The sequence below is a fragment of the Embleya sp. NPDC025285 genome (assembly GCF_055558835.1).
This window is the reverse complement of sequence record NZ_JBVHLU010000013.1, coordinates 114,505-159,388: the sequence shown is the minus strand read 5'-3', so window position 1 is coordinate 159,388 and position 44,884 is coordinate 114,505. Positions and strand designations below refer to the sequence as shown.

Here is a 44,884-nt window from a genome sequence, read left to right as displayed (position 1 = left end):
TCGCCCTCGACGAACTGACCGCCGACGTCCTGCGCCAGACCCGCCCGGCGGCCGAACGGGCGGGCGTACGAGTCGACGCGAACCTGGCCGGCGGCGTGGTCTCCGGCGACCCCCTGCTGCTGCGCCAGTTGGTCACCAACCTGGTCGAGAACGCGGTACGTCACAACCACCCGGGCGGCTTCGTCACGGTCGGCGTCTCGGCCGGCTCCCTCCGCGTCCGCAACACCGGCCCGGTCATCCCCGCCGACCGCATCCCCGAACTCTACGAACCCTTCCGCCGCTTCCGCCCCAACCGCACGGGCTCCGCCAAGGGCTCCGGCCTGGGCCTGTCCATAGTCCAAGCCATAGTCCACGCCCACGCAGCCCGCATAACCACCACCGCCAACCACCACGGCGGCCTCACCATAGCCATAACCCTCCCCAAAACACCCCACCCGACAACGGCCGCGCAGACGGTGTCCGGCCCCACTGTGGTCACCGAACACCCGGTGTCGTGGCGAGTGCGAAACCCGCACACCGACTGCGCGAACCGCGCGCGCCCCTCCGAGGCCGAGCCGACTCGGTCTCCATGAAACGCGCCGCAGTTCGCACCACCACCACCACCCGACGCATCCGGAGGTTGCCCATGGCCATGCCCCTGCTCCTGACCCGCCGCTTTGCGACCCCCGCCGGCCGCCCACGCCTGCTGCCGGACCACCACTACGATCCGGACTTGTGCGCCAACGTGGTCGCCGACGGCACCCTGCTCGTCCACGCAGCGGACGCGAACCTGGTTGCGGACTACACCTCCACCCAGGAGCCGTCCGGGCTCAAGGCAGACGACTGACACCCACCCGATCGTCGACTACGTCGGCATCAACCCTCACGACCTGCACCGCCCCGCCCACCAAACCCTGTTCACCACCCTCAACGCCCTGCGCGAGAACGGCCGCGCCATCGACGCGGTGACCGGGACGTTGCCGGCTGCACGGACGGTTGCCGGGCCCATGGCCGGGCCGGCGGTCGGCAACCCCCGTACCGGCAGGGCCCCGAGGGCTTCGACCCAGCGCTGGAGGACTGTGCCCCGGCCCATGAACACGATGCGCGCGCCGCGCGGCGTGAGGTACCGAGGAACTCGCCGGGCACCGGTCACGCCGGCGGGGTCAGTGCCGCCGCTCCGAAAGAGACGTCGAACCGATCGCACCAGATGGAGACGCTCGTGTAGCGGGCAAGGTCGAGGTCGGCGGGCAGGGTGTAGTTCTGGTTGCCCTTGTTGCCCTTGAGTTCGCCGAGGTTCACATGGGTGCCGTCGTCGAACACCCGCCAGCCGTCCTTGCCCGGCTTGACCGGTGCGTCGGTCAGCCACACCCGCAGGGCCGGTCCGTTGCTGGTGTCGAGATCCTCCAGACGCAAAATGCGCGAGCCGTCGGCGAGGCGCACGATCCGCGCACTGCCCGATGTGGCGTGTTCGTGGCTGATGAACTCACCGGTGGCGAGCGTGCCCGGCCCGGCGGGGGCAGCGGAGGTGACCGGAGCCGATGCGGTCGATCCGGCCGAGGACGCCGGCAGCCCGACCTGAACGGGCGGCGCCGCCGCGACCGGCGGCAGCGTCTCGTCGACCGTGTCGTCCACCCACAACTTCCACGGCTGGAACCAGTACAACCCGAACCCGACCGCGACCGCTCCCGCGATTAACAGCCCCGACACCCACGGCTTGGCCAACACCCGCAACACTCGCGTCATGGCTGATCCCCCGACGTTCGAAGTCCGACAGCGACACCGAACAGTCAAGCGGAGGAACCGACTCGCACGGAGCCCTCCACATCTTTCCGAACTCTTACGAACCCACCTCCCATGCGGCACTTCCGGCCGGCGGCTATCCCGGATGCACCGAGACGGACATCGCAAGGGTGAGCCATAGCCGAACCCTGAGTTCAGTTCCCGGCGAACCCTGGACGCCATTCTCGACACGACGTCGCCGGGGAGGACGGTGTGCCGCGTGAGCCTGCGCCGTGATCGGGTCCGCTCCGAACGGCCGCCAGTGACCTTTCCGGTGCTCACGAACAAGAGCGGGACGACACCGCACGACCGCGCGGGCAGAACACGAGGTCCGATTCCCGCCGGCGACGCGGTGCCTTCCTCGGCATGGTGACCTGAGCGCCGGCCTGGTGCCCGGCAGCCGTCATCACCTCGTTGCCGACCGGTGCGTCCCTCCCGGCCGGCCTCGGCTTGGGGAATTCTTGGCCGCACCGACGCGATGAAATATCGAAGCTCGGCCCCTGCTGCCGGGAACGTGCGGACCGACGTGAGTTGGGAGAGTCGTCATCATCGAGAATCTGGGAAGCGGTTGGCCGGCCCCACCGTATTACGTGGCAATTCTGAGCACCGTCCTGTCCGGAGAGGACTCGGAGAATTACACGCGATCCGAAGCGAGGATGCTCGAACTCGCGGAGAAACAACCGGGCTACCTGGGACGGGAGTCGGCCCGCACCGCCGACGGTCGCGACTTGACCCTCGTGTACTACGCGGACGAGGAGTCGCTGAAAGCCTGGCGTGACAATGCTGAGCACCGACACGCCCAGCGGCTGGGACGAGAGCGCTGGTACGCCTCCTACGAGGTGCGTGTCGCTCGGGTGGAGCGCAGTTACCGGTTCGAAGCCCCAGCCCCAGCCCCAGCCCCACCCGCAGCCCCGGCCCCGACCCCCGGCACCGTGGCGCGGCCCGCCCGCTCGTCCGGTGGGGAGGCGGAGGCGGATCGACCGGGCGCCGGGCGGCCGAACGGGACGTCGTAGCCCGGGAGTCGGAGCAGGATCCGGTTCGGCAGGGGGCCGGGGAATGATCGCGTCATGTCGGACTTGGTCGGGTGGGTACCGCGCGCTCGATGGTGGACGAACAGATCGTGGTGCTCGGCGACGAACGCGCCGGGCCGCGTCCGGGTCGGATGTCGGCAACCGTGCCGGGCACGGTGCACGCGACCCGGCCCGCGCCCCGGGTCCATCCGCCTCGCCGGCATCCGCCCCCGGGGCCCTCAATCATCGGGGGTGAGGCTCGGTCATAGGGATAGCGGTAGATCCGGCCACTTCGGGTGGCAACGTACGGATTTACGCCAAACCTCACCCGTGTATCCATACGGCTGCAGAGCTATGGGTGGGGTGCCTAGAGTGAACGTGCTTGACGTCGTATCGGTTGTTTCGTACCGAGACGCACCCATCGAGCCGGGGGGCTTGCGATGAGGGACAACGGTAGGCCGGTGCTGGGGTCGGAACCGTTTCAGGGGCCGCCGGCCCGGGCGATCCGGCGTGACGACGGTTCGTACGATGTGGACCGGCCCGATCCGGTCGCCGACGCCTACACCCTGGCCCGCCCGGCCGAGAACGGCGGTGGCGAGACCATCGAGCAGCACATGGACATCGCGTCGTCGACCCTGCCGAAGGGCGTCGACGCCAAGGACGCGGCGCGATACGCGGTCCTGGTCACAGACACGGACGACTGAGGGCGACAGCTCCGGGCAAGCCATCCGCCCCTGCGGCTCGGACCGCGACGATGCGGACGGCGGACCCCGACTGTCGCGCCGGCAGCGGATCGGGCGCATGCAGACGGGCCCGCGCCACCAGGACCGCAACTCGCCGAGTGAGAGGTGAAGACATGTACGCCTACCACCTGATCTACGACATCCCCACCACCAACCCCAGGCAATACCGGGTCCTGGTTGCCTGGAAGAACGTGTACGGGTCCCGCTTCGGCGGCAACCCCACCCAGCCCACCGTTCTGAACGGGTCGGGGCAACTCGTCATTCCCGGAGGCTCCGTCACCGCAGCCGACGTGATCACCGCGGGTCGGATCGAGTTCTTCGAGGAGACCGGCATCGACCTCAGGCAGGACGTCGTGCGTCAACAGATGAAGACCGTCGGCAACGCCTGGTCGCGCGTGCTGGACCAGCAGAACGGCGCCCACTGCGTCTACCAGGAGGTCCAGGACGTCGAGTTCGTCGAGAGGGCCTGCAACACCAACATCCAGGCGCAGGTCCCGCAGGACCAGGAACTCTATTCCGCGCGGGCCTACGACGCCTCGGGCGTCGGCCGACTCTTCGGCGCCGTTCCCTTGGCCGACCTCACCACCGGGTGGCGGGGCACCCAGTACAACACCCTCGACACCAACAGCCAGGCAGTGGCCAGGAGGAAGTCCCAAGCCCCGGGAGACTGGTACGTGACGGCGGTCCAGGGCCTGCAATTCGCACCCTAGCGCCGGGTTCCGCTTTGGGCGGTAGGTGGTGGTCGAACAGTCGGGGGACCCGGCCGATGGTGTGAGCGTGCGCTGCGGGGTTGAAGAGCGTTTCGTATTCGGCCGGGAGGACGTCTACGCGCTGGACGCCGCCACCGGTGCGGGCCCGGTGCGGATCACGCGCGTGGGTCGGGCGTGGGCGGGTCGGTCGGCGGTTCCGCGGATCCGTCCTCGCGGCCCGGGCGCGCCGGGTGTTCGTGACGCCGCCGCAGGTCGCCCGGGGTGGTGCCGTGCCAGCGGTGGACGGCGCGGCGCAGGGCACGCGCGTCGCTGAAGCGCGCGCGGGCCGCGATCGTTCGCATGGGGATGTCGCTGTCGCGGATGAGGTCCATGGCGAGTTCCACGCGCACCGCTTCCACTTCGTCGCGCCACGTGGTGCCGAGCTCGCCGAGTCGGCGTTGCAGCGTCCGCGGGCTGAGTGCCAACCGCCGGGCGATCGAGGCCAGGGACAGGTCGGGGTCGTGGAAGGTCGCGCGGAGCGTGATGCGGAAGGTGCCGTGCCAGTCGAGGACCGGCTTGGCCGATGCGATGGTCATGTCCGCGTGGCTGCGCAGGACATCCTGTAGGCCCGGCTGGGTTTGCGGCATCGGGGCGTGCGCGTCCTCGGCGAGGTAGGTGATCGAGTTGACCTGGGCGCCGAACTCGATGTTCCGGGTGCCCAGGAGATCGGTCAGCGGCCCGAGCGTGTTCGGCGGTCGGTGTCGGAAGGAGACGCGCACCGGGACGACGGGACGCCGCAGCCCCTCGGTTGCCCGGCGGTTGATCAACGGCAGGACGAACTGCTCGACGGCGGCGACCACATCGGGTTCGGCGGGGCCGGTGGAGTGCGTCACGGTGAACAGGCGGCCGTCGTCGGTCACGTGCAGCTTCTCCGTGCTCGGATCCCCGATGACCGTGACGTAGCCGCAGCCGGTGCGAAGCGATTCCGCGAGTGTCTCGCCGGATGTGAGCAGGTAGTCCCACACGCCGAAGGTACCCATCGGGGCCAGTTGCACGGCGTGCATGCCGGCGTGCACCGCGGGGCGTCCGAGGACGATCTGTTCCCACAGCAGGAGTGCGGTGGGTGTGGACACCCGAGCGAACTCGTCGGCCAGGACGGTGTCGCCGACGTCGGGTAGTCGTATCAGCCTGGCCGGATCCATCCCCGCCTGGCGCGCGGCGTCGACCATGAAGCGCCCCATGCGGGCGGAGACGGTTCCGTTGAGCACAGTGTCCGAGGCTAGATCACGATCGGTCCCGCGTCGATGGTGGCCGTCTCGTTGGCATGTGCCGTCCCTTCGGTGGCATGCCGGGTCCCTCGTCCGGTCGGGGTGGCGACCATACGGTCGAAGAGTCACAGAACGAGCCGCGGCGAACCGCGGTCGGCCCGCAACGGTGCCGCCCGACGGGACGTGCCGCGTACCTTCCCGAGCGAAACGGAACCCTGTTGTGAACGACCCCACCACGCGCATCGCGAAGCTCTTCGCGCGCTGCGAAAGCCTGCGCGGCACGTCGTACGACTCGACGCCGCCGTCGGCCCCGCGCGCCGACACGCACCGCACGGCCGGCGTGCGGTGAGCCGTTGTGCGAGCGGCCTGGTACGAGCGCCACGGTCCGGCCCGCGATGTCCTGATCCTCGGCGAGTTGCCGACACCGTTCCCCGCGCCGGGCGAGGTCCGGGTCCGGGTCGCCGTCTCCGCAGTGCATCGGTGCGACACCCGCAAGCGGCAGGGGACGCCGAAGTCGGTCATGCGGTTTCCCCGGGTCGTCCCCCACGACGACGGCGCGGGAGTCATCGACGCGGTGGGGCGGGGTGTCGACGCGCGCCGGCTGGGGGAGCGCGTCTGGGTCTACCTCGCGCAGTCCTACCGGCCGTTCGGCACCGCCGCCGAGTACACCGTTGTGCCCGACCAGCAGGCTGTTCCGCTGCCGGCGGGGATCCCGTTCGACCAGGCGGCGGGGTTGGGCAGGCCGGGCATCACCGGTCACCGGGCGATCCTCGGTGACGGGACGGTGACCGGGCAGACGGTCGTGGTCACCGGTGCGCTGGGCTCGGTCGGCCGCAGCTCCCTCGCGGTGGGCCGGCGCGCGGGGGCCACGGTGGTCGCGGCGGTGCGCCAGGGGGCCCAGGTCGCCCGGGCGTTGGCTGCGGGGGCGCATCACGCCGTCGACCTGACGTCCGGTCAGGTCGCCCGACGGATCCGCGAGTTGGCGCCGGACGGCGTCCACCGCGTCGCCGATTGCGCGTTCACCGACAACCTCGCGACGTGGTTGGAGACGCTCGCGTACGGCGGGACCATCGCGACCTATGCGAGCGGCCGCAGCCCGGCCCCGGTGCCGTTCCGGTTGCTTGCGGTCAAGAACGTCACCGTGCACTTCCTGGGCAACGACGATTTCCCGGACCACGCCAACCACGCCGCCGCGGTGGAGCTCACCGCCGCACTGTGCGCGGGGGACCTGTGCTTTCCCGACGTCCGGCGCTTCGCCCTCGACGACATCGTCCAGGCCCACGAGGCCGCCGAACACCCCGCGACCCGAGGCCGCGTCGTCGTCACACCGTAGGCGGCCATCCCCGGGAACAGATTTCCCATTCTAATGGGTAGAGACTACTGTGAGCATTAGGTAGGCTCTTTCCGATCGCCTCCACCCATCACCATCCGAGGAGCAAGGACGAGATGAGCACCATCAAGGCACTGCAGACCGGCCACGTCGGCCTCAACGTCACCGACCTCGACCGTTCCGTGTCGTTCTACAAAGCCGTGTTCGGGTTCGACGTCGCGGCCGAGGGCAAGGAGGCCGACCGCCGGTTCGCCTTCCTGGGCCGCGACGGGAAGCTGCTGGTCACCCTGTGGCAGCAGAGCGAGGGGGCGTTCCCGGCCGACCGGGCCGGCCTGCACCACCTGTCGTTCCAGGTCGAGACCATCGACGAGGTGAAGGCCGTCGAGCAGATCCTGCGCGGCCTCGACGCGCAGTTCGCGTACGACGGCGTGGTACCGCACGGCGAGAACGGCACGTCGGGCGGCATCTTCTTCACCGACCCGGACGGCATTCGTCTGGAGATCTACGCCCCGACCGGCGCCGACCCGTCCGACGCGCCCACCGAGGGCGCGCCGACCTGCGGCTTCTTCTAAACCCGCGCGGCGGTCGCGCCGCAACAGCCAACCGCAACACCGATTCGGGAGGAACGCCGTGGCAACCCATTACGAACCCGGAGAGATCGCCGTCCAAGAGCGCGCCGGTCTGACCCGTCAGGCATCACACGCGCTGGCCGGAATCGGCGACACGATCCCACCGGTCGCCGCGGCGTTCCTCGCCGACCAACCCGTGATCATCGTCGGCGGCACGGACCGCGAGGGACGCATCTGGGCGACGCAACTGACCGGCGCCCCGGGATTCCTGCGGGTTCCCCACCCGGGCACCCTGATCGTGGACGCGCTGCCGATCCCCGAGGACCCGCTGGCCGAACTGCTCTCCGGCCCGGCTCGGGTCGGCATGATCGCCATCGAGCCCGCGACCCGCCGTCGCATGCGGGTCAACGGGCACTCCACCCCGGCGGACGGCGGGCTGAGGGTCGACTTGGACCAGGTCATCGCCAACTGTCCCAAATACATCCAAAGGCGCGACGCCCGAATCGTCGACACCCCCGGCGGCGCGACACGCGCGCGTGCGGTCCGCCGGGGCACCGCGCTCACCACCGGGCAGCAGGACATCGTCCGCGCCACCGACACCTTCTTCGTCGCCACGTCCGATGGGTCCGGCAACGCGGACGCCTCGCACCGCGGCGGGAATCCGGGTTTCGTCCAAGTACTGTCGCCGACCCTGCTGCGCTGGCCCGACTACCTCGGCAACGCCATGTTCCTCACACTCGGCAACCTCGAATCCCACCCGGCCGCCGGCCTGTTCGTCCCCGGCTGGGACAACGGTTCGTCGCTGCACCTGTCCGGTACGGCACGCACCGTCTGGGACACGGACGAGATCGCCGCCGTCCCGGGCGCCCAGCGCCTCGTCGAGTTCACCGTGCACGACGTGGTCGAGATCGCCGATGCCGTGCGGCTGCGCTGGAGCGCCCCGGAGTACTCGCGTTTCAATCCCCCTGTCGCCTGACCCTGTAAGGGAGTTCGCCCATGCGTATCACCGTGGACATGACGGTGTGCGAGAGCCATGGCCAATGCGTCTTCGCCGCACCGGACGTGTTCGCCTTCGACGACGACGACTACCTCGTCTACGACGCGGAACCCCCCGCCGCCCTGGCCGAGCACGTCCGCACCGCCGCCTCGATGTGCCCGGTCCGCGCCATCACCATCACCGAGGACAGCGCATGAGGCGCATCGTGATCGTGGGCGCGTCACTGGCGGGCCTGCGCGCCGCACAGGCGCTGCGCGCCGAAGGGTTTCGCGGCACTCTGACCCTTGTCGGCGCCGAGCCCCATCTCCCCTACGACCGGCCGCCGTTGTCCAAGCGGCAACTGACCGATGCGGCGCGGCCCGAGGACGGCGACCTGCCGATCCCGCCCGACCTCGACGCGACCTGGCTGCTCGGCACCCCGGCCGAGGCCCTCGATCCGGTGGCCCGCACGGTCCGACTGGCCGACGGTCGCGAACTCGACTACGACGGACTGGTCATCGCCACCGGTGCCGCCGCTCGGACCCATCCGGCCGGCCACGTCCCCGACGGGGTCCACACCCTGCGCGGACGCGACGACGCGACGGCACTGCGGACCGAACTGCGTGCGGGCCGGCGGATCACCGTGGTCGGCGGCGGCTTCCTGGGCAGCGAGATCGCCGCGGCCGCCCGCGGTCGCGGGCTCGACGTCACCCTGGTGGTGTCGACCGCCCAGCCGTTGGCCCGCCTGGTGGGGGAGCAGGTCGGCGCCTACGTTGCCGAGTTGCACCGAGGCGCCGGAATCGCCCTGGTGACCCATCGGACCGCGCTGGGCTTCACCGGGAATCCCGCCCTGACCCAGGTCGTCCTCTCGGACGGCGACACCATCGACGGCGACCTCGCCGTCCTCGCCCTGGGCGCCGAGCCCAACACCGGGTGGCTCGCCGGATCGGGCCTGCTGGTGGCCGGGGGCGTGGCATGCGACCCGTGCCTGCGGGTGCTGCACGAAAACGGTGCGTCGCTGCCGAACGTGGTCGCGGCGGGCGACGTCGCGATGTGGCCGCACCCACTCGCCGACGGCGCGTCGATCGCGCTCGGCCACTGGAGCAACGCCGCCGAACAAGCCGCGGCGGCCGCGCGCACCCTGCTCCGCCGCGACGACGCCCGGCCGTTCACCGCGGTGCCGTCCTTCTGGTCCGACCTGCACGGGTCCACGCTGCGCGCCGTCGGCCTGCCGGCCCTCGCCGACGAGCACCGAGTCGCTCGGTACGACCTCCTCGGCCGCAAGCTGGAGGTCACGTACCACCGCGCGGGGCACCTCGTCGGCGCGGTGACGGTCGGCCGTCCCGGCCGACTCGCCGCGTACCGCCGCATCCTGACCGAAGAACTGCTCCAGGCAGCCTGAGCACGAGCCCTTCCCGGCCGACCGGCGCTCTCGGCACAGGCATACCGCCATGCTCCATGCCGATGCGCGGGGGTGCCCATCCGCCGGGCGGTCACGGTCACGGTCCTATGCCCGTGCCGTGGTTCCCGTTGCTCGCGGCGATGTCACCGACCGGCCGCGTGTTCACGGACCGGGGACGGCGCGTACCCCGTGTGGGTGGGCCGTTGCTCGGCCGAGGAGGTGGTCGGCGTCGTAGTGCTCGGGGAGCGGATGCCCACCCTGCTGCCATAGAAGGCCGACGTCCGAGCGGCCGGAGGGGGCGATGTACATCCGGCGAGGTGTCCCGTCGCCGCGGCGGCCCTCCGGTTGCGAGTGTGGGCATGGTCGGTCGGTCGGCCCGGAAGAACCGCTCCACCAACGACATGTGGTTGCCACCGGCGTGGGCGGCGACCGCCTCGATGTCGGCGGGTTCGGTGTCGAAGCCGCCCGACCGCTCGACCACCGAGCGGGCCAGGCTCCATGAGGCGAGGGAGGGTTCGTCCGACGGACGTCCGCTTCGTGCCGCGGTTCGGCGGATGGCGCAGCGGGTGGCGAGTGCGCGGAGTCCGGGTGGGGTGCGTGCGCCGAAGGGGAGGCCGGGTCCGAGCCCGGCATCGCGTCGGGTCCGTGTGTCGGGTGCGTTGTCGGGGCGGCCGGTTAGTGTGCGCGGCCGGCAGCGGTGTGCGGACTGCGGCACCTGGGCCTGATGAACAGCCCGACCCAGAACGACATCGCCGCCGCCGTCGCCGGCGCGCCCGTACTCGCTCGACTGACCTCCCTCGACCTGTCGATGGGAACTCTCGACGACACCGGCGTCCAGGCCCTGCTCGACGGACAACCCCTCACCCACCTGCGGTCACTGTCCCTACGCCACCACTACATCGGCGACACCATGCAACAACGGCTGAGCGAGCACCTGGAACCCGCGGGCGTCGCGGTCGACCTGTCCGATCCCCGGGAACGCACGGTTTGGACCGACCCCGTGGAACACCACGAGCGGAGCGTCCTGAACGGCGAGGACGGTCGGTACATCGAAGTCTCGGAGTAGACCCGCCCGGATCCCACCCGACCACCGCGAGGTCGCGCGTCTTGTACCCCGTCCACCGACGCCCCGACGCCCCGACGCGTTCGCACGCGTGGTTCGGCGGCGCCAGGTGAAGGGGCCTGTTCCCTGAACCGAGGTTCTGTGGCCGACGCTTGAGCGCGGCCGGCATCGTGCGGCTTCGGGACCCGCGGCGCAACTCCCCTGGCACATCGGCGAGACCGGACCTGGCTCACCGACATCTCGTCCGCCGCGACCGTCGGGCGAATCACCCGACGACGCGGTCACTCAACGCGACCGCTTGCGCACCGCGCGGCCGTCCGGCCCGACTCCGCCGGGCCGCATCGCGTCGACGACGGACCACTCCGTGTCCCTCTTGCGCCGCGGGCGCGGGCCGCGCGTCCCTTCCCTGCCTCCGAATCCACGATCGGTGGCGCACGTCACACGACGGCGCTGTCACAGGCACCGGAACGGCGGTGTCTCAAGGGGCAGCAAGGCGCGGGCGAAAGATCCACATCGCGCGCGACACACGAGGGAGGACGACGTCATGTCCCGAGAGCGCGGGAGACGGGAGAGGTAGACCTCGCATGAGTGCCGAAAAATCGACGATCAACGTCGGCAAGAACGGCGAAGCCGCCCACGGTTCCATTCCGGACAACAGGGCCGTGCGCGCCGCCGATGCCCTCGACGCGAGACTGGGTCTGTACCGCGGCGGCGGCAAGTACATCCGAAAAGTCTTCCCGGACCACTGGTCCTTCATGCTGGGGGAGGTCGCGCTCTACAGCTTCGTCACGTTGCTGTTGTCCGGCGTGTTCCTGACGTTCTTCTTCCAGCCGAGCGCGCAGGAGGTCGTCTACGACGGCTCCTACATGCCGTTGCAGGGCGTGCACATGTCGCAGGCGTACGCCTCGACCCTGGACATCAGCTTCGACGTCCGCGGCGGCCTGATGGTCCGTCAGATCCATCACTGGGCCGCGCTGGTCTTCATCGCGGCGTTGTTCGTGCACATGTTCCGGCACTTCTTCACCGGTTCGTTCCGCAAACCGCGCGACGTCAACTGGCTGTTCGGCTTCCTCCTGCTGGTGCTGGCGATGCTCAACGGCTTCGCCGGCTACTCGCTGCCGGACGATCTGCTCTCCGGTACGGGACTGCGCGTCGCGGACGGCGTCGTTCTGGCGATCCCCGTGGTCGGCACCTATCTCCAGTTCTTCCTCTTCGGCGGTGAGTTCCCCGGCGACGACGCCATCCCACGGCTGTTCACGCTGCACGTGCTGCTGGTGCCCGCCCTCATGGTGGCGCTGGTGACCATCCACCTCATCCTCGTCTTCTACCACAAGCACACCCAGTTCCCCGGTCCCGGACGTACCGAAGGCAACGTCGTGGGGCAGCCGTTCATGCCGGTCTACGTCGCCAAGGCAGGCGGCTTCTTCTTCATCGTCTTCGGCGTCATGGCGCTGCTCGGCGGCCTGGTCCAGATCAACCCCATCTGGTCGTACGGGCCGTACAACCCGGGGCAGATCACCGCGGGATCCCAACCCGACTGGTACATCGGGTTCCTCGAGGGCGCCCTGCGCATCATGCCGAACTGGGAATGGACCGCGTGGGGCCACACGGTCAGTTTCAACATCCTGATTCCCGCCGTCATCGTCCCCGGCGTGCTCTTCGTCCTCCTGGGTGCGTACCCCTGGATCGAAGCGTGGATCACCGGCGACAAACGTGAACACCATCTGTTGGACCGGCCGCGGAACATGCCGGTCCGTACCGGGCTCGGCGCCGCCTGGATCGCCGCCTATGGCGTGCTGTGGGTGTGCGGCAGCAACGACATCATCGCCACACACTTCCATCTGTCTATCAACACGATCACCTGGACGGGACGGATCGCCTTCTTCGTCGCACCGGTGCTCACGTACAACGTCACCGTTCGCTGGTGCAAGGGCCTGCAACGCCGCGACCGCGACAAGGTCCTGCACGGACGCGAGACCGGTGTCATCAAGAAGCTCCCGCACGGCGAGTTCATCGAGATTCACGAGCCGCTGGACGCCGCAGCGCGACACGTCCTCACCGCCCACGAACAGTACGAGCCCATCGAACTCGATCCGCCCGCGGACGAGAACGGCGTGATCCGCCGGGCGAAACCGACCCAGCGGCTGCGCGCGCGCCTGTCCCACTGGTACTTCGCGGATCAGATCCGCAAGCCATCAGCCGCGCAGGGCCTGGCCGGAGTCGGTGCGCCGCACGGCCACGGAGAGATTTCCGCCGAGCACGGGTCCGGGTCCGGGTCCGACCAGTGACCCCGGAACCGGGAGAAACCCGCATGCGCCCGACGCCACAGCTCGCCCGTACACGCGACGATGTGCCCGCCCACCGTCCGAATTCCGACCTGCTGCTGATCCGGGCCGTGCACGACGCGCTGCGCCGAGACCTGCACCGTCTCGTCATCCGGTCGCTCATGTGTCCTCCGGTGGTCTCGCCGGGCTGGAACAGGTTCCTGCGCCACCTGACCACCACTCTCGACGCCGATGCCGCCGTGCTCTGGCCCGTTCTTCGCAAGCGGCAGCTTCCCGGCCCCCACCACGAGCTCGTCGCCGCCGAAATGGAGCGCCGGCGTCGCCGTATCACCCTGCTCGCGGCGACCGTCGACGACTGCCTGACCGGTCGTGGGCCGGCGAGCCGCACGGCCGAATACATGGCCGACCTGGACACGGCACTGACGGGTTACCTCGACTACGAGCAGGCAGTCGTCCTGCCGCTCGCCGCGAACGTCATCACCGCAGGCGAGTGGGCGGACCTGGACGCCGCCCAACGCCACCCCCTCGGAGTCACCAGCGGAGTGGCGCTGTGCGCCTGGCTCATCGACGACATGCCGCCCGACCGACAGCAGGCAATCCGCAAGCTGTTCCCTCCCGCGGTGCGGCTGGCTCACCGGTGGGTCGGAGACCGTCACAGGCGCCGCACTCGCCTGGCAGGACTTCGTTACGCGTCGTCCGACGTGCCCGACGGGAGCATGTTGTAGGCGCGGACATGCGGCGGATTCGGGCCTGCGGGCGGGGCGGAGTTCGCGGCGGGTGTGTGTTCTCGTCGGTGCGGCGTGGAACGGGCCCTCACCTCGTACTGCGGCATCTCCTCGATCCCGCCGGGCCACGGACACCGCTGGATTCCACCGAAACCAGTCGGTCGATACCGTCGGCCCGTTGCGCCCGCGGCTGTTGACGCGGGGTCAGCCGGCCGGGGGACGGGCCGGTGTGGTCCGCGGGTGAGCGACCCGGGCGCGATGACGGGCCCGTTGCATCCGGCGCTCCTCCGCCGCGGCGAGCACCGTGGCCCCGGCCTCCGCCCCGGCGTCGAACGGTGCCGGGGAGAAGCGGCCGTCGCAGGCCCGCACGTGCCGTTCCCAGTCGTCCTGCCAGAACTCCACCGTCCAGCCCGGCCACAGCTTCGGTACCTCGTATGCCTGCGGGCAGGAAGAGAGGGACCACCACCCCATGCGGCGGCGAGCCGGATCCAGGTGGATGCCGGAGTTCACGCGCAGGTGACACACTCCGTGCTCGGGGGCGTCCGCCAGGCGGTCGAACAGGGAGGTGCCCTCGCGGACGGGGTGGTCGAAGACGTCGGAGGCGATGTGGCAGTGGTCGGTGCCGACCGTGACCACCACATCGTCCGGGTCCGGCCAGGCCGGGTCCTCGTCCTCGGGGGTGAGGAACGGGGCCACGGAGAGGGCGGATTCGCGGCAGCGGACGTACTCCGGATCCAGCCCGACGTACCCGCGCAGTTCGGCCGCGCCGTCGTACAGCCAGTCGACCTCCCAGCCCTGCCACGCCGCCCGGATCAGTGCGAAGGTGGCCGCGCGGTGCCGGAGTTCGGTGCTCGGTCCCTCCCAGGCGAAGAACAGCAGCACCCTCCGGCCGAGGTCGAGCAGTACCCCGCCTTGGGCCATGGTGTCGTCCAACCACCAGTCGTCCCGGCGGAGTTCGGGAAGCAGGGCGAGTACGGCCTCCGGCCCGTCCAGCAGGTCGAGGTCGATCCCGACCGCCCAGCCGGTCCGGTACAGCTCGTGCGTGCCGTTCTCACGGACCACGATGACGTTGGCTCTGTCTCCCATACGGACAGGATGGACAGAACCACTGGCTGCCGACCACCCGAAATTTCGGCGGCTCGGCGACGCCCCGGCCGGCGGCCGCCCGCCACACATGTTCCGGCACGGCGGCGCCTGGTGGCTGGGAACCATCGAGCACTTCGACCCCGGATGCGGCAACCTCGCCGCCCTCGCGGACTGCGTGGTGGTCTCCGCGGACTACCGACTGGCGCCCGAATACCCGTACCCCGTCCCGCTGGAGGACGCCATCCCGGCATGGTTGTGGCTGCGCGAGCACGCGACGGCGCTGGGCGTCGATCCGACCAGGATGTCGATCGGCGGCGGCAGGCGGTCCGCTTGTGCCGCGCCCCGTCGCACCGCGTGGGCAGGTGGGCGATCAGCTCGGTGGCGACACCCGGCGTCGGTGGTCGGGCGGCAGCATCGACGCGTTGAGCGCGGGGTCCCCTCCCGTGATGGTGAGTTTCTCGATTCTCGCGGGGCGGGACGTCGATGAGACCGGCCACCAAAGCCGTTGCGGTCGACGGTGACGCGGTACACGCACCCGATCCGGCCGTCCCGCGTGGCCATGCCTGTCGGACACGGTGTCGACCTCCGGTGCCGCGCGATGTGTCCGACGTGGTGCGGGACCGTGCGGGGGACGGTTCACGTCACAGGGGTGGGGCGCGGAGGAGCATGAGGGCGGTGTCGTCGGAGGCGTGGCCTCTGGCGTGGTCGGCGACCGCGCGGGAGAGGTGGTTCACCGTCGCGGTGGCGTCCAGGCCACGGGTGGCGCCGAGGGTTGCGGCGAGGCGTTGTTCGCCGAACATGGGGTGTCCGCGTCCGGCGCGGGCTTCGGTGATGCCGTCGGTGTACAGGAGCAGCGCGTCGCCGTGGGCGAGTCGGAAGCGGGTCTCGGTCAGGCGGACGTCGTTGATGAAGGCGCCGACGAGGGTGCCGGGGCAGTGGACTTCCTCGACGCCTCCGTCGGCGCGGCGGATGAGCGGGGGCGGGTGGCCCGCGCTGGAGAGGCGACCGCTGATGCCGTCGGGACCCGGGCGCAGGAGGGCGAGGGCGGCGCTGAGGAAGCGGTCGTCGGTGCGTTGCTCGACCAGGGCTTGGTGCAGGCGGTGCAGGACCTTGGCGGGGGCGGGGTGTTGGGTGGCCTCGGTGCGGATCGTGTAGTGGGCCAGTGCGGTGATCTTGGCGGCTTCGATGCCTTTGCCGCAGACGTCGCCCATGACTGCGCACCAGTCGTTGCCGCGGGTGTGGAAGAGGTCGTAGAAGTCGCCGACGACATCGGTGCCGGTGACGTCGGCGGCCAGGTATATCGCGGCGACGTCCAGGCCCGTGACGGTGGGCAGGCGTGGTGGCAGGAGGTTGTCCTGGAGGGTTCGGGCGAGTGCGGCGGAGGCGCGGCCGGCGTCGCGTTCCCGGGTCAGGGCCTGGCGCAGGGCGATCTCGGAGGAGGCCGCGCGGGCCACGGTCTGCAGTGCCTGGAGTTGGGCGGTGGTGAAGGGGCGCGGATGAGTGTCGACGACGTAGAAGCCGCCGAGGACGTGTCCTTCGGTGGAGAAGAGGGGGTAGCCCGCCCAGGCTCCGATCCGCGCCGCGGACAGGACCTCGAAGCCGTCGACGCGGGGCGCGTAGCGGGCGTCCTCGGCGATCAGGGGTGCGCGGGTGGTGATCAACAGGTGGCAGGGGCTGTCCGCGAGCCGGTTCTCGCGGGCGGCGGCGTCGGGGTCGATGCCGATCGCGCTCTTCCAGAACGCGCGCTCGGAGTCGGCGACGGTGAGGAACGCCGCGCGGGCGCCGGTGATGGTCAGGGCCAGGCGGGCGAGATCGTCGAAGAACTCCTCCGGCAGGCTGTCGAGCAGGCCGCCCGCGGTCACCGCCGCGAGTCGCTCCGGATCGGACACGGCGGCCGACGGTTGCGCGGTGATGTTCGAGGTGGTCGGGTCTCGGGTCGTTTCGATGGGCGTCATGTCGTCCTCTTGGGATGGATCCGAGTCGGGTCCGAAGGTTCGCGGCGGGGCTTTGGGGTTTCGGGCGTGCCGGGAGGGCTTCCTGCGGTCAGGGGCGGCCGGCTCTCGTGCCGTCGTCGTCCTCGGTGTGGAAGCGCAGTCGGCGGTCGAGGACGGCTCGGGCGGTCTCCAAGAGGGGCGTGTCGTGGCCGAAGGCGTACGCGCGCAGTCGCACCAGGGCTTGGGCGGGCGTGATGCCCAGTTGTGCGCTGACCATGCCGGTGGCTTGGTGGACCTCGGCGAAGTGCAGGCCCTGGCCCTCGGCGAGCAGCGCGGTGGGGGCGTCGGGGTGCGCGGCGGCGCCGATCAGGAGAGAGCCCAGGGATCCGGCCAGGATGAACGCGTCGGTGAGTTGACCGGGGTTCATCGGGCCGGACGCGGCGCGGTGGCCGGTGAGTACGCCCAGGACGATCACTCCCACCCGTAGGGGGAAGGCGAAGACCGCGTGCACGCCGAGGTCCATGATGGCGGGGAGCAGTCCGGGCCAGCGGGTCGGTGAGATCGTGGAGAGTTCGGCGGCGAGGAAGAGTGTGCCGCGGGCTGCGTCGGTGCTGGGTCCTTGGCCCTGGGTGAGTTGCAGGTCCTCCAGCGGCGCGGTCAAGTTGCCGCAGGATTGCAGGAGTTCGGGGGGTGGGCCGGTGGGGGCGAGGAGGAAGGCCAGTCCGTCCAGGCCGAGGGAGTCGGCGCACTCGGGCAGGGGGAGCGGGCCCAGGCCGGGGCCCGCTCGGGCCTGTTGGCCGAGCAGGTATCGGGCCATCGCGCGCTGTGGCACCGAGGTCATCGCGGATCCCGCTGCCTGGTGGCGGTGGCACCACCCGGCGGTGTGTCAGGCACCGGGACCGAGCAGGGCGGCCGGATCCGCGGTGCCGTCCAGGATCGCCCGGGCGACGTCGGTGAGTCGGACGCCGTGGGCGTGGGCGTGGTCGCGCAGCAGCCGGAACGCCTGGTCGACCCCGATGCCGCGGTGGTGGGCGAGGAAGCCGTTGGCCTGCTCCACCACGATCCGGCTGTCCAGGGTGGCCTGCAATTGGGTGGCCACGGTCATCTGCTCGTGTACGGCCCGGTGTTGCAGCACGCCGATGGTGGCGGTGTCGGCCAGGGCCTGTCCCAGGCGCAGTTGCGCCTGATCGAGTGGGCCGGAGCGGTCTCGGAAGAGGTTGAGGGCGCCGATCGTGGTCTCGTGCAGGCGCAGCGGGGCGGCGACCACGGAGGTGAAGCCCATGGCCAGCGCGTGCGGGGTGAAGCGTGGCCATCGTTCTCGTGCCCTGTGGGTGTCCAGCGCGACGTCGGAGACCGGGGCGCCGGTGTGGCAGCAGTCCCGGCACGGCCCTTCGTCCCACTCGATGCTCGCCAACTCCAGGCCGCGGGTGCGTTCATCGGACGCGGCGGCTTCCACGACCCGGCCCTCGGGCGTGGCCAGCATGACCCCGGCCGCCGCCACGTCCAGCAGTTCGACGCAGTGCTCGGCGAGGGTGTGCAGAAAGTTGATGACGTCGAAATCCCGCACCAGCGTGTCCGCGAGATCCACGAACGCCGCCGCCAGTAGTTCCTCACGCGGTCGAACGGACACCACAGCCTCGGTTCCCCACGGTCCGTGGTCGACCTGAAGAGAATCGGCCCGGTATGGATTCACTGGTCAGTATCGTCCGGATCGCCTCCCGCGTCCACGGCACCTCTTCGCGGTCGGGTCGCGTTCGCCCGCGCGCACGCGAAGGTTGCCGATGCGCGACCGGCGCGCGACCGGCTCGGGCGTTGATCCGTGGGTCGGTTCGGGAAGCGTCCTTGCCCGGTCTCGGCGCGGGCGACGTCGTGCCGACCCCCGGTGGTGAGTCACGGTCGACGTGAGCGCCCGAAGCCGCTCGCGAACTTGCGTCCGTGGAGATCGACTTCGACGATCAGGGCGGCGGATGTCCGGCCCGCCGGGGTCGACGATGGTGCAGGCGGTGCACGCCGGGAGGTCAGCGGTTCGTACCGGTGGGCTCGCCGAGGGCCGCGCGCACCCAGTCGTGGGCGCTTCCGGGATCGAGGGCGGCGAGAAAGTCCGTGAGCGTGCCGTCCCAGCTGCGTCGTGCACGGTCGGCGGCTGCTGCCGCGACCGTCTGCCGCGTGTCCCGGTCCGTGCAACGAACCAACGTGACGGCCGCCTGCGGGCCGGCTTCGGCGAGGATCTCCCGAGCCTGTTCTTGCGCTCCGACGTGCCTTTGACGCACGTGGGCGGCGTGGACCCCGTCCTTGGTGCCTTTCCACATCGAGCGCAGTCCCATGCGTCCGATCGTCCATGCGAGGGAGAGGGCCATCAGGGTGTGCGTGAGACCACTGGCCGTGAGCACGCGGGACCGGGTCAGCTTCAGCGACCCGTCGGTGTTGCCGGTGATCACGAAGGCGGTCGTTCCGTCCTTGCGCGCCTTCCTGCGAAAATCCCGCCCGAGCGATGCCAGCATGCGTTCGGCGCTTCGGTGGTCGTCGAAGCTGGCGACGACCACCGCTTCCTGCCCGGATTCCGCGACCGAGTCGGAGTCGGAGGTCATGTGCGTACCCTTCGCGGCTGAGCGACCCGATCAAGACCCGACCACCGGGCACGATCGGGCCTGCTCGGGGTGGCCCTACCCCTCCATGCCAACACGTATCGAGCGACGGCGCAGCCGTGGAGTGCGTCCACGGCGGCCCGGTCCGGCGCGGGCAGCCGGCGTGGAACAGCCTCGACAACAGCGACGCTACGTCTGTATCCGCCGGCCGGGTTCGGCGGGTTGCCGTGGCTGCTCAGGCATGGTGGCGAAGAGCTTGGCCGCCCGGTCCGCCGAGATCTCCAGCCTGGCCAGGACCGACGGGACCGCGAATCCGACCACGACCAACTGCAGCAACGCGGCGACTTCCTGCGCGAGGTCGTACTCTTCCGGCAGCCCCTCGGTCACCACGCGCACTCCGGTCCAGGCGCAGACCAGCAAGCGTCCGGTCCCGAACTCGTCGATGTGCTGGTGCACCTCGCCCCGCGCTTTGGCCTGTGCGACGAGGTCCGCCACGAGTCGACTCCAGTCGGGCCATCGGGTTCCGAAGAGGGCACGCGACGCGAGGTCGACCGAAATCCGCAGCGCCGCGCTGAGCATGGGCTCCCGGGGCAGTCGGTAGGCGAGCAGGAGCAGGACGTCGACCAGTTCCTGGAGTTTGAGGTCCTGCGGCCGGACACCCTCGGTCGTCACCGCCTCCTCGAGGACGCCCCGAGCCAGGGCTTCCTTGGAGGCGAAATGAAAGTACAAGGCCCCCTTGGTGACCTCGGCGCGCTCCAGGATGTCGGCGATCGTCGCCGCCTCGTAGCCGCGTTCGTCGAAGATCGCGGCGGCAGCTTCCAGGATGGCCTTTCGTGTCCTGATCGCGCGCTCCTGCTGTACCACGGTTGCACCTTGCCTCGATGGTGTCCCAAAAAAAGACCGGCCAGACGGTATTGTACTGTGCGGCGGCGGGGCCGCCCGGTCCGGCCGCGGTGTTGCCGGACAGGGCGACGGCGCACTTGTCCCGGTTCGGACCGGGACCGTGGACTACGTGACCGATTCGAACGTCGCCGCCGTTTCCGCGGGGGCCGCGGCGACCGCGTCCGGACGAATCGCCCCCCGGCGGCGGCGCAGACCGAAGGCGCTGATGACGGTAGCGGCCACGGCGGCCCCCAGGGGGACGACGAGTGCGGCTTGGTATCCGTCGAGGAGCGCCGCCGGCGAAGTGCCGTCGGTGGCCGCGATGTTGACGGCGGCCACGCCGGACAGGCCCAGCGCCGCGCCGAACTGGAACGATGTGTACAGCAGGCCGCCGGCCACGCCCTGCTCTTCCTCCGCGATGCCTTCGGTGGCGACGATGGTCAGCGGGCCGTAGGCGAGCGAGAAGGCCAGGCCGAGGAGGAGCAGGCTGGGCAGCATCGCCAGGTACGTCCAGTCCGCACCGACGGGCAGGAACAGCGCGTACGACAGTGCGGCAAGGAGGAGCCCGCCGAAGATCACGCGGGGGTTGCCGAACCTGTCGACGAGCTTGGGAGTGAGGGTCGGGGACAGGACCGCGTCGACTCCGATGACGATGAGGGCGAAGCTGGTCTGCAGGGTCGACCAGCCGCGCAGCTCCTGCAGGTAGAGCACGGCGATGAACTGGAAGCCGAAGAAGCCCGCGGCGAACAGCATGGCGGCGAGGTTGGCGCGGACCAGTGAGCCGGTCCGGAAGATTCCCGGACGCACCAGCGGCGAGGACGACGCACGCTCGATGGCGACGAAGACGAGGAAGAGTACGAGGGCTGCCCCGATGGTGCAGGCGGTCCAGACGGCCGCGGTGTGCGTGGCACGTTCGACACCGAAGACGAGGAGCAGGATGGCGCCGGTGACGCTGATCGCACCGGCGAGATCGACGCTTTGGCCGGTTCGATCCGGTCTGGGTGACTTGGGGATGAGGGTCACCGCCGCGACGAGAATGAGGAGGGCCAGGATGACCGGGGCGAAGAACACCCAACGCCAGCCCACGGCCGTCAGCAGGCCGCCGGCGACCAGGCCCAGCGAGAATCCGCCCGCCGCGGTGCCGGAGTAGACGAGCAGGGCCTTGTTGCGCTGCGGCCCCTCCTCGAAGCCGGTGGTGATGATGGACAGGCCCGCCGGTGTCATGAAGGCCGCGGCGACTCCGGTCACGAAGCGGGCGATGATCAGCATCCACCCTTCGGTGGCAAAACCACCCAGACCGGAGAACAGCAGGAACACCGTGAGCCAGAACACGAACATCTGACGGCGTCCGAACAGGTCGGCGGCCCTGCCGCCGAGCAGCATGAAGCCGCCGTAGCCGAGCACGTAGGCGCTCATCACCCACTGGAGCATGCCGGTCGACATGTTCAGATCCTCGCGGATCGAGGGCAGCGCGACGTTGAGCATGGCCACGTCGATGCCTTCGAGGAAGATCGCGCCACACAGCACGAACAGCACGCTCCACGAGCGCCTGTCCATGTGATCGGCGCCCCTGTTCAAGGGGGATAGCGGTGCAGACAAAGGACTTCTCCTCGCACGAACGACCAGCCGGATTGACACGGATGATTCTTCTTCCGTGCTCGTGCGTTTCCCTTGACATCGACTTGAGCGAGAACCGAAGGCGTTGGTTCATGCCGGTGCGGAGCGCGGCGGCGACCTGCGATACCTGCCCGTGGGTGCGGGTCCGCCGCGAACTCCCGTGCCAGGAGGGCGACTTCGAACGGCAGATCGTCCGCCGGCTGCGAAGGGTTCAGTAGAGGAGGTCGATGGGCTCGGCCGGACTGCCCGCCCCGACCGCGGAGGAGTCCAGCACCAACCGATGCGCCCGTCGGGCCTCCGCCGACGGCTCCAGGCCCAGTTCGTCGCGCAGTGTCCGGCGCAATTGCTGGTACGCGTGGAGGGCCTCGGCCCGGCGTCCGGCTTGGTGCAGGGCGGATATCAGCTGCCCATGGAACCACTCGTTGAGTGGGTAGTCGTGTACCAGCGAGCGCAGTTCGGGAATCGTCTCGCGGGACAGGCCGAGTCCGTTCATGGCCTCGACGCGCATCTCCAGTGCACGGATGCGCAGTTCCTCGAGTCGCACGATGTGGCCGGCGAGGACGTCCCCGGTCGGTACGTTGCTCAGCACCTGTCCGCGCCAGAGGGCGAGTGCCGAGGTCAGCGACTCGGCCGCTGCCTCGTACCGCCGTGATCGCAGCTCCGCGCCTCCGCGCGCGATCAGTCGTTCGAAGACCCGTGTGTCGACGTCGTCGTCGTCCACGCGCATCACGTAGCCGCCCGGGCGGGTGGCCAGCAGGACCCGGCCATCGGGCGCGCGCAGGTCCGATGCCAGGAACCGGCGCGCGTGGTGGACATAGGTCTGCACGGTGTTGAGCGCGGATCGCGGCGCTGCCTCGCGCCACAACTCGTGTATCAGTGCCTCCTGGTCGACGTGTTGGTTCGCACGGACCAGGAGCAGCGCCATGGTCTGCGAGACCTTCGGGGGAGTGGTGAGGAGGGCGCCGTCCTCGGTGGTGATCTGGAAGGGGCCGATCAACCTGAAGCGCATGTCGAGGTGTCCGTTCTGAAGCGCCGGGTGCGGCGTGGGCGGCGGGAGTTCACGGGCCGCATGGCGCTGAGCGGTGTGTCGATCAGGGTTGGCGGTGCTTGCTGCCGTGGCGCCGCCGGTCCTTCGGCGGGGGATGACGTGCAAAATGAAACCACGCGGTCGGTTTGTTTTCAAGACGGCGGCTCGCGCTTCATGCGGCGGTGGTGGGGGCGGCGGTCCTCGACCGGCAGGCAGTGGAACTCGGGGCGAGTTGCGGCCCGGATGACGTCGGCCACCTCGTCCATTCGCAGATCCATGATGATCGGAGCCGTGGCCGGAAAGGTCGGCTTCACCAGTACCAACGGCTGCATCCTCGCGTTCCGCGCGGCCCGGTCTCGTCGAACTCCTGCCGGCCGTTCCCGCCGCCTGGCAGGCGTCCGGCAGTGTCGAGGGCGCGGGGTACGCGGCGGGTTCACCGTGGACTTCGCCTGGACCGCCGGCGTGGTCACCACGCTCAGCCTGCACCGTACGGCCGGGGCGGACACCCCCGTTCGAGTCGGGTGCCTGGGAGTGGGACGTCCGGCTCGCCCCGGGAGGATCCGTCACCCTCACCCCAGAGGTTCCTCCGGCGGTTTTCGGCAGGCTCACGGTGAACCGCGACCGCACGCCGCCGGTCAAGGTCCTGCTCAACTTCACCCAGCGGGTGGAGCTTTGGCCCGGGAGCGAGAGACCGTCCTCGTACCGAGGTTGATCGACCCGACGCGCGCCCCGTCAGGCCCCTGCGGGCGAGGCCGCCGGTCCGGGCGCGTCGGGGGCTCGATCGATTCCTTGACATCCGTCACCGCGCTCCGTAGTTTCTCAATGTCTTTGCTTGCAAAGCAAAGGCTTTCTCCTGTCGATGCTAGCCGAGAGGCATCCCATGTCGGAGCAACACCCGGGACCAGCGGATTTCAACGCACACGTCATCGCGGAGTTCCGCGCCAACGGTGGTCGGGTGGGCGGAATGTTCGAGGGCGCGTCTCTCGTCCTGCTCACCACGGTCGGCGCGCGCACCGGCCGCCCGCGCACCAACCCCGTGGTACGGGCATCCGATGGCGACCGGACCTTGATCTTCGCGTCGAACGCGGGCGGTCCAAACCATCCCGACTGGTATCACAATCTGCTCGCGCGGCCACAGGTCGCCGTCGAGGTGGGCATCGACGACGCGGGGCGTGCCGTCGTCGAGACCTACGTCGCAGAGGCGATACCCCTTGCGGGCGCCGAACGCGACCGCCTCTTCGCGGCCCAGTGCGACCGCGATCCGGCCTTCGCGGTCTATCAGGCCGGAACGTCGCGGGTGATCCCGGTGGTGGAGCTCCGCCGGATCGAGACTGCGGCAACCGATGAGGACAGAGCGTAAAAGGCTTCTTGGGCGGGCCGTCCGCCGACCGGGCTCTCCCGAGTCGATCGGGCCGGCGACGTCCCGGTCCGGGTTCTCTGGAGCCGATCGGGCCGGCGACGTTCCGGTCCGGGTTCGTTGCCGTAACGCTTCGCGGATCGACTGCCTCGCGCCGGGTCGAGCCAGGGCACCGAACGCCGTGGCCCCCCTTCGACAACGGATGAGGACACGGGCCGGCGCCGGGCCGCGGCGATGATCCGCGCCCAGCCTCCCGGGACGCAGATTGCGAAACCACCGATCGGCCGATGCCCCCGCAGCGTCGGCCGATCGACGATGCGCCGGCGCGGCCCCGGCCGCAACAACCCAGGGCAGTCGGCCTCCGCAGGACTGGGCCGACTGCTCGGCCCTGAGCCTGAGAGCCGCGGCGCCACTCCGAAACCTGCTGTACCGGCGACACGAAGGCCCGCGAGACCGGGCGGTCTTGACGTGCCTTCCCGCGCCGAAGCGACCTTGCGTACAACGCGATGTGTGTCGAACGACGGCACGCCGAAATCAGGGAGCCCCCCATGCCCAGCTCCACGCAGGATCCGAGCTCCACGCAGGATCCGAGCACGAGACACGAGGACCCGGTGGCGGATCCGCGCTACAGCCCGCGTCGATGGGCCGCGCTCGTCGTGACGCTGGCCGCCGTGTTGATGGACATGATCGACGCGACCGTGCTCAACGTGGCACTGCCGTCGTTGCGCGACGACCTGGGCGCCTCGTCGGCACAGGTGGAGTGGGCGATCGCCGGATACACCCTCGCGTTCGCCGCCGCCATGATCACCGGGGGCCGGCTCGGCGACATGTACGGGCGCCGTCGGGTGTATCTCGCCGGGCTCGGGAGCTTCGTCGCCACCTCCGCTTTGGCGGCCTCGGCCACCGGACCGCAGATGTTGATCGCGGCGCGCGTACTCCAAGGCGTGGCCGCGGCCTTGATGGTGCCGCAGGTCCTTGCCATGCTCCAGGTCGAGTTCCCCAAGTCCGAGCATGCCAAGGCGATGTCGATGTACGGCATGTGCTTCGCCCTCGGCGGTCTCGGGGGCCCGCTGCTGGGCGGAGTACTGCTCGACGCCGACCTGTTCGGCCTCGGCTGGCGACCGATCTTCCTCGTCAACATCCCGATCGGCATCGCGGCGTTCATCGGCGCCGTCGTACTCACCCGGGAATCCCGCTCCGAGCAGGCACTGTCCGCGGACGTACGCGGCACCGCCATCGCCACGGCGGGCCTGCTCGCCCTGCTCTACCCCTTGGTCGAGGGGCGCCCGTTGGGATGGCCGCTGTGGATCCTGACGGTAACGGCCGCCTGCCCCCTCCTGTTGTGGCTGTTCGTCCGACACGAGCGGATCCTTGCTCGCCGCGGGGGATCGCCTCTGGTGGATCCGGCCCTGTTCCGTCACCGCAGCGTAATCGGCGGACTCTCGGTGGCCGTGCTCTTCTTCTGCGGGACCGCGTACACGTTGGTGCTCACAGTGCACCTCCAGACCGCCGCCGGATACTCCCCACTGCGCACCGCGCTGTCGATGATCCCCTTCACCATCGGGGTCGGTATCGGCTCGGGCTTCGCACCACGACTGATGCCGCTGGGCCGCACGGTGGTGATCCTCGGCGCGCTGGTCATGGCGGCCGGAATGGCGCTGATCGTGCTCTGCGTCGATCGGTACGGCACCGGCATCGCGCCCTGGCAGTTGATCCCCGGCCTGGTCGTTGCCGGGCTCGGCATGGCCATGGTCGCCGGCACGCTGCTCACCATCGTTCTGGCGAAGGTGCCCGAGGCCGAGGCCGGCGCTGCGTCCGCGCTGATCAACACCTCGATTCAGGTCGGTGTGGCGGCGGGCGTCGCGCTGATCGGGACCGTCTACTTCGGCCGGCTCGAAGGCGGACACGACGGGGTGGAATCCGCGGTGATCGGGATGGGCGTGGTGATCGGGCTCTATCTCCTGGCCGCGGTCCTGGCGCTGGTTCTTCCGCCGGGGACGGTCCGGAGAACGCCCGCTCCTGCCTCGCGTGTTCATCAGGGGAGTGATGCCTGACGGGTCGGTGTCACCGCCGTGGCGGCGCCGTCGCAGCGGCAGCCAACGCCGGGCATTTTCCCCGGAGTTGGGAGCGCGGGCGAGATCGGCGGGTGCCGGCTGCGCTGAAGTCGTCGGGCCGGCTCCGGTAGTCCGTCGGCAACGCTCGCGACCCCGCCAACGCCGCTGCGGCCCTGCGCAACCGGACGCTCGACCGGCACAAGGAACTCGCTGGCAGCGGCATGCCCGCCGCGCACGTCGCGATCACCACGTGGAGGGGAGTACTGCCGCACTCGTCACTGGGGGAGGACGTCCTCGTCGAGGAAGCCGGCCGCACTGCCCCTCCGCGCAGCGCAGCGTGTAGAAGTCGTATTCGTACCTGCCCGCGGGACCGGAGGAACCCGTCACGGCGGCAGGGGGAGAACCCGTCACGGCCGCAGGGGATGGGCAGGGCGCAGGATGAAACGGAGCAAGAGTGTGATTGCCGGACCGGGCGCGGGTGTTCGTCTTACTATCCGGCCGCCACCACCGGCTGGACGGTCCGAGGTTTGCGACAGGGTTGCGACACGCGGGTATGGACACGGTCGTCGAGCGCCGGCGAAAATCTCCCCATGTCGTCGCGTGAGTTCCAGCTGATCCGATTGTCGGAGGCCGAGCGAGAACGCGCGTTGGGCGTGCTGCGCGACGGCGCCGGATCGGGGCGGCTGTCGCACGAAACGTTCATGCACCGCATGCTGATCGTGCTCAATGCCCGCAACCGCGTCGAAGTCGACGAGATGATCGCGGATTTGCCCGCGGACGACCCGTGGTTGCGGAGACTGCTGCGCCGCGCGGCGACGCGGCTGAACGCCCTCGTGTCCGGGGCGCCGCGGGTCTCCCGCACGGTGGAGACGCGCGCGCCCGGACTGCGACTGCCGGATCCGGGTTCGGCTGCCATGCAGATCGGACGCAGCCACCGCGCCGATCTTCGCCTCGCGCACGATTCCGTCTCGCGCAGGCACGCGCGATTGTGTGTACGGGACGACGGTTGGGTCCTGGAGGACCTGGGTTCGATGAACGGTACGCACGTCAACGGGCTGCGCATCATGGGCCCGGTGTCCGTGCGGCCGGGTGATCATGTGCAGTTCGGAGTCGTGAGCTACCGTCTGTCGGCCGGATAGCGAACTACCGGGGATTACCGCCGGCTGATCCACGGGGCGCGGAGGCCGCGACGACACCGAGTCGCTCGACCGATGACGCGTCCAGGCCGACAACGTCTCGTGCTCGCCTGCGTCAACACGAGCGCGTAGTGCGGTGTCCGTGCGGGTGGTTTCCCACCGATCGCCTCGTCGTCGGGTCCGGTGAGCCGGACCATGCCGACAGGTCCCGGCCGGGAGAGGAACTTCGTGGGCCGGCGGTCGGGACCCGGTCGCCAGGTGGTAGGGAGCGAGTGCGACCGGGCCCAACGGCTGTTCAGGGCACGGTGATGACGATCTTGCCGCGCGCGTGGCCGGTGGCGCTGACGTCGTGGGCCGTGGCGGCCTCCTTCAGCGGGAACACCGCGTGCAGCGGGACGGTGAGGCGGCCGCGGTCGGCGAGATCGGCCGCCAGTGGTAGCCCTGCCCAGCCCGGCGACTCCCCTGCTTCGGAGCGGGAGAAGCGCACGCCGTGTCGGTCGGCGTCGAAGTCCGCGATGGTCACCACGCGGTGCGGGTCGCCGGTGATGGCCACCAGATCGGCAAGAGAGCCCTTACCGGCCGCGTCCAGAACCACGTCGATGCCGCGCGGAGCCAGGGGGGCAAGGCGATCGGCCAGCCCCGCCCCGTAGGTGACCGGTACGACGCCGAGTCGGTCGAGGAAGCCGTGGTTGCCTTCGCTCGCGGTGCCGATCACGGTGAGGCCGCGGGCCTGGGCGAGTTGCGCGGTGAGGGTGCCGACGCCTCCGGCGGCACCCTCGATCAGCAGGGTCATGCCCTCCGCGGCTTCCAGCGCCTCCAGTACGCGCGTGGCGGTGTCGATGTTGCCCGCGGCGCCGCCCGCTTCCTCGAAAGACCACGACCTGGGCTTCGGCGCCCATGCTTCCAGCACGGCGTACTGGGCCGCGGCGCCTCCTTTGTCCACGAAGGGGACGAGGCCGAAGACCTCGTCGCCCACGGCGGTGCCGGTCACTCCCTCTCCCACCTCGTCGACCATTCCGGCCGCATCCATGCCGGGGATGTGCGGGAAGTCCAGGCCGGCGATGTCCCGCAGCATCCCTGAACGCAGGTACCAGTCAACCGGGGTGACGCCGGTGGCACGGACCTCGATACGGACCTGACCGGGCCCGGCATGCGGCTCTTCGACCTCCTCCAGGCACAGGACCTCGGAACCGCCGTAGCGGTGGTATTGCACCGCAAACACGGGCAACCTCCTTATGAATAGCGGTCGTTCGGCAGGAGAGCCGCCGGCCGCCCACTTCTGCGGCACTGTCGCCTCCCGCTTGGGAGTGGGGTGTGGGCGACGTCGGCGGAGCCGTATCGCTGGGGCGCTCTCCGGGATGAGGCCGGGCAGCTTGCCGGGCCGTGCTACCGGGCGGGAAACGGCTCAGACGACGATGACCCGGCGCCCCCGACTGTGACCGGTTCGGCTGTCGATGTGCGCCGCCGCGGCCTCGGCGAGCGTGTACGACTTCTCGACCGGAATGTGGAGCCTTCCCCGCGAGATGAGGTCGATGGCCTCGGCGAGCGCGTCCGGCACGCTCCCGGCGACGCCGGAGAATCGCACGCCGAACTCCGGCGCGTCGAGGTCGGCGATGGAGATCACCTTTTGCGGGTCCCCGATCAGCTCGACCAGCTCGCGGATCACGCCCGAGCCGGACAGATCGAGGGCTGCGTCGACACGGCCGAGCTGCCGCACCCGCTCGACCCAGCCCTCGCCGTACGTCGTGGCGAGGGCGCCCAGGCCGCGCAGATAGTCCTGGTTCGCGGCCCCGGCCGTGCCGATCACCGTGATGCCGCGGTCCCGGGCGATCTGTAGCACCGCCGAGCCGACTCCCCCGGACGCGCCGCAGGCCAGCAGCGTCTGCCCGGGCTGCACGCCGACCTCGCGGATGATGCGCAGCGCGGTCTCCACCACGGAGGGGTACCCGGCGGCCTCTTCGAACGTGAGGCCCTCGGGCATCCGCGCCCAGGCCGACAACACGGCGAACTCGGCGTAGGTGCTGGAGCCTTCGCCGAACACGTGGTCGCCGACCTCGACTCCTTCGACGCCCTCGCCGACCTCGTCCACGACGCCGGAGGCGTCCAGCCCGACGCCGGAGGGCAACACGGTCGGATGGGCGCCGAGGATCTGCCCCTCACGGATCCGCCAGTCGACGGGGTTGACACCCGCCGCCCGTACGGCGATGCGTATGCGGCCGGGGCCCGCGTGGGGCTCCTCGGCGTCGATGAGTTGCAGTACGTCCGGACCGCCGAACTCGGCGAAGCTCACTTTCTTCATGCGGCCGACCGTAGCACTAACGGTTATGGTTTTGAAACTGTTACTCCTTTGGATTTGATAGTGTCAGCGGCATGACCGTGCCGACCGGACGCCGCGAACGCAAGAAGGCCGCCACCCGCCAGAAGATCGCCGACACCGCCCTGCGGCTCTTCCTGGAACGCGGATACGACGCGGTGGGCATCCGCGATGTGGCCGCCGAGGCGGACGTGGCCGTCACCACGCTCTTCTCCCACTTCGCCTCCAAAGAGGCCCTGGTGTTCGAGCAGGACGACAACTTCGAACAACGCCTCACGCAGGCGGTCACCAACCGCGCACCGCACGAACCGCTCATCCCCGCACTGCGCCGCGAGATCCGGGCCATGGTCCGGCACTGCACGGGTGCCGGCACCGCCCCGATCTACCGCATGATCGACGAGTCACGTGCCCTGCGGGAGTACGAGGAGTCGATGCGCTTGCGCCATGCGGACTCGCTGGCCACGGCCCTCGCCGCCGATCCCGACCTGTCACAGAGCACGACGGCCTGCCGAACGATCGCGAGGTTCGTGGTCGACGCCTATTCGCTGGCCCGGGAGGCGGCCGACCCGCAGGCCGCCGTGGACGAGATCTTCCGGATGATCGAGGCGGCCTGGGAGGTCACCTGACCTCCTGCGTGCAGCCCAAGGGTCGCCGACGGCCGCGGTCGAGGGCGTGCGTCCTCGTCATCGGAGTCCGGGGAGGAAGCGGTGACGGAGGAGGCCGAATCCGGCGACGGACGATCGTCTCGCGTTCGGCGCGTATCGCCCGCCCCGAAAGGATCGCCGCCCACACCGACGCGGGAGAACGATGCAGACGAACGGGGGACCGCGCCGCCGGGCCGGCGGCGGTGTCGGCCGCGAGCCGCACGGGTGACGTTCGCCCACGCCGCGGTGGAGGCCGGTCGGGTACCCGCGGTTGTCGCCGCCGGACGCGGGGCGACCCCGGCGCCCGAGCCCCGGCCGCGTGGGTGGCCGACGACGGTTTGTGAATGCGGCGCGCGGGCAACGGGTGGACATGTTTTCAGGGATCCTGCGGGGTGCCGCTGCGGGCGCGGCCGGCACGACCGCCCTCGATGCGGTCACCTACGCCGACATGGCCGGCCGGGTGCGCCCGGCCAGTGAGACGCCACAGCGCACGATCGCCACCATCGCGCGCCGAATCGGGCACCCCGTCGAAGGCGACTCCGACACGCGCGTGAACCGATTGACCGGGCTCGGTGCGCTGTCGGGCATCGTGACCGGCGTCGGCGTCGGCGCCGCTTTCGGCCTGCTGCGCGGCATCGGCCTACGACCGCCGATCTGGGCGGGTTCGCTGCTCGTGGGCGCCGTCGCGATGATCGCCGCCAACGGCCCGATGGCCGGGCTGCGGGTGTCGGACCCGCGTGCGTGGTCGAGGACCGACTGGCTCGCCGATATCGTGCCGCACGTCGCGTACGGCTTCACGACATACGCGGCGCTCGCGATGATGGACTCCAAGTGAGTGCCCTCGTAAGGGCCTTCCTGGTGGGCGCGGCCAGCGGCGGCCGAAGCCAGGCCGGGGTCACGGCCGTTCGCTTGACCACCCGCGGCGCGGGCAGGCTTTCCCGGCTCGCGGTCGGCTCGGCCGCGATCGGCGAACTCGTCGCGGACAAGCGCTCCGACGCCCCGTCGCGACTGAGCCTGCCGGGCCTGGCTCCGCGTGTTTTGCTGGGAGCGACGGCTGCCGCGATGTTGGCCCGTCGTACGCGCGGTGGGGTGACTCTCGCGGCCCTCGTGGGAGCGGGTGCCTCGGTGGGCGGCGCCGTCCTGGGCGCAGCATGGCGCGAAGCGGCCACGAATACCGGAATTCCCGCACTGCCGGCGGCGGTCGGCGAGGACGTCCTGTGCTACGCCCTCGCGTTCACGGCGTGCGCCGGCTCGTAACGGCCCCATCCGAGGGCAGCCATCCGAAGAGCGAGCACCGGACCCCGCACCAGCACCGGCGGAAACCCCGGCGGCGCGAACCCGGGCGCGCCGATCGCGCGGTGTACCCGCGAGGTGGCCACCGGCGCGCGGCCGGGCGTGCCGGTGGAAGGCGTGCTCGGGGGGAGTACGGCACCGTGATGTCGTGCGCCGACCACCGCGCGCCGGCCGACTGCGTGATCACATCGCCGCTGTTCACCGCGGCGGACGCCCCCGAACCGACCCGGCCGGCCGTATTGTCGCCGTGTGCAACGGCACCGGGGGCTCCGGGCCCCGTGGTGTCGTCCCCCGCAGTCGGGTTCACCTACTCGGCGGGCTCGGGGGCTTGGTGGGAGCCGGCACCTGGAACGGTGGGAGCCGAATCGGTTGGGGTGGACGCGAACGGGATGTCCGCGTCGGTCGGAACCCGGTTGTCGAACCAGGTCATGACCGGAGAAGCGGTGATCCCGTGCGTGACGACGGAGATGACCACGACCAGGCCGGTGGTGGCCCAGATCAGGTCCGCCCGGGCGAACTCCGCTTCGGCAAGCGCGTACGACACGTAGTAGAACGAGCCGATGCCGCGGATGCCGAAGAACGCGATCACGCCCCGCTCGGATCGGGCCAGTGAGGATCCCGCGAGGGCGACCAGGCCGGTCACCGGGCGGACGACGAAGACCACGGCCGCCGCGAGGGCCACCGCCTGCCACGTGAGTGGCCCGAGCAGACCGCCGACGATCGCGCCGCCGAACAGCAGGAGGATGCCGACGGTGAGCAGGCGTTCGATCTGTTCGATGAAGTCGTGCAGCACGGTGTGGTAGCCGCTCGCCCGCTCGGAGGCCCGGATCGTGCACGCGCACACGAACACCGCGACGAAGCCGTAGCCGCCCGCGACCTCGGTGACGCCATAGGAAAGGAACGTCGCGGCAAGCGCGACGAAGCCTTCCGCGTGCTCGGCCAGCCGCAGCGACCGAGCGCGCGGACGGAAGCTCAGGCGGCCGATGAGCCAACCGGTACCCAGGCCGAGGGCGAGCCCGGCGGTGAGCTTGTACGCCACGTCGACTGCCAGCCAGTGGCCCATCCAGGCGCCCGGAGCCGCGCCTACCGTGGCCATGGCGATGGCCGCGTAGACGAACGGGAAGGCGAGTCCGTCGTTGAGCCCTGCCTCGGAGGTGAGTGTGAAGCGCACGTCGTCCTCGGAATCCTCCTCTTCACTGGGCTCGCCCACTTGCACGTCCGAGGCCAGCACGGGATCGGTGGGCGCGAGTGCGGCGCCGATCAGCAGGGCTCCGGCCGGGGCCAGGCCCAGGGCCCACCAGCCGAGCAGCGCGATGGACAGGATCCCCAACGGCATGGCGATCAGCAGCAGACGCCCCGTCGACGACCACCGGTTCCGGCCGAACGGTCGATCGAGTTTGAGGCCCGCGCCCATCAGCGCCACGACCACGCCGAGCTCGGTGACGTGCGCGGTCAGGGTCGGATCCGCCAAGGGGTCCGGATCCGGCAGCGGCGAAGGCACCACGAATACGAGCATTCCGAGCAGGAGAAAGGCGATCGGCAGGGACAGCGGGCGCCGCGCCACGAGCCGGGGCATCACCCCGGCCAAGAGCGCTCCGATACCTATGACCGCATACGACAAATCCATGGGATCCATCGCCGGCACCTACCCCGAACGCGAACACACGCACGTACGCGCCTATGTACGGCTCGGTTCCCGTGCGTGGTCGCCGGGGCGAACCGGTATGTACGGCAGGGGGATGCTGCCGCGCCGAGCCAGGGCGTGGGCGTTGTCGGGGTCGGAGCGCAGCACCCGCGTGTAGCCTCGGTCGCCCTCGGCGAACCGGCCGCCTTGAAGTGCAGATCGGAGTCGGCGAGGGTGTTCCGCGAGAGCGGGAGCGGGGGCTGTGCGTCGGCCGCGCCGGCCGGAGCCGCACCGAGTACCGGCACCGCCGCGGCGGTGCCGGCGATCAGGCCGGCCCCAACGCAGGAACGCGTGGCGTCGCGGAGGCGTGCGGGCTGTGTTAGGCGTCGGCGATCTGCGCGGACCAGCCGTCCTCGAGTTCGGCGCCGTCCACGGTGATGGCCTCGACCGTTCTGGTGACCGGATCGATGTCGGCTTGTACGTCGTCACCCGCGTAGCGTGGATGGCCGGTTGCTCCCTTCTCTCCGGTGGCACGGACCGTCGCCGACCGCACGGCCGGCCCCCGGGCCGTCGGCGGCATGTCCTGCACGTTGTACGGATAGATCAGCACCTCGAAGGTCTCCATCCCGCGCGTGTACCCGGACCCGCGACGTCGACGCATGCCGAGCCCGACGACCGGCACGGCCCGGATGAGGCCGCCCGCGTGCGCCGACCACACCCCCGCCGACGCTGCGTGGACGGACCCACCGACGCCCACCGGTCAGATTTTCGGCAACTTCCCGACCACTGCGGCGGCGAGTTCGACGGCGGTGTCGCAGAGGCTCTCCTTGAGGCGTGGCCCCGACACCTTGAGCTCGACCACCTCGGCGACGGGAAGCTCGCGAACGTTCACGTACGTTCGGTGTTCCACCTTGACGACGCAGTAGGCGTCGTCCCCGTCCCCGGGGCTCACGAAAGCCTTTCTGTCGCCCAGTCGCCTCGGCAGGCCGTCTTGCGCGGTCAGTGGCACGTTCTGGTCGAACCGGACCTCGACACCGCCGTTGTCGACGGTGCTGCGCCGGCGGCAGCTCCAGTTCGCGAATCCGGCGTCCGGCTCCGAGGGGTCGATGCCCGAAAGCGTGTCCAGGGTGGCGGGATCGAGCATCGCGCAGGCGTCGAGTCGGGCCAGCGACTCCTTGGCCGATGCGGAGGGGCGCCTCGGGATCGGGCCGCGTTCCATGACGGGGATCGCGCGGGCGGTGGTGATGTCGGCTATCGCGCACAGGTCGGCCGGACGGGATCCCAACTGCTTGGCGACGATCGCGAGTTGTCTGTCCGCCCCCAGACGCACGAGCTGCGTGCACTCGCGTTTGCCGCTGTTGGGTTCCAGGACGACGGTGAAACCGCCGACTCGTCGGGTGTGCGTGTTGGACCCGAGTTCCTGGCCCCCGGCGGAGAAGTCGACCTTGACGTCGGCGATCCGGCCGGCGTCGGGAGCATCGACGAGAAGATCGCATCTGTCGAACCCGCCGTAGGCGGGGTCCAGGACGACCGTGCCGTAGGCGGACAACGAGGTCGGCTCGAGGAGCGCGCAGGGGTCTGCCGAGCGAGGGTCGCCGATGGCGTTCGGTTCCGGCCGCGACGGTGACGCCGGCGTCATGATCGAGGAGACCACCCCGATCACCATCGCCACCACCGCCGCGCCCAGAACCGACAGGATCGGGCCGCGCCGGCGCAGGAACCACTCCCTCGGTCCCCGCCCCGGCGATCGCACGGACGCGGCGGGGTCTTCCGGGTGGTCGACCGGCAACGAGCACACGATCGGTGTCCCGTCGTCGACGGTGACCGTCACCGAGCGGGCGTCGCCGGCAGCCGAGCCGGCACCTCCACTTGGCCCACCGGGGTCACCCGCGGATGCGGTCGAACGCTCCGGCCCGAACTCGGGGTGGAACGCCTCGACACGGTTGTGTGCGACCGGGCCCGGTCGGCCGGCTTTCGAGGAGCCGGCGACGAACGTTGGGACGATCCCTCGGTGTTCGCCGCCGCGGGTCGCGGTCTCGACGATGCCGCGCGGGTTGGGGTTGTCCGGGGCGAGGGCCGTGATTCCGCGCCGGGTCATGTCGGCGGTAGCGGTCGGCCTCGCGCAGCTTCACATCCGGGATCTCAGCACGTCGACCTCGCAGCCCGGCGCGGACGGGTCGAAGCCGTGCTCGACCAGCCAGCGGATCGCGAGCAGGCTTCGCAGCGACCACCACGCGCGGATCACGTCGAGGTCGACGTCGGTGCCGTAGCCGGCGACGACGTCGCCGAGGTGCTCCTCGTGTCCGAGCGTCAGGGTGGCGAGGTCGTACAGGGCATCGCCCCGGCTCGCCTCGGACCAGTCGATGACGCCGGTGATCTCGTCACCGTCGACGAAGACGTGGGCGACCTGCAGGTCGCCGTGCGTGAACACCGGTGTCCACGGCCGGAGCGCGGCCTCGGCGACCCGGCGGTTGCGCGTGACCAGGTCGGCGGGAAGGACGCCGTTGGTGAGGAGCCACTCGCATTCGCGGTCGAGGTGCGACGCGATTTCCTCGAGGCTGCGACCGGGCCATGGCGGCAGCGGCGCGTCGTGCAGCATCCGTACGGCGGCACCCGCCGCGACCCACGCCGCGGACGACGCGGTCGACGGCTCGCCGAGGCGGCCCAGTGCCGTTCCCGGGACCGCGGCGAGCGCGAGCACGGGCGGCTTGCGCCACAGGACTTCGGGGGTCCGTATCGGCGCCGCAGCCATCGCCTCGACCTCGACGTCGGTGCGCGTGCGATCCGCGTCGATCTTCAGGAACACGTCGCCGACGCGCAGGGTCGCGCGCTCGTGATGGGCCACGACGACCTCGACCTCGTCCATGTCGACCATTATCGCGGCGGGGGTACGACCGGGATGCGTTCGCGCGTGTTCGACGGCGAGGAGGCGGTCGAGCCGGTGGCCGGCCGGAACCGGAAGGGCGGCGGTGCTCCAAGCGGTGGGTGGCCGCCCGGCGCCGTGCAACGGTACGAGCGCGGGACTTTCGCCACCGTGATTACGAACGCGGAGGCAGGCCGTACCCCGATATCCGGGAGGGGCGTTCACCGAATTCGGCGCGGGCCGATCCTGGTTGCGCGGCCGGCGCCGAACTCGGCGGTGGTGTCACCAGTGCGCGGCGGTCGCGTAGTAGGTGGCGCCGGGCCATGCCTGGACCGGTGTCGTCGACGGCACGATCCTGCCCGCGCACAGTCCGCGCTCGGCCAGCCCGTCGACGATGCGCGGGATCGCGGCGAGGGTGCTTTGGTAGCCCTCGTGCAGCAGGATGATGCCGCCCGGGCCGACCTGGAGGGCGTTGGCCACGATGTCGTCGGTGGAGATGCCGTTGTAGTCGAACGAGTCGGTGGTCCACAGCACCTCGGTCATGCCGAGTGTGGTCGCGTCCTGGCGGATTCCCGCGTTGGTCCGGCCGTACGGCGGGCGGAACAGCGTCGGTGCGTGGCCGGTCTGGGACTGGAGGATCTGGTTCGTACCCAGGAGTTCGTTGAACGCGTCGGGCTCGCCCAGGTCGTCCAGGAAGGGGTGGGAGAAGGAGTGGTTGCCGATCCAGTGGCCGCCGGCGGCGATCTGCGCGACGTACTGCGGGTAGTCCAGGGCGTGGGCCCCGGTCAGGAAGAAGGTCGCCTTGACCCAACCGGCGTCGTTCAGTGCCTGGACGTAGGCGGGGGTCAGGGTCGAGGGGCCGTCGTCGAACGAGATCGCCGCATAGCCGGCGGAGCATGGGGCGGGGGGCGCGGGATCGGCGTGCGCGGCCGTCGTCGGGCCCAGGATCAGACCCGCCACCGCGACCATCGCCCCGGCCGCCCACGCGCGCACTCGCACGCTGGACTTCATCTCGGACTTCCTTTCGAAGATTCGACATCATCACGAACCCGGCCACCATCGAAGGATGGTGGCCCTGCGGTCGGCCGCCCGCCGCCGGGTGCGGCCGGGAACGGTTTACCGGTTGCCCCCGGGGCGGAAGGCCGACCGCAGGTCGAACGTCAGCGAGTGCGCGCGGGCAGGATCCGCTTGAGCGCGAGGCCCGCACTGAACAGCGTGAACGCTGCCACGAGCGCCCACATGACGTTCGCGCCGGTCGCGGCCAGAGCGCCTCCGGCGCCGGCTGCGGCCGCTCCCGTACTTGCGTGATACATGGTCACCATTTCCTTTCTTTTCTTCGGATCGCGTCCCAGAACGCCTGAGCCTGGGCCGCTTGCAGGTAGAGGTCGAAGGCCATCTCGACCACGATGAGCGCGCCGAGTACCACTTGCAGTGGTCCGCGTTTGCGGACGCTCACGGCGCGTTCCACGGAGAAGATCAAAGTCACCACCATCCACACGGGCTGAATACGCACGTGTCCGGTGAGGACGAGGGACAGCAGCAGCGAACCGAGGTAGATCACGATGATCAGCAAGCCGATCAACGAGAGCACCTGTCGTCCCCAGTAGGTGCGGGTGATGTGTGTCCACCCGTAGTCGGTCAGGTTCTCCAAGGCGCCGCGCTTCCAGCGCAGTCGCTGTTTGAACAGGTCCGACCAGGTGCCCATGACCTCGGTCATCAGCGTGCACTTGGGCGGGCAGACGATACGCAGACCCAGGTGCAGGATGCCCAGCGTGAGTTCGTTGTCCTCGGTGAGCACGCGGGTGTCGTACACGTGCGCCGCGCCGGGAAGTTCACCGGTGGCCCGGGCCGCGACGACCTCCTGGAGGGTCAGCGCGCGAAAGAGTGTGGCCGTCCCGGTGAGTACGAGGGCTTTGCCCTGAAGCCGCTCGACATCACGGACATAGCGGGCGTACTCGTTGCGTTGCAGCATGCCGACGAAACCCCCGCCCGGCTTGCCGGTGAACGTGCCGCCGACCGCTCCGAACTCGCCGGTCGCCAGCCGCTCCAGGCCGTGGCTGAGGAACTCCGGTCCGAGGGTGGAATCGGCGTCCATCACCAGGATCGCGTCGGCCGGTCCGAGGTTCGGCAGGATGTGATCGATGACCTGATTGAGGCCGCCGGCCTTCTTGTGTTTGTTGTCGACGGTCTCGTAGACCTGCACACCCATGCTGCGGGCGATCTCGACGGTCCGGTCGGTGCAGTTGTCCGCGATGACGATGATCGTCTCCGGCGGTCGACGCTGACCGTACAGGGACTGGATGGTCTCGCCGATCTGCGCTTCCTCGTTGTGCGCGGGCACCAGTGCGGTGATACGCATCGAGAGCACGTCCACGGCCGGCAGCGAACGACGACGCCGGCGCTTGGTCCTGAGCCGGAACGGCTCGGCCTTGCGCGCCCGGTGTCGCCGGGGACGCTCTCCGGTGGGAGTCGGCGCGAAGGTCGGGACCGGGCGCGGCTCATCGCGAATCGGCGCCAGGATCTCCGTCGGGTGGTCCGCCGCAATCGGCTGTTCGGCACGTCCTCGGTGCCGCCCGCCGGGCACGCCGCTCGCGTACCCCATGTTGTTCATCTCGCCGTCGCGCTCCCGATCGAATCATGGCGAATGGAAGAAATCGCTCAGGAGCGCACGCGCGAATCCCGAAGCCGTGACCGGCGTTCGGGCAGCACGAAAGGCCGACGAGCATCAGCTCGCCGAGAAGCGAATCAACCGTTCCCCCCGGGGTCCCCACCCAGGATGACCAAGAATGGGGTATCGAAAGGATCTTGTACAACACAAAGATCCAATTGTGAGCACAAGCACAGACAAACCCCGAGATCCCAACAGATAGTTGCCTGCCGCCGTACGGCCGCGAGCCCCGGGCAATCGCACCGCCCCGAGGGCTTCGGCGGGTCGGATATCCTCACTGACCCTGACATATCGGGTGCCTCAAGCCACCCGGCCACCCGCCTCGGCGAACTGCGACGCGCCGGCGCCGTCTTCCGGCACCCGCGCCACCACGTGCCCGGCGTGGAGGAGTGCCTGCCCCTGTCGATGGAGGCCGCGTGTGCCGCCGCCGGCGAGACGCGTCCGCACCGTCGAACCGATGGCTTGCCACGCGGACTTCGACCGCCACCGCTATCGTCACGCACCCCGCCGCCGCCGCCCGCCCGCCGCGACCGGCGCGTACGGCCGTGACGCCGGCGAGGAACAGGTATGGCGGGAGACCGCCGTCAGCCGCCGAGCGACTGGGCCGGTACAGGTGCGGCGATCGGCGGGGGCGGTGATGCTCGCTCGGTGTCGCCTGACGGCAGGGGCGGCTGGGTATCGCGTTTGCGTAGCAGGAGTCCGCCGGTCAGCAGTGCCGCAGCGGCCCACGCGGCGGTCACGCCGAGGCCGGCCCAGGGGCGGATGGGCAGGCTGCCGGAATCGGTGGTGCTCTGGACGCCCAGCCCCGCGCTCATCGGCGCGATGCTCACGAGCAGGCGCTGCCAGCCCGGGTCGCCCCTGGTCCGGGCGATGATCGGGACGATGTGCAGCAGGCCGAGGACGCCCCCGATGCCGGCGGCCGAGTCGCGCACGGCGGTGCCGACACCGAAACCCTGCGCTCGACGCCGTCGCCCAAGCTCACCACGCCACCCTCGCCACCAGCGCACGCCCCGAAGGGGCCTGGCCATCACCGTGCTGTTCGCACCGCCATCCGGCCCAACTTCCCCTTGAGGTAGTCATGCAGCCGCCACCGGCCCTTGAGGTAGTTGTACAGCCGCCACCGGGGCCCGGCCTGCGCGGACGCAGGCCCGGCGGCCACGGCGATGGAGGTTGTGCGTCCGAGGGAAGCGCGGGCGCCACCGATGGCGGTGTTCCCGCGACACACGATTGCGCGTGAGCCGTACCGCGCACACCTACGACCCTCCTGATGGGCGACTTTCGAATACTCGACCGGCCCGGTCGGACCGCCGCGCCGCACTCTCGTGCACCGGCCGCCCATCGACACGGCGGGTGCGCGCTATCCGGGTGAAGTACACGAACAGCCTTCACTCGAAAGGGATGGATCGTACGCGAGCTGTCAATCTGAATGATGTGCCGCCCTCTCCCGGCCGACCGTGGGCGTGCTCCCGGCCCGCGAACTGCCGCATCCAGCCCGGCCCGCCGCCTCGTCACCCGCTCACCCGCCGGTGCGCCACGACGACCCTGCGACCTTCACCATCTCGGAAGGAACCCGCAACCACCATGAGTAACGACATCGCCTACGCGAAGATCCACCCCGCGATCGGAGTGGCCCGGGTGGGCAACAGCACCCGCGACGACGGCTGGTACTACGGCCCCGAGACACCGGACCCGGATCCGATGCCGGCCGGCTCCCTCAAGGACGACACCGGTGCCTTCAAGCGCCAGGCGGCCCGTTTCCGCCTCTACGGCTACGACAGCGCCGGCAACGTCGTACGCGAACTGACGGCCACCGACGCCGGAGTCGCGATCGAGTGGGGCGTCCACGTCGCGAACCAGAAGGCCGCCTGGTACGAGTTCAGCCTCGCCCTCGACATCCCCGACATGCAGGGCCACAGCACGCCGAGGCGCAACAAGGGCATCGATCGTCGCAGCCTGGTCATCGATCCCGGCCGCAAGACCCTGCGCGCCGGCACCGGCCAGAGCGTGGAGTTCACCGGCGGCGCGTTCCAGGGCATCGCCGTCCCGCTGGGCCGGATGCACACCGACGAGCGCGGCCGGCTCGTGGTGCTCGGCGGCTCCGGCCGGTCCGGCGCGAAGAACAACGAGGAACTGCACTCGTTCGGCAACAACGACGGCTGGTACGACGACATCTCGGACGGCCCGGTCACCGCCACGCTCACCCTGGACGGCCGCCCCATCGAGGTCAAGCCCGCCTGGGTCGTGGTGGGCCCGCCCAACTACGCACCGGATATCAAGACCGTGCGCACCGTCTACGACCTGCTCCTCGACGTCTTCGTCAACAAGGGCAAACTGCCCCGCCCCGTCCAGGTGTCCTTCAAACAGCACATCGAGCCCCTCCTGCGGCGCTTCGGCGACCTGCAGTGGGTCAACAAGGGCTTCGCCACCCACTTCGGATTCGCCGGCCCGGAGGACTTCACCACCACCGAGGTGCTGCGGCGCCTCTCCAAGCCGGGCAACACCTACCGCGAGCTGCGCCGCCAGGTGTACACCGCCATGCGCAACTACGAGCGGGACGGACTCGCGCCGATGACCTGGCCGTGGTTCTACGGCGACGGCATGGCCAGCCGCCCCAAGTCACCGCGGCAGTACATGACCCTGTCGGCCCTCCAGATGGACATGCTGCTCAAGTGGTCCAACGGCGAATTCGTCGACACCCCCTGGAGCGGCTTCCCCAGCCACCTGGAGAAGGCATCCCTCGCCGATCAGCCCGGGCTCCTGGACCGCGCCGCTCTCGACTTCTGCCTCGCCGACGCCTTCCACCCCGGCTGCGAGATCACCTGGCCGATTCGGCACGCGACGATGTTCGCCGAACCGTTCCGCATCCTGCACCGCGCCGAGGGACAGGCGGAGCCCGACTACGGCGCGGAACTCACTCCCGAGAAGGCGCTGGCCGCCGACGGCCCGCTACACGCGCAGGGCCCGGGCGGCCTGACCCGGTGGATGGCCATCCCCTGGCAGACGGACACCGCCAGTTGCCGCTCGGGCTACGAGTCCACCGCCGGCCTGGGCCCCCGGTACGACCCTCACCTGCCGACCTTCTGGCCCGCCCGGGTGCCCAACCACGTGCTGACCGAGCGCGACTTCCGGATCGTGAACAAGGAGGGCGGCCCGACCCCCTCGGAGGACGAGCGCGAGGCGGCGTTCAACAATCGGGCCTCCTGGCTGCGCGGTCTGCACGGCACCTACAAGGAGCAGTTGAAGCAGGCCGCCGCGGAGTGGCACCACTTCGGCGTGGTGGAGACCCGCCGCTACACCGTCGGCGACAACAAGTACCCGCAACACGTCCAGGTCGAGTCCGTGCCCGGCTTCGCCCTCGAAGGGGTGCCGGACGAGCGGAATCTGGTCACCCTGCATGTACCGCAGACCGCTGCCGCCGACGCCCAGGGTGCGGCGCTGTCCGCCCTCGCCGAGCACATCGGCCTCGCCCCCGAGAACATCACCGTCGGCTACATCGACAAGCTCGACCCCTTCGGGGAGGACGCCGCCAACGGCGCCGGCCGCCACGAGAGCCGTTCGTGACGGTGGACCACACCGATCGTCCGGCGGCCACCGCGACCGTGTACGACGTGGTGGTCGCCGGCGGCGGCCCGGCGGGCGCCGCAGCCGCCCTGGCACTGGGCCGCGCGGGCCGCACCGTCCTGCTCGCGGACGCCGCCACCGGACCGCCGCCCGTCGGCGAGGCGCTACCGGCCGCCGCCCGGGTCCTGCTTCGCGACCTCGGCACGCAGGACGTCCTCGACGAACGCCACCATCTGCCCTGCTACGCGAACCTGTCGGCCTGGGGCTCGGACGACCTCGCCGCCCAGGACACCATCCTGGACCCGCACGGCCACGGCTGGCACCTCGACCGCGGCCGCTTCGACCGGGAACTGCGCGAGCGCGCCCGCCTCCTCGGCAGCGAAGTGGCCGACCACACCACGGCCCGGCCCGCCGGCCGCTCCGGCGACGGCACTTGGAGCGTTGAGCTGCGCGGCCCCGGCCGGCGCCGCACCGTGCGCTGCCGCTGGTTGGTCGACGCCACCGGCCGCCGAGCGGGCCTGGCCACCGCGGCCGGCGCCCGCCGGGTGGTCCACGACCGGCTGGTCGCGCTCTGCCTGACCCTGCCCCCATCGACCACGCCCACCCCCGACGCCTCGACCCTCGTGGAGGCATCGCCGGACGGCTGGTGGTACACGGCGCTGCTGCCCGCCGGCCACCGGCTGCTCGCCCGGTACACCGACGCGGACCTGCCGGGCGCCCGGACGGGCGATACCGGCCTGCTCACCGACGTGGCCCGCACCCGCCACACCGGCGCCCGGGTGTCCGCGCACCCGTGGCCGGCCGCCGCTGTACGGCGCGCGCCCGCCCACACCGTCCGCCTGGACGCCGTCCACGGCGACGGCTGGGTCGCCGCCGGCGACGCCGCCGCCGCCTTCGACCCGCTGTCGTCGCAGGGCATCATCACCGCCCTGTACACCGGCATGCGGGCCGGCCAGGCGGTCCACGACCACCTCGGCGGCGACCGCACCGCCCTCACCCGCTACGCCGCCGAACTCGACACGATCACCGGCGTCCACCTGCGCAACCGGCGCACCTTCTACGGCCTCGAACACCGATGGCCCCGGCACGCCTTCTGGCACCGCCGCCACACCGCCGGCCCGACGGATCCCGTCGACGGCCGAGCGAACACCCGACCCGATCCGATCCCACCCCCAGGAGTGCCCGCATGACCACCACCGACGTCATCTCCGTGTCCGACGCCGACGCCGCCCCCCGCCACGGCCACCGGTTCCTGCTCATCGGCACCGGGACGATCTTCGCCTACCACCTCGCGCTCTACCGTGTCCCCGTCCACGCCTTCCAGATGATCAACAAGTTCGGCCTGGACGGGGGCCTGCGGAAGAAGTACCTCGACGACCTCGCGAACCACGAGGACCAGCGGGTGTACTACTCCCTGTTCTCCGAGGGCCATTGGCCTCTCAAGGAGATCGTCGACGGCACCCGCGACTCGCTGCCCGTGGAACTCGAGCGGGTGACCGTGGACAGCTCCGGCAATCGCACCTTCACCAAGATCCTCGACGAGACCACCGCCACCTGCCGCAAGCAGGACGTCGTCCACTACAAGCCGCTCGACGCCACCGGCTACCCCGAAAACCTCACCTACCTCGCCTTCGGCGAGGGATCCGAGATCCACCTGGCCCACCAGCTCGCCGCCTCGCCGAACTGGGACGAGGTCATCACCACCACGCAGCCCGCAGGGTTCCAGCAGAGCGACCTCGACCACGCCGCCGCCGTCACCATCCCCGCCATCAAGGACCCGAAAGGCGTGGTCAACACGAGCCCCCTGGTCAAGGGCAAGCCCTACGAGGGCCTGATCGGGACCCGCGAGGTCACCTTCACCGCCGGGCGCCAAGGCTGGTGGAACCACACCAGCCTCAACACGTAACAACGAACATCGAGCGCCGCAGCGCCCGTTCGGCTCGTCGTCGCGCATGGCGGGCTGCCGGGTCGTCGGCGACTTGGTGGCGGCTCGCCATGTCGTCGCCGTAGAACCACCGACCTCCGACGCGGCCCCGCCGGCGAAAACCGACGGGGCCGCGTCGGTCCACCCTCCGCCTTCGCGGCCGCGCGTATGGCCGGTTCCCGGCCCGGCCAAGCCGCGCGTTCGCGTCCCCCGGGACGGGACGTCTTGACCCCGCCCAGCTGACGTATCGATCCCGCCCGGCTGCGGTCTCCCGGCCCGGCGCCTCCACACAGGGCTTCTCGATCCGCCCGTCCGCGGCGAACGCCTGGCCCAGGCGGGTGGTGTGGCCCACGCGCCCGAACACCCGCAGCAGGTCGTATCCGTGTTGCCGTGTCAGATTCCGGGGGCGCGACGCCGGTCGATGGGATGTTCAACGTCTCCGCCGGATGGCCGAGTTCGGTGACGATGACGGGGCCTTGCCGTCGCCGATACCCTCG

The 44,884-nt window shown here is 70.4% G+C and carries 46 protein-coding genes; 24 read left to right on the top strand and 22 right to left on the bottom strand.

The genetic code is table 11. From position 1 onward, the window contains the following. Nucleotides 1-572, top strand: a 572-nt coding sequence (locus ACZ4FV_RS11670) for a sensor histidine kinase (protein ID WP_465322553.1), incomplete at its 5' end; no start/stop codon positions are given. Between the two features lie 53 nt (nt 573-625). Beyond that, complete coding sequence (locus ACZ4FV_RS11665) at nt 626-826, top strand: hypothetical protein (RefSeq protein ID WP_465322552.1); 201 nt, start codon at nt 626-628, stop codon at nt 824-826. A 302-nt stretch (nt 827-1,128) separates the two neighbouring features. Here ACZ4FV_RS11665 and ACZ4FV_RS11660 read toward each other — a convergent pair whose 3' ends face one another. Then, a complete protein-coding gene (locus tag ACZ4FV_RS11660; RefSeq protein WP_465322551.1) occupies nt 1,129-1,722 on the bottom strand; it encodes a DM13 domain-containing protein in 594 nt (197 codons plus the stop codon). Between the two features lie 626 nt (nt 1,723-2,348). Here ACZ4FV_RS11660 and ACZ4FV_RS11655 point away from each other — a divergent pair. The 3 genes from ACZ4FV_RS11655 to ACZ4FV_RS11645 all read left to right on the top strand — a co-directional run bounded on the left by ACZ4FV_RS11655 (nt 2,349) and on the right by ACZ4FV_RS11645 (nt 4,221). Further along, nucleotides 2,349-2,771 carry an antibiotic biosynthesis monooxygenase family protein gene (locus ACZ4FV_RS11655; protein WP_402235326.1) on the top strand — a complete coding sequence of 141 codons (423 nt, stop codon included), beginning with the start codon at nt 2,349-2,351 and terminating at the stop codon, nt 2,769-2,771. A 437-nt stretch (nt 2,772-3,208) separates the two neighbouring features. Further along, nucleotides 3,209-3,472 carry a hypothetical protein gene (locus tag ACZ4FV_RS11650; RefSeq protein WP_402235329.1) on the top strand — a complete coding sequence of 88 codons (264 nt, stop codon included), beginning with the start codon at nt 3,209-3,211 and terminating at the stop codon, nt 3,470-3,472. 152 nt (nt 3,473-3,624) lie between these two features. Next, the gene (locus ACZ4FV_RS11645) at nt 3,625-4,221 is read left to right on the top strand and encodes a hypothetical protein (protein WP_395868859.1); all 597 of its coding nucleotides are present in this window, start codon (nt 3,625-3,627) and stop codon (nt 4,219-4,221) included. A gap of 155 nt (nt 4,222-4,376) precedes the next feature. On the opposite strand, the gene ACZ4FV_RS11640 is transcribed toward ACZ4FV_RS11645, so the two are convergent. Beyond that, entirely contained in the window at nt 4,377-5,468 is a 1,092-nt protein-coding gene (locus tag ACZ4FV_RS11640) for an AraC family transcriptional regulator ligand-binding domain-containing protein (protein ID WP_465322550.1), read from the bottom strand. Nucleotides 5,469-5,688: 220 nt separating this feature from the next. Here ACZ4FV_RS11640 and ACZ4FV_RS11635 point away from each other — a divergent pair, with 220 nt between their 5' ends. The 9 genes from ACZ4FV_RS11635 (at nt 5,689) to ACZ4FV_RS11595 (ending at nt 13,818) form a co-directional block, all read left to right on the top strand. Then, entirely contained in the window at nt 5,689-5,817 is a 129-nt protein-coding gene (locus ACZ4FV_RS11635; RefSeq protein ID WP_395868855.1) for a hypothetical protein, read from the top strand. A 6-nt stretch (nt 5,818-5,823) separates the two neighbouring features. Further along, nucleotides 5,824-6,801, top strand: a complete 978-nt coding sequence (locus tag ACZ4FV_RS11630) for a zinc-binding dehydrogenase (RefSeq protein ID WP_395868853.1) — start codon at nt 5,824-5,826, stop codon at nt 6,799-6,801. A gap of 113 nt (nt 6,802-6,914) precedes the next feature. Beyond that, nucleotides 6,915-7,370 carry a VOC family protein gene (locus ACZ4FV_RS11625; protein WP_395868851.1) on the top strand — a complete coding sequence of 152 codons (456 nt, stop codon included), beginning with the start codon at nt 6,915-6,917 and terminating at the stop codon, nt 7,368-7,370. A gap of 58 nt (nt 7,371-7,428) precedes the next feature. Then, nucleotides 7,429-8,343 (top strand): pyridoxamine 5'-phosphate oxidase family protein, encoded by a 915-nt coding sequence (locus ACZ4FV_RS11620; RefSeq protein ID WP_402235334.1) that lies wholly within the window; start codon nt 7,429-7,431, stop codon nt 8,341-8,343. A 20-nt stretch (nt 8,344-8,363) separates the two neighbouring features. After that, on the top strand, nt 8,364-8,561 hold the full coding sequence (locus tag ACZ4FV_RS11615; RefSeq protein ID WP_465322549.1) for a ferredoxin: 198 nt from the start codon (nt 8,364-8,366) through the stop codon (nt 8,559-8,561). Further along, nucleotides 8,558-9,745 carry an NAD(P)/FAD-dependent oxidoreductase gene (locus tag ACZ4FV_RS11610; protein ID WP_465322548.1) on the top strand — a complete coding sequence of 396 codons (1,188 nt, stop codon included), beginning with the start codon at nt 8,558-8,560 and terminating at the stop codon, nt 9,743-9,745. The genes ACZ4FV_RS11615 and ACZ4FV_RS11610 overlap by 4 nt, the downstream gene beginning before the upstream one ends. Nucleotides 9,746-10,469: 724 nt before the next feature. Then, entirely contained in the window at nt 10,470-10,811 is a 342-nt protein-coding gene (locus ACZ4FV_RS11605) for a hypothetical protein (protein WP_395868843.1), read from the top strand. 581 nt (nt 10,812-11,392) lie between these two features. Further along, nucleotides 11,393-13,096, top strand: coding sequence for a cytochrome bc1 complex cytochrome b subunit (qcrB, locus tag ACZ4FV_RS11600; RefSeq protein ID WP_395868841.1), 1,704 nt, complete (start codon nt 11,393-11,395; stop codon nt 13,094-13,096). 23 nt (nt 13,097-13,119) lie between these two features. Continuing rightward, on the top strand, nt 13,120-13,818 hold the full coding sequence (locus tag ACZ4FV_RS11595; protein WP_402235343.1) for a hypothetical protein: 699 nt from the start codon (nt 13,120-13,122) through the stop codon (nt 13,816-13,818). A gap of 204 nt (nt 13,819-14,022) precedes the next feature. Here the strand turns inward: ACZ4FV_RS11595 and ACZ4FV_RS11590 are convergent, their stop codons facing one another. Next, on the bottom strand, nt 14,023-14,904 hold the full coding sequence (locus tag ACZ4FV_RS11590) for a hypothetical protein (RefSeq protein WP_465322547.1): 882 nt from the start codon (nt 14,902-14,904) through the stop codon (nt 14,023-14,025). Here ACZ4FV_RS11590 and ACZ4FV_RS11585 point away from each other — a divergent pair. Continuing rightward, complete coding sequence (locus ACZ4FV_RS11585; protein ID WP_465322546.1) at nt 14,882-15,391, top strand: alpha/beta hydrolase fold domain-containing protein; 510 nt, start codon at nt 14,882-14,884, stop codon at nt 15,389-15,391. The genes ACZ4FV_RS11590 and ACZ4FV_RS11585 overlap by 23 nt on opposite strands. Nucleotides 15,392-15,545: 154 nt before the next feature. Here the strand turns inward: ACZ4FV_RS11585 and ACZ4FV_RS11580 are convergent, their stop codons facing one another. From ACZ4FV_RS11580 to ACZ4FV_RS11545, 8 genes are all read right to left on the bottom strand, one after another. After that, nucleotides 15,546-16,859, bottom strand: a complete 1,314-nt coding sequence (locus ACZ4FV_RS11580) for a PP2C family protein-serine/threonine phosphatase (protein ID WP_402235352.1) — start codon at nt 16,857-16,859, stop codon at nt 15,546-15,548. Between the two features lie 88 nt (nt 16,860-16,947). Next, nucleotides 16,948-17,679 carry an ANTAR domain-containing protein gene (locus tag ACZ4FV_RS11575; RefSeq protein WP_465322545.1) on the bottom strand — a complete coding sequence of 244 codons (732 nt, stop codon included), beginning with the start codon at nt 17,677-17,679 and terminating at the stop codon, nt 16,948-16,950. Between the two features lie 45 nt (nt 17,680-17,724). Continuing rightward, nucleotides 17,725-18,468, bottom strand: coding sequence for a GAF and ANTAR domain-containing protein (locus tag ACZ4FV_RS11570; protein WP_395868833.1), 744 nt, complete (start codon nt 18,466-18,468; stop codon nt 17,725-17,727). A gap of 388 nt (nt 18,469-18,856) precedes the next feature. Beyond that, entirely contained in the window at nt 18,857-19,381 is a 525-nt protein-coding gene (locus tag ACZ4FV_RS11565; protein WP_465322544.1) for a hypothetical protein, read from the bottom strand. Between the two features lie 231 nt (nt 19,382-19,612). Continuing rightward, nucleotides 19,613-20,287: a ScbR family autoregulator-binding transcription factor gene (locus ACZ4FV_RS11560; RefSeq protein WP_465322543.1), complete on the bottom strand. Its 675-nt coding sequence runs from the start codon at nt 20,285-20,287 to the stop codon at nt 19,613-19,615. Nucleotides 20,288-20,431: 144 nt separating this feature from the next. Further along, entirely contained in the window at nt 20,432-21,862 is a 1,431-nt protein-coding gene (locus tag ACZ4FV_RS11555; protein ID WP_465322542.1) for an MFS transporter, read from the bottom strand. A gap of 271 nt (nt 21,863-22,133) precedes the next feature. After that, entirely contained in the window at nt 22,134-22,931 is a 798-nt protein-coding gene (locus tag ACZ4FV_RS11550; protein ID WP_465322541.1) for an AfsR/SARP family transcriptional regulator, read from the bottom strand. Between the two features lie 170 nt (nt 22,932-23,101). Then, the gene (locus tag ACZ4FV_RS11545) at nt 23,102-23,281 is read right to left on the bottom strand and encodes a hypothetical protein (protein ID WP_465322540.1); all 180 of its coding nucleotides are present in this window, start codon (nt 23,279-23,281) and stop codon (nt 23,102-23,104) included. Nucleotides 23,282-23,781: 500 nt separating this feature from the next. On the opposite strand from ACZ4FV_RS11545, the gene ACZ4FV_RS11540 reads away from it, so the two are divergent. The 3 genes from ACZ4FV_RS11540 to ACZ4FV_RS11530 all read left to right on the top strand — a co-directional run bounded on the left by ACZ4FV_RS11540 (nt 23,782) and on the right by ACZ4FV_RS11530 (nt 27,499). Next, nucleotides 23,782-24,309, top strand: a complete 528-nt coding sequence (locus ACZ4FV_RS11540; protein ID WP_465322539.1) for a nitroreductase family deazaflavin-dependent oxidoreductase — start codon at nt 23,782-23,784, stop codon at nt 24,307-24,309. A gap of 545 nt (nt 24,310-24,854) precedes the next feature. Continuing rightward, nucleotides 24,855-26,360, top strand: a complete 1,506-nt coding sequence (locus ACZ4FV_RS11535) for an MFS transporter (protein ID WP_402235367.1) — start codon at nt 24,855-24,857, stop codon at nt 26,358-26,360. Nucleotides 26,361-26,950: 590 nt separating this feature from the next. Further along, on the top strand, nt 26,951-27,499 hold the full coding sequence (locus ACZ4FV_RS11530; protein WP_395868822.1) for an FHA domain-containing protein: 549 nt from the start codon (nt 26,951-26,953) through the stop codon (nt 27,497-27,499). 292 nt (nt 27,500-27,791) lie between these two features. Here ACZ4FV_RS11530 and ACZ4FV_RS11525 read toward each other — a convergent pair whose 3' ends face one another. Together ACZ4FV_RS11525 and ACZ4FV_RS11520 are read right to left on the bottom strand one after the other, a co-directional pair. Beyond that, nucleotides 27,792-28,718, bottom strand: coding sequence for an NADP-dependent oxidoreductase (locus ACZ4FV_RS11525; RefSeq protein WP_395868820.1), 927 nt, complete (start codon nt 28,716-28,718; stop codon nt 27,792-27,794). 183 nt (nt 28,719-28,901) lie between these two features. After that, the gene (locus ACZ4FV_RS11520) at nt 28,902-29,795 is read right to left on the bottom strand and encodes an NADP-dependent oxidoreductase (RefSeq protein ID WP_402235372.1); all 894 of its coding nucleotides are present in this window, start codon (nt 29,793-29,795) and stop codon (nt 28,902-28,904) included. Nucleotides 29,796-29,866: 71 nt separating this feature from the next. Between ACZ4FV_RS11520 and ACZ4FV_RS11515 the strand changes: the two genes are divergently transcribed. The 3 genes from ACZ4FV_RS11515 to ACZ4FV_RS11505 all read left to right on the top strand — a co-directional run bounded on the left by ACZ4FV_RS11515 (nt 29,867) and on the right by ACZ4FV_RS11505 (nt 31,711). After that, nucleotides 29,867-30,436 (top strand): TetR/AcrR family transcriptional regulator, encoded by a 570-nt coding sequence (locus ACZ4FV_RS11515; protein ID WP_395868816.1) that lies wholly within the window; start codon nt 29,867-29,869, stop codon nt 30,434-30,436. A gap of 388 nt (nt 30,437-30,824) precedes the next feature. After that, nucleotides 30,825-31,289, top strand: a complete 465-nt coding sequence (locus ACZ4FV_RS11510; protein WP_402235721.1) for a hypothetical protein — start codon at nt 30,825-30,827, stop codon at nt 31,287-31,289. After that, a complete protein-coding gene (locus tag ACZ4FV_RS11505; protein ID WP_395868814.1) occupies nt 31,286-31,711 on the top strand; it encodes a hypothetical protein in 426 nt (141 codons plus the stop codon). The genes ACZ4FV_RS11510 and ACZ4FV_RS11505 overlap by 4 nt, the downstream gene beginning before the upstream one ends. Before the next feature lie 343 nt (nt 31,712-32,054). Here the strand turns inward: ACZ4FV_RS11505 and ACZ4FV_RS11500 are convergent, their stop codons facing one another. From ACZ4FV_RS11500 to ACZ4FV_RS11460, 9 genes are all read right to left on the bottom strand, one after another. Continuing rightward, a complete protein-coding gene (locus tag ACZ4FV_RS11500; protein ID WP_402235375.1) occupies nt 32,055-33,383 on the bottom strand; it encodes a cation:proton antiporter in 1,329 nt (442 codons plus the stop codon). 367 nt (nt 33,384-33,750) lie between these two features. Beyond that, nucleotides 33,751-33,996: a hypothetical protein gene (locus ACZ4FV_RS11495; RefSeq protein WP_395868808.1), complete on the bottom strand. Its 246-nt coding sequence runs from the start codon at nt 33,994-33,996 to the stop codon at nt 33,751-33,753. A gap of 135 nt (nt 33,997-34,131) precedes the next feature. Further along, nucleotides 34,132-35,202 (bottom strand): DUF3558 domain-containing protein, encoded by a 1,071-nt coding sequence (locus ACZ4FV_RS11490; RefSeq protein ID WP_402235377.1) that lies wholly within the window; start codon nt 35,200-35,202, stop codon nt 34,132-34,134. A gap of 297 nt (nt 35,203-35,499) precedes the next feature. Further along, nucleotides 35,500-36,237 (bottom strand): phosphotransferase family protein, encoded by a 738-nt coding sequence (locus tag ACZ4FV_RS11485; RefSeq protein WP_395868804.1) that lies wholly within the window; start codon nt 36,235-36,237, stop codon nt 35,500-35,502. 279 nt (nt 36,238-36,516) lie between these two features. Next, the gene (locus tag ACZ4FV_RS11480; protein WP_402235381.1) at nt 36,517-37,245 is read right to left on the bottom strand and encodes a polysaccharide deacetylase family protein; all 729 of its coding nucleotides are present in this window, start codon (nt 37,243-37,245) and stop codon (nt 36,517-36,519) included. A 149-nt stretch (nt 37,246-37,394) separates the two neighbouring features. Next, nucleotides 37,395-37,547, bottom strand: a complete 153-nt coding sequence (locus ACZ4FV_RS11475) for a hypothetical protein (protein WP_331772491.1) — start codon at nt 37,545-37,547, stop codon at nt 37,395-37,397. Nucleotides 37,548-37,549: 2 nt separating this feature from the next. After that, nucleotides 37,550-38,845: a glycosyltransferase family 2 protein gene (locus tag ACZ4FV_RS11470; protein WP_465322538.1), complete on the bottom strand. Its 1,296-nt coding sequence runs from the start codon at nt 38,843-38,845 to the stop codon at nt 37,550-37,552. 641 nt (nt 38,846-39,486) lie between these two features. Then, nucleotides 39,487-39,834, bottom strand: coding sequence for a hypothetical protein (locus ACZ4FV_RS11465; protein WP_402235385.1), 348 nt, complete (start codon nt 39,832-39,834; stop codon nt 39,487-39,489). A gap of 95 nt (nt 39,835-39,929) precedes the next feature. Continuing rightward, on the bottom strand, nt 39,930-40,061 hold the full coding sequence (locus ACZ4FV_RS11460) for a hypothetical protein (RefSeq protein WP_402235387.1): 132 nt from the start codon (nt 40,059-40,061) through the stop codon (nt 39,930-39,932). 422 nt (nt 40,062-40,483) lie between these two features. Between ACZ4FV_RS11460 and ACZ4FV_RS11455 the strand changes: the two genes are divergently transcribed. The 3 genes from ACZ4FV_RS11455 to ACZ4FV_RS11445 are packed head-to-tail and all read left to right on the top strand — an operon-like array spanning nt 40,484 to nt 44,369. Continuing rightward, nucleotides 40,484-42,463, top strand: coding sequence for a LodA/GoxA family CTQ-dependent oxidase (locus ACZ4FV_RS11455; RefSeq protein WP_402235389.1), 1,980 nt, complete (start codon nt 40,484-40,486; stop codon nt 42,461-42,463). After that, on the top strand, nt 42,460-43,653 hold the full coding sequence (locus tag ACZ4FV_RS11450) for an FAD-dependent monooxygenase (protein WP_402235392.1): 1,194 nt from the start codon (nt 42,460-42,462) through the stop codon (nt 43,651-43,653). The genes ACZ4FV_RS11455 and ACZ4FV_RS11450 overlap by 4 nt, the downstream gene beginning before the upstream one ends. After that, entirely contained in the window at nt 43,650-44,369 is a 720-nt protein-coding gene (locus ACZ4FV_RS11445) for a hypothetical protein (protein ID WP_395868793.1), read from the top strand. The genes ACZ4FV_RS11450 and ACZ4FV_RS11445 overlap by 4 nt, the downstream gene beginning before the upstream one ends. Nucleotides 44,370-44,884: the final 515 nt, after the last annotated feature.

Coding starts and splice junctions, on each gene's coding strand:
- ACZ4FV_RS11495 (WP_395868808.1), bottom strand. CDS start 33,996: ATGGAGACCTTCGAGGTGCTGATCTATCCGTACAACGTGCAGGACATG.
- ACZ4FV_RS11615 (WP_465322549.1), top strand. CDS start 8,364: ATGCGTATCACCGTGGACATGACGGTGTGCGAGAGCCATGGCCAATGC.
- ACZ4FV_RS11470 (WP_465322538.1), bottom strand. CDS start 38,845: ATGAACAACATGGGGTACGCGAGCGGCGTGCCCGGCGGGCGGCACCGA.
- ACZ4FV_RS11660 (WP_465322551.1), bottom strand. CDS start 1,722: ATGACGCGAGTGTTGCGGGTGTTGGCCAAGCCGTGGGTGTCGGGGCTG.
- ACZ4FV_RS11445 (WP_395868793.1), top strand. CDS start 43,650: ATGACCACCACCGACGTCATCTCCGTGTCCGACGCCGACGCCGCCCCC.
- ACZ4FV_RS11610 (WP_465322548.1), top strand. CDS start 8,558: ATGAGGCGCATCGTGATCGTGGGCGCGTCACTGGCGGGCCTGCGCGCC.
- ACZ4FV_RS11530 (WP_395868822.1), top strand. CDS start 26,951: ATGTCGTCGCGTGAGTTCCAGCTGATCCGATTGTCGGAGGCCGAGCGA.
- ACZ4FV_RS11555 (WP_465322542.1), bottom strand. CDS start 21,862: ATGGACAGGCGCTCGTGGAGCGTGCTGTTCGTGCTGTGTGGCGCGATC.
- ACZ4FV_RS11580 (WP_402235352.1), bottom strand. CDS start 16,859: ATGACGCCCATCGAAACGACCCGAGACCCGACCACCTCGAACATCACC.
- ACZ4FV_RS11510 (WP_402235721.1), top strand. CDS start 30,825: ATGTTTTCAGGGATCCTGCGGGGTGCCGCTGCGGGCGCGGCCGGCACG.
- ACZ4FV_RS11545 (WP_465322540.1), bottom strand. CDS start 23,281: ATGCAGCCGTTGGTACTGGTGAAGCCGACCTTTCCGGCCACGGCTCCG.
- ACZ4FV_RS11520 (WP_402235372.1), bottom strand. CDS start 29,795: ATGAAGAAAGTGAGCTTCGCCGAGTTCGGCGGTCCGGACGTACTGCAA.
- ACZ4FV_RS11650 (WP_402235329.1), top strand. CDS start 3,209: ATGAGGGACAACGGTAGGCCGGTGCTGGGGTCGGAACCGTTTCAGGGG.
- ACZ4FV_RS11455 (WP_402235389.1), top strand. CDS start 40,484: ATGAGTAACGACATCGCCTACGCGAAGATCCACCCCGCGATCGGAGTG.
- ACZ4FV_RS11515 (WP_395868816.1), top strand. CDS start 29,867: ATGACCGTGCCGACCGGACGCCGCGAACGCAAGAAGGCCGCCACCCGC.
- ACZ4FV_RS11535 (WP_402235367.1), top strand. CDS start 24,855: ATGCCCAGCTCCACGCAGGATCCGAGCTCCACGCAGGATCCGAGCACG.
- ACZ4FV_RS11480 (WP_402235381.1), bottom strand. CDS start 37,245: ATGAAGTCCAGCGTGCGAGTGCGCGCGTGGGCGGCCGGGGCGATGGTC.
- ACZ4FV_RS11605 (WP_395868843.1), top strand. CDS start 10,470: ATGAACAGCCCGACCCAGAACGACATCGCCGCCGCCGTCGCCGGCGCG.
- ACZ4FV_RS11485 (WP_395868804.1), bottom strand. CDS start 36,237: ATGGACGAGGTCGAGGTCGTCGTGGCCCATCACGAGCGCGCGACCCTG.
- ACZ4FV_RS11575 (WP_465322545.1), bottom strand. CDS start 17,679: ATGACCTCGGTGCCACAGCGCGCGATGGCCCGATACCTGCTCGGCCAA.
- ACZ4FV_RS11475 (WP_331772491.1), bottom strand. CDS start 37,547: ATGTATCACGCAAGTACGGGAGCGGCCGCAGCCGGCGCCGGAGGCGCT.
- ACZ4FV_RS11645 (WP_395868859.1), top strand. CDS start 3,625: ATGTACGCCTACCACCTGATCTACGACATCCCCACCACCAACCCCAGG.
- ACZ4FV_RS11590 (WP_465322547.1), bottom strand. CDS start 14,904: ATGGGAGACAGAGCCAACGTCATCGTGGTCCGTGAGAACGGCACGCAC.
- ACZ4FV_RS11585 (WP_465322546.1), top strand. CDS start 14,882: ATGACGTTGGCTCTGTCTCCCATACGGACAGGATGGACAGAACCACTG.
- ACZ4FV_RS11550 (WP_465322541.1), bottom strand. CDS start 22,931: ATGCGCTTCAGGTTGATCGGCCCCTTCCAGATCACCACCGAGGACGGC.
- ACZ4FV_RS11625 (WP_395868851.1), top strand. CDS start 6,915: ATGAGCACCATCAAGGCACTGCAGACCGGCCACGTCGGCCTCAACGTC.
- ACZ4FV_RS11665 (WP_465322552.1), top strand. CDS start 626: ATGGCCATGCCCCTGCTCCTGACCCGCCGCTTTGCGACCCCCGCCGGC.
- ACZ4FV_RS11595 (WP_402235343.1), top strand. CDS start 13,120: ATGCGCCCGACGCCACAGCTCGCCCGTACACGCGACGATGTGCCCGCC.
- qcrB (WP_395868841.1), top strand. CDS start 11,393: ATGAGTGCCGAAAAATCGACGATCAACGTCGGCAAGAACGGCGAAGCC.
- ACZ4FV_RS11500 (WP_402235375.1), bottom strand. CDS start 33,383: ATGGATCCCATGGATTTGTCGTATGCGGTCATAGGTATCGGAGCGCTC.